Here is a 51,673-nt window from a genome sequence, read left to right as displayed (position 1 = left end):
GTCCCCGCCGTGACGACGACCGGCCCTCCGGCGGCGGCTACCGCCGCGACGACCGCGACCGCGACACAAGGGACCGGGGCGGTTCCGGTGGTGGCTTCCGTCGCGATGACAGCCGTGGTGGTGGCTTCCGGCGTGACGACAACCGCGGTGGTGGCTTCCGCCGCGACGACCGGGGTGGATACCGAGGCGGCGAGCGCGACGACCGGGACCGTGGCGGTTTCCGGGGGCGCGACGACCGTGACCGCGACCGGGAGCCGATCAAGCGGCTGCCTATCCCGGACGACGTCACGGGCGACGAGATCGACAAGGACGTACGCCAGGAGCTCATGAGCCTGCCGAAGACCCTTGCCGAGGATGTCGCGCGCAACCTCGTCATGGTGGCCCGGCTGATCGACGAGGACCCCGAGCAGGCGTACGCCTACTCCCGTATCGCTCTCCGGCTCGCGTCCCGCGTCGCCGCCGTCCGTGAGGCGGCCGGGTTCGCGGCGTACGCGACGCAGAAGTACGCCGAGGCGCTCGCCGAGTTCCGGGCGGCCCGGCGGATGACCGGGTCCGTCGAGCTGTGGCCCGTCATGGCGGACTGCGAGCGCGGGCTCGGGCGGCCCGAGCGGGCGATGGCCATGGCCGGTGAGCCCGAGGTGCAGAAGCTGGACAAGGCCGGGCAGGTCGAGATGCGGCTCGTGGCCGCCGGCGCCCGCCGGGACATGGGCCAGATCGACGCCGCCATCGTGACGCTCCAGAGCCCCGAGCTGGCGTCCAGCTCCGTGCAGCCGTGGACCCCGCGTCTGCGGTACGCGTACGCGGACGCCCTGCTGGAGGCCGGGCGCGAGGACGAGGCCCGGGAGTGGTTCGGGAAGGCGCTGGAGGCCGACAAGGACGGTTCCACGGACGCGTCGGACCGGCTCGCCGAGCTGGACGGCGTGGAGTTCGTCGACGTCCTCGACGACGACGAGGCGGACGCGGCCGACGAGACCGCGCCTCGTGCCGAGGACGGTCCGGAGGACGGCCCCGAGGACGGTTCCGCCAAGGCCTGATCGCTGATGGGAGGAAGGGGCGGCACTCCGACCGGAGTGCCGCCCCTTCCTCTCGTTCGTCAGCGGGTGGTCAGTCGAGGGCGAGGCTCCGCATGACCAGGCCCGTGGCCGGCTTCGGGCCGAACGACGTCGACTTGCGGGGCATCGTCACGCCCTGCCGGGCCAGGTCCCGGACGACCTCTTCGCGTACGGGATGCATCAGGACCGCCGTGGCGTCGAGACGTTCCGCCTGTTCGACGGCTGCCGCGGTGTCGTGGATGTAGCCGATGTGCTCGGGCGCGTCGGGGGTCCGCCACACCTCGTCGAGCAGCGCGGAGTGCAGGACCGTCGCGTCCAGGGTGCGCCAGGCCTCGGGGCGGTCCGCCCGGACCGTGCGGGCCAGCAGGGCCGCGTCGGGGTGGTCCACCAGGTGGAAGCCGCCGTCGCCGGCGAGGAGGAACGCGTTGCCGGCGGCCGCCGCTTCGGCCAGGACGCCCAGGGCCCGGGGGAGCGGCCCCTCGACCTGCTGGACGCGGAAGTGGCCGGTCAGCGCTTCCAGGGCCCGGGAGACCGGCAGATTGCGCAGGAGCCGGTGGATGGCGCGGACCTGGAGCGGATGGCGGGCCGTGTCGACGAGGAGGACCAGGCCGTGGTCCCAGGGGCCCGGAGCGGTCTGTTCCCGCTGGAGCCGGAGGTAGGTGGCCCAGCGGTGGTGGCCGTCCGCGATGAGCGCCTGGTATCGGGCGAGGTCTGTCTCGATCTCGCTCCGGTCCGCCGGGTCCGTCACCGCCCACAGCCGGTGCCGGAAGCCGTCCTCCGTCGTCGTGGCGAGCAGCGGTTCCCGCAGGACCGTGCGGTCGATGACCGCGGCCGCACCCGTCGGCGTACCCTCGTCGCCGCGGTACGTCAGCAGCAGCGGCTCCAGATGGGCCCCCGTCGTACGCATCAGCTCCGCGCGGTCCGCTACGACGTCGTCCATGACGTCCTCGTGGGGCAGCACGATGCCCGCGGAGGCGGGGGAGAGCGCCAGCGCGCCGATCAGGCCCCGCTGGAGGATCTCGTCGTTGCGCTGCTCGTAGACGTACAGCACCGGGTCAGGGTCCGGGGCGATGACCCCCTCGGCCAGCCAGCGGTCCAGCGTGTCGGCCGCCTGCCGGTGCCGGTCCCGGGCCGTGTCGGCCTGGGGGAGGATGAGGCGCACGATGTTGTGCGGATCCGCGGACTCCAGGTGGTGCAGCCCGTCCGGCCGGACGACCACGTCGTACGGCGGCGAGGTCACGGCGGCAAGGCTGCCGACCCGCTCGGGGACGTAACGCAGTCCGCGGAACGGGATCAGCCGCAGCCCCTGGTCGACGGGACCTGAAGTGTTCATCAGGGCATCGTATGTGTGCCTGGGGCATACGCGATGATCGGGGCAGACGCAGAGGGAAGAGGAGCGACGCATATGAGCCACCAGCAGGACGGTGTTCGGCCGTCGGGGAGTCCGTCGGGGAGTGCCACGGCGCTGAGCGAGGCGTACGACACGGCTCTCCTGGACCTCGACGGGGTGGTGTACGCGGGCGGCGAGGCCATCGTGCACGCCGTGGAGTCGCTGGCCGCCGCACGGGCCGGGGGCATGCACCTCGCGTACGTCACCAACAACGCCCTGCGGACGCCGGACGCGGTGGCGGAGCACCTGACGGAACTGGGTGTGCCCGCCGAACCCTCCGATGTGATCACCTCCGCCCAGGCCGTCGCCCGGCTGGTCGCCGACCAACTGCCGCCCGGGGCCCGGGTGCTGGCGATCGGTGGCGAGGGGCTGCGGGTCGCGTTGCGGGAGCGCGGTCTCAAGCCGGTGGAGTCGGCGGACGACGACCCGGCCGCCGTGGTCCAGGGGTACGGAGGGCCGGACATGACGTGGGGGCGGTTCGCCGAGGCGAGTTACGCGATCCGGCGCGGGCTGCCGTGGTTCGCGTCCAACACCGACCTGACCATCCCGAGCGCCCGGGGCATCGCACCCGGCAACGGGGCCGCGGTCGAGGTCGTACGGATCGCCACCGGGGCCGAGCCGCAGGTCGCGGGGAAGCCGCTGCCGCCGATGCACCGCGAGACCGTGCTGCGGACCGGGGCGAAGCGGCCGATCGTCGTCGGGGACCGGCTGGACACGGACATCGAGGGGGCGTTCAACGGGGGCGTGGACTCCCTGCTGGTCCTGACCGGGGTGACCGACGCGGCCCAGCTCATCGCCGCCCCGCCGGAGCACCGGCCGACCTATGTGGACCGGGACCTGCGCGGGCTGCTGACCGGGCAGCCCGAGGTGGCACGGGACGGCGAGGCGTACCGCTGCGGGGGCTGGGAGGCCTCCGTGCGCGGGGATGCCCTGGCCCTGGACGGGGAAGGCGACGCGCTCGACGGGCTGCGGGCGCTCTGCGCGGCGGCCTGGGCCTTCGCCGGTGCGGGTGCGTGCGGACTGGATGCGGGGAAAGCCGTCGCCGGGCTCCAGCTCTGAACCGGACGCCCCTTGTCCGTCAGGGCGTTGAGCGTGTGGGACGGCCGCCGGGACCCGGGGCGGGAAGTGGAGGATAGGTTAACCTAACCTGGTGCTGCTCGGTGGTCCGCCCGCGCCCCGCGCCGTACCGCTTCACCTCACCGACTCCGGGAGTACGACCATGCAGCGCCTCACCGCGGAATCGGTGACCCTCGGCTACGACCAGCGGGTCATCACCGAGGACCTCTCGGTCGAGATCCCCGACAACTCCTTCACCGTGATCGTCGGGCCCAACGCCTGCGGCAAGTCGACCCTGCTGCGGGCCCTGGCCCGGATGCTGAAGCCGAGCCGGGGGCAGGTGCTGCTGGATGGCCAGGCCATCCACCAGCTGCCCGCGAAGAAGGTCGCCCGGACGCTGGGGCTGCTGCCGCAGTCCTCCACGGCCCCCGACGGAATCACCGTCGCCGACCTCGTCGCCCGCGGCCGCTACCCCCACCAGGGGCTGCTGCGGCAGTGGTCGCCGGAGGACGAGCGGGTGGTCGACGAGTCCATGGAGTCCACCGGCGTCGCCGAGCTCGCCGAACGCTATGTCGACGAGCTGTCCGGCGGTCAGCGCCAGCGGGTCTGGATCGCCATGGCGCTGGCCCAGCAGACCCCGCTGCTGCTGCTCGACGAGCCGACGACGTACCTCGACATCCAGCATCAGATCGACGTGCTGGACCTCTGTGCCGAGCTGCACGAGACGCAGGGACGCACCCTGGTCGCCGTGCTCCACGATCTGAACCACGCCGCGCGGTACGCCACGCATCTCATCGCGATGCGGGACGGGGCGATCGTCGCGGAGGGGGCGCCTTCGGACGTCGTCGACGCGGAGCTGGTGGAGCGGGTCTTCGGGATGCGGTGCCAGGTGATCGACGATCCGGAGACGGGGACGCCGCTGGTCGTGCCGGCCGCGCGCAAGGCGCGGAAGGTTGCCGCCTGAGGGCTCGGTGAGCGTGGAGCCGGGCGTGCGCCGGTGGACGCGCTGTCCTCAACCGCCGGACGGGCTGGATTCGGTGCCCGGACGGGCTTGAACGGCCCGCCCGGACGGGCTCGATTCCCTACAGCAGTGACTTCAGTTTCAGCAGGTCTCTGAAGCCCGCCTCCAGGCGTACGCGGCCCGATGCCCATGCCTTCGCGAAGTTCAGGTCGCCGTCCACCAGGGCCACCAGGTCGTCGCTCGTCATCGCGAGTCTGATCTCGGCCTTCTCCCTGGGCGGTCCCTCCACCGTGTCCGCCACCCGGATCCGGCCATCGGCCAGCCGGCCGGTGAACGTGATGTCGAGGTCCTTGATGTGGCAGCTCAGGGAGCGGTCGAGAGCAGCCGCGCTGCGCACGTCGCCCTCGGCGGCTGCGAGGTTGTCGGAGAGTGTGTCGAGTGCGCTGCGGCACTCCGCCATGGTCGCCATCGTGCTCGACGCTACACCGGCCGGTCGCGGTAGCGTTTCGGCATGAGCGACTGGACGCCGGAGGCGGGGACACCGCCCGTGAGCACGCCCGACGAGCCGGTGGACGGGGAGCCGGCCGCCGCGGCGCCCTCCTTCGAGCCCGCCGGGCCCGCGCCCCTCGGGGTCGTGCGCACCCCCACCGGCCACGCGGCCGTGGACGCCCGGCTGGAGCGTCTCGCCGACGCCGACCACCTCCCGGCGGACGGGCACATCGAGGTGTACGAGGATGTACACCGTGGGCTGCGGGCCGAGCTGACCTCGCTGGACGCCCGTCCGGCCGCTGTACCCGGGCCGCCCGGGAGCGCGGCCGCACCCGGAACCCCATCCGCGTACGACAACACGCACGACCACAGGAGCTGAACCGAACGTGGCAGGAGTGGCACGTCGCCGCCTCGACGCCGAGCTGGTACGCCGCAAGCTCGCCCGCTCGCGCGAGCACGCGAGCCAGCTGATCGCCGCGGGGCGCGTCACCGTCGGCCGGACCACCGCGACCAAACCCGCCACCCAGGTCGAGACGGCCGCCGCGATCGTCGTCACGAAGGACGACGACGATCCGGACTACGTCTCGCGCGGCGGGCACAAGCTGGCCGGGGCGCTCGCCGCCTTCGTCCCGCTCGGGCTGGCGGTGGAAGGACGGCGGGCGCTGGACGCCGGGGCGTCGACCGGCGGATTCACCGATGTGCTGCTGCGGGCCGGGGCCCGGCAAGTCGTCGCCGTGGACGTCGGCTACGGGCAGCTCGCCTGGTCGCTGCGGTCCGATGAACGGGTCGTCGTCAAGGACCGTACCAACGTACGGGAGTTGACTCTGGAGGACATCGACGGGGAGATGGTCGACCTGGTGGTGGGGGATCTGTCCTTCATTCCGCTGGGCCTCGTGCTGCCCGCGCTCGCCCGCTGCGCCGCCCCCGACGCGGACCTGGTCCTCATGGTCAAGCCGCAGTTCGAGGTGGGCAAGGAGCGGCTCGGCAGCGGCGGCGTGGTGCGGAGCCCGGAGCTGCGCGCCGAAGCCGTACGGGAGGTGGCGCGGCGGGCCGGGGAGCTCGGGCTCGGCGTGCGCGGGGTGACGGCCAGTCCGCTGCCCGGGCCCTCGGGCAACGTCGAGTACTTTCTGTGGCTGCGGGCCGGCGCACCCGAGCTGGATCCCGCGGATGTCGACCGTGCAGTGGCGGAGGGGCCCCGTTGACGACGAATGTGACGACCGATACGGCACGAACTGTCTTCCTTCTGGCGCACACCGGCCGCCCGGCCGCGATCCGCAGCGCGGAGCTCGTCGTCCAGGGGTTGCTGCGCAACGGGCTCGGCGTGCGGGTCTCGGCGGCCGAGGCGGCCGATCTGCCGCTGCCGGACACCGTGGAGACCGTCACCGACACCAGCCCCTCCGCGGTCGACGGCTGCGAACTGCTGATCGTCCTCGGCGGCGACGGCACGCTGCTGCGCGGCGCGGAGTTCTCCCGCGCCTCCGGGGTGCCGATGCTCGGCGTCAACCTCGGACGCGTCGGCTTCCTCGCCGAGGCCGAGCGTGACGACCTCGACAAGGTGGTCTCCCGGGTCGTCACCCGCGACTACGAGGTCGAGGAGCGCATGACGATCGACGTCCTCGTGCACAGCAACGGCGACGTCGTGCACAGCGACTGGGCGCTCAACGAGGCGGCCGTGCAGAAGGTGTCGCCCGAGCGGATGCTCGAAGTGGTCCTGGAGATCGACGGCCGTCCCGTCACCGGCTTCGGCTGCGACGGGATCGTCTGCGCGACCCCGACCGGTTCGACGGCGTACGCCTTCTCGGCGGGCGGGCCCGTCGTCTGGCCCGAGGTCGAGGCGCTGCTGATGGTCCCCATCAGCGCCCACGCGCTGTTCGCCAAGCCGCTGGTGACCTCACCCACGTCGGTGCTCGCGGTCGAGGTCCAGCCGCACACCCCGCACGGGGTGCTGTGGTGCGACGGCCGGCGGACCGTGGAGCTGCCCGCCGGCGCCCGGGTCGAGGTGCGGCGCGGCGCGGTGCCCGTACGGCTGGCGCGGCTGCACCAGGCGTCGTTCACCGACCGTCTGGTGGCGAAGTTCGCGCTGCCCGTCTCGGGGTGGCGGGGCGCGCCCCACTGACAGTCACCGGGAGCGCGCGTGGCCCCCGTCCTACCCGGGAGAGTGAATCCGGGAGCGGGGGCCGTCGCGCGTCCGGCCCGGGACCTCGTAAGGTCATGTCCGTGTTGGAGGAGATGCGGATACGGTCGCTCGGAGTCATCGACGACGCGGTGGTGGAGCTGTCACCCGGTTTCACCGCGGTCACGGGCGAGACCGGCGCGGGCAAGACCATGGTCGTCACGAGCCTCGGGCTGCTGCTCGGCGGGCGCGCGGACCCCGCTCTCGTACGGGTCGGGGCCAAGGCCGCGGTCGTCGAGGGCCGGATCACCGTGTCCGAGGGCGACGCGGCGGCGCTGCGGGCCGAGGAGGCCGGGGCGGAACTCGACGACGGCGCGCTGCTCATCAGCCGTACGGTTTCGGCCGAAGGGCGCTCACGGGCCCACCTCGGCGGCAGATCCGTGCCGGTGGGGGTCCTCACCGAGCTGGCGGACGAACTCGTCGCCGTGCACGGCCAGACCGACCAGCAGGGCCTGCTCAAGCCCGCCCGGCAGCGAGGGGCTCTGGACCGGTACGCCGGGGACGGGGTGGAGGTCCCGCACGCCAAGTACGCGGCTGCCTACCGGCGGCTGCGCGCTGTCGCCACGGAGCTGGAAGAGCTGACCACCCGGGCCCGGGAGCGGGCCCAGGAGGCGGATCTGCTGCGGTTCGGGCTGAACGAGGTCGCCGCCGTCGAGCCGTTGCCGGGGGAGGACGTCGAGCTGGCCGCCGAGGCGGAGCGGCTCGGGCACGCGGAGGCCCTCGCCTCCGCCGCCGCCCTCGCGCACACCGCGCTGGCGGGGAACCCGGAGGACCCGGAGAGCGTGGACGCCACCACGGTGGTCGCCGCCGCCGGGCAGGCCCTGGACGGGGTCCGGGCGCACGATCCGGCGCTGGCCGCGCTGGCGGACCGGGTGGGGGAGATCTCCATCCTGCTCGCCGACGTCTCCGGTGAGCTGGCCGGGTACGCCGACCAGCTCGACGCCGATCCGCTGCGGCTGGCCGCCGTGGAGGAGCGCCGGGCCGCGCTGACCGCCCTGACCCGTAAGTACGGCGAGGACATCGCGACCGTGCTGGCCTGGGCCCAGGAGGGCGCCGGCCGGCTCACCGAGCTGGAGGGCGACGACGAGCGGATCGGCGAGCTGACCGCCGAACGCGACGCTCTGCGGGCCGAACTCTCCGTGCTCGGGCAGGCCTTGACCGACGCGCGTACGGAGGCCGCCGCCCGGTTCGCCGAGGCGGTCACCGAGGAGCTGGCCTCGCTCGCCATGCCGCACGCCCGGGTCTCCTTCGCGATCCGGCAGACCGAGGCGGCCGACGAGGCGTCCGGCATCGACATCGGCGGGCGGAGTGTCCTCTACGGCCCTTCGGGCGCCGACGAGGTGGAACTGCTCCTCGCCCCGCACCCGGGCGCGCAGCCCCGGCCGATCGCCAAGGGCGCGTCGGGCGGTGAGCTGTCCCGGGTGATGCTCGCGGTCGAGGTCGTCTTCGCGGGCTCCGACCCCGTACCGACGTATCTCTTCGACGAGGTCGACGCGGGCGTCGGCGGCAAGGCGGCGGTCGAGGTCGGCCGCCGGCTCGCCAAGCTCGCCAGGTCCGCCCAGGTGGTCGTCGTCACGCACCTGCCGCAGGTGGCGGCCTTCGCGGACCGGCAGTTGCTGGTCGAGAAGACCGTGGACGGTTCGGTGACCCGAAGCGGCGTCACGGTCCTGGAGGGCGAGGACCGGGTCCGGGAGCTGTCCCGGATGCTGGCGGGCCAGGAGGACTCCGAGACGGCCCGCGCCCACGCCGAGGAGCTGCTCGCCACGGCGCGCGCCGACGGGTGAGGGGCGGGCGCGCCGTGCCGTCCCGCGCGGCGCGCTCCGCTCCCGGGCGGGTCCGGGTGGGGTGCCCGCGCCCGGACCCGTTCCCCTCCCACCACCGATGACGGTGACTCCGCGTCTCCCTGTTCAGCCGCAATTCACCCGTGAGGGTGATGCGGTGTGGTCGGTTGTCGCCGTGGGCGCGGCAGCAACGTTACGGCGGTGCCGGAACGCGCGTACGGGCTGGCATCCTTGGCGCTGTCCTTGTTCCGCCGACTCCGGAGCCCCGGGGAGCCAATCAACGTGTCACAGCTGCGTACGGTCCAAGTCCTGGGCGGCGGCAGTGCGGGCAGCAGCGCGCACGTCGGTTCGCTGGCCGCCGGGCTGGTGGCGCGCGGGGTGCAGGTGACCGTCTGCGCGCCGGCCGCCGTGGACCGCGCCTACGACTTCACGGCGACCGGAGCCCGTTTCCTTCCGGTGCCCCGGCGCAGCGACCCGGCCGCCGTCGCCGCGTTGCGGGCCGCCTGCACGGGCGCGGACGTCGTCCACGCCCACGGACTCCACGCCGCCGCCCGCACCGCCCTCGCGCTGAGCGGACGCACCGTGCCCCTGGTGACGACCTGGCACACCCGGCGGTACGCGGAGGGCGCCCGCCGCCAGATCCTGCACCTGCTGGAACGGCGCGCCGCACGCGCGGCGGCCGTGGTCCTCGCCCCCTCCTCCGACCTGGTGGACCGGGCCCGGGAACGGGGTGCCCGCGATGCTCGGCTCGCCCCCACGGCCGCCCCGGCCGCGGACCCGGACGGAGCCGTCGACGTCGGCAAGGTGCGAGCCGAACTGGGGGCGGTGGAGCGGCCGTTGCTGATGGCCGTCGGCAGTCTCGTACCGCATCACGGCTTCGGCACCCTGCTGGACGCGGCCCGCGCCTGGCGGCGGCTGGACCCCGTTCCGCTGCTCGTCATCGCGGGGGAGGGGCGCGACCGGGACACCCTGCAACGACGGATCAGGGACGAGGAGCTGCCCGTCTCCCTCATCGGGGCCCGGGACGGCGTGGGCGAGTTGGTCGCCGCCGCCGATCTGGCCCTGCTGCCGAGCCGCTGGGAGGGCCGCTCCCTGCTGGCGCAGGAGGCGCTGCGGTCCGGGGTGCCGCTGGTGGCCACCGCGGTCGGTGGTGTGCCCGAACTGGTCGGCGAAGCGGCTGAGTTGGTGCCGTACGGCAACGCCGAGGCCCTCGCCCGTACGGTCGTGAGGCTGCTCGGGGACCCGGCGGCGCGGGCCCGGCTCGCCGAGGCCGGACGGGTGCAGGCGGCGGGCTGGCCCACCGAGGACGACACGATCGCGCATGTGCTCAGCGTGTACGACGAGCTGGCCCAGCCGCTGGCGACGGGGCGCGGCCGCTGAGCCCGGTGCCCCCCCAGGGCGGGCACCGAGCCGTCGCGTACCCCGGCCGGTCAGGTCGTGTGGCGGCGGGCCCGCAGCGCCAGGCTCAGCGCCAGCACCGTCTGCGGATCGTCCAGGTCCGTGCCCAGCAGCTCGCCGATCCGGGCGAGCCGGTTGTAGAGGGTCTGGCGGTTGAGGTGCAGCTCGCGGGCGGTCTCCGCCTTGCGGCCCGCGTGCGCCAGATAGGCCTGGAGCGTCGGCAGCAGCGGCGGGCGCGAGGTGCGGTCGTGCTCGCGCAGCGGACCGATCGCCCGGTTCACGAACGCCGCCAGGTCCGGATGGTCCCGCAGCCGCCACAGCAGCAGATCGATGTCGAGCCGCCGGGCGTCGTACCAGGGCCGGTCGTCCAGGCCCTGCGCGGCCGTCGATGTCTCCGACGCGTGGCGCAGCCCGGCCCCCGCCGCCGCCCAGCCGCCCGCGACGCCGACCACGACCACCGGCGGCTGCGATCCGGCCCGGTCGAGTCCGGCCCGCTCCACACCCGCCCGCAGCGCCGCCGCCACCCGGTCCGCGACCGCCGTGCGCTCGCCCTCCGAACGCAGCCCCAGCAGCAGCGGAACCCGCCCCTCCACAGGCCGTACACCGAGCAGCACCGGCACCCCGACCGAGGCCAGCTCCTCCAGGACCGCACGGGCCAGCAGCGCCCAGTTGCCCGACGGGGAGAGCTCGGGGGCCAGCCGCATCACCACCGGCAGCAGCGGGGTGTCACCGGGGCGGAAACCGAGCACCCGGGCCTGGCCGGGGGCGTCCTCCGGGGCGATCCGGCCCTCCGCCAGGTCGGTCAGGAAGTCGCCCCGGCCCCGGGCGGCCAGCTCCTCCTCCTGCCGGGCCTGCATCAGCACGACCGCCAGGAGGCCCGCCGCGCGCTCCGCCGCCATCCGGTGCACGGTCGCCAACGGCCCGGCCACCGCGAGCAGCACCAGCCGCGCCCGCACCGAACCGGTCTCGGGCCCGCCGCCGGGCACGTCCACCAGCAGCGCACCGGTCGGCGGGGACTCCCGGGCCGCCCGGTCGCCGCGCATGCCCTCCCAGACCTGGAGCGGATCCGCCCCCACCGGGCCGGTCCCCGTGGACGCCGCGTACAGGAGCTGGCCGTCGGGCGTCTCCAGGAAGACCGGGTTGGCGGTGAAGTCGGCGAGGATCCCGAGAACCTGCGGCACCCCGCCCCCGTCGAGCAGCGCCCGGGTGGCGCGCCGGTGCACCTCCTCCGCCTGCTGGAGCAGCGCGTAGTGCCCGTTGACGATCTCGGTGTGCACCTCCTCGGTCACCGCCACGAACGGCACCTCGCGGTGCAGCTGGACCAGCGGAAGACCGGCCGCGCGGGCGGCGTCCACGATGGAGGCGGGCAGCCGGCCGAAGCGCGGGCCCAGCTCCACCACCAGGGCGGCGATGCCCCGGTCGGCGAGGCGGCGGACGAAGGCGCGCTGTTCGGCGGGGCGGGCGCCCAGGCCGAGCCCGGTCGTCAGGAGCAGCTCGCCGCCCTTGAGGAGCGAGGCGATGTTCGGGACCTCGCCCGCGTGCACCCAGCGCACCGTGCGGTTCAGCCGGTCGGCGCCGGCCACCACCTCCGGGAGCCCGGCGCGCAGCCCCGGCAGCTCCAGCGCCCGCTGCACGGTGATTCCGCTGTGGCTCTCCACGTACCCGGCCCGCTTTCCCCTGGTGCCCTGCCCGCGTCCCGGGCGGTCGTCCTGATCCGGACTGTCCTGTTCAGGACGCTACCGCCCGCCGCCCGGGGTGCGCATGGCAGGGGAGGCCCGGACACCGTGGTCAGGGACGGCCCGGACGCCGTGGTCAGGGACGGCCCGGACGGCCCACCGCCCGTCACCGCTCGGCCAGCAACCCCACCAACGCCCCCCGGCTCCGCCGCAGCGCCTCGATCTGCTCGTCCAGGTCCGCCAGCTCCCCGTCCAGGATCGCCCGCAGCTCCGCACACCAGTCGAAGCCCGCCTGCTCGCCCCGGGCACACGGCAGCACCTGACGGATCACCTCGGTGGAGAGCCCGGCCCGCAGCAGCGCCCGGATCTTCCGTACGGAGGCGACCGCTTCCTCGTCGTACGCGCGATAGCCGTTCGTCCCGCGCCGCGCCTCCAGCAGCCCCTGCGCCTCGTAGTACCGCAACGACCGCGCGCTGACGCCCGTCCGCCGGGACAACTCCCCGATCAGCATGGATTCCCCGCCCTCGACGCTTGACCTTCACACCGGTGTCAAGCTCTAACGTCCCGGCCATGAACGAAGATTCCCCGCACATCGCGCACCTCGACGGCCGGCCGGCGACCACCGGTGACCTGGCCCCGCTCGCCTTCGCGGGCCACGCCCACTTCACCGCCGCCCAGATCCGCGACGGGCGGATCCGGGGGCTGGACCTCCATCTGGAGCGGCTGCGGTCCGCGTCGGTGGAGCTGTTCGGCCGGGCCCTGCCCGAGGACGTGGTCCGCGCCCACCTCCGTACCGCCCTCGCCGCCGCCCCGGCCGCCGACCTCTCGCTGACCGCCACGGTCTCCTCCACGGCCGGCGAGTTCGCCGCGCCCGACGGCGACCCGGCACTCCTGGTGCGGACCGGACCGCCGTCGTCCGGGCCCGCCGGTCCGCTCGCCCTGGCCGCGGTGGAACACGAACGGTTCCTGCCGCACATCAAGCACGTAGGCGAGGTGGCCAAGACGCACCTGCTCCGGCAGGCCGTCGCCGACGGCTTCGACGACGCCGCCTTCCTGGACCGGGAGGGCCGCTTCAGCGAGGCGACCATCTGGAACCTGGTGTTCTGGGACGGGGACGCGGTGGTGTGGCCCGAGGCCCGGATCCTGACCGGTACGACCCTGGGCATCGTCCGCCGACAGCTGGACCGGCTGGGCATCGGCCAGCGGGTCGCCCCGGTCACCCCCGACGACCTGCCCGCCCTCGCGGGCGCGGCCGTCATGAACTCCTGGACCCCGGGGATCCCCGTCCACCGCGTCGGCTCCGCCGAACTGCCCGCCGCGCCCCGGTTCCTGGAGATCCTGCACCGGGCGTACACGGCCGAACCGCCCGCCGCGCCGTGAGGAGCGCGACGGGCGGTCCGGTGACCTGCCTCAGCCCACGTACGCGCCGCTGGCCGTCAGCCGCAGGGCCGTGTCGATCAGCGGGACGTGGCTGAACGCCTGCGGGAAGTTCCCCACCTGGCGCTGGAGGTTCGAGTCCCACTCCTCGGCCAGCAGGCCCAGATCGTTGCGGAGCGACAGCAGCTTCTCGAAGAGCTGGCGCGCCTCGTCGACCCGGCCGATCATCGCCAGGTCGTCCGCCATCCAGAACGAGCAGGCGAGGAACGCGCCCTCGTCGCCCTCCAGACCGTCGACGCCCGCGTCCTCGCCCTCGGTCGGGTAGCGCAGGATGAAGCCGTCCTCCGTGGACAGCTCCCGCTGGATCGCCTCGATCGTGCCGATGACCCGTTTGTCGTCCGGCGGCAGGAAGCCCATCTGCGGGATGAGCAGCAGGGAGGCGTCCAGCTCCTTCGACCCGTAGGACTGGGTGAAGGTGTTGCGCTCCTTGTCGTAGCCGCGCTCGCAGACGTCCCGGTGGATGTCGTCGCGGAGCTCGTACCACCGCTCCAGCGGGCCCTCCACGTCACCGGACTCGACCAGTTTGATCGTCCGGTCGACCGCGACCCACGCCATCACCTTCGAGTGCACGAAGTGGCGGCGCGGCCCGCGCACCTCCCAGATGCCCTCGTCGGGCTCCTCCCAGTGCTTCTCCAGATACTCGATCAGCTTGAGCTGGAGCCCCATGGCGTAGTCGTTGCGGGTCAGGCCCGTCATGTGCGCCAGGTGCAGCGCCTCGGTGACCTCGCCGTACACATCCAGCTGGAGCTGGTTGGCGGCGCCGTTGCCGACGCGGACCGGGGTGGAGTTCTCGTAACCGGGCAGCCAGTCCAGCTCCGCCTCGCCGAGCTCGCGCTCGCCGGCGATGCCGTACATGATCTGGAGGTTCTCCGGGTCGCCCGCCACCGCCCGCAGCAGCCACTCGCGCCAGGCCCGGGCCTCTTCCCGGTAGCCGGTGCGCAGCAGCGAGGAGAGGGTGATCGCGGCGTCCCGCAGCCAGGTGTAGCGGTAGTCCCAGTTCCGTACGCCCCCGATCTCCTCGGGCAGCGACGTGGTCGGCGCGGCGACGATGCCACCGGTCGGCGCGTACGTGAGGGCCTTGAGCGTGATCAGGGAGCGGACGACCGCCTCCCGGTAGGGCCCGTGGTACGTACACTGCTCGACCCATTCGCGCCAGAAGTTCTCCGTCGCCTCCAGCGAGTTCTCCGGTTCGGGGAGGGCGGGCGGCTCGTGGTGCGAGGGCTGCCAGCTGATCGTGAACGCCACCCGGTCCCCGGGGCCCACCGTGAAGTCGGAGTACGTGGTCAGATTCTGGCCATACGTTTCCGCTTCGGTGTCCAGCCAGACCGAATCCGGGCCGGCGACCGCGACCGTCCGGTTGTCGACCTTGTGCACCCACGGCGTCACCCGGCCGTAGCTGAACCGCATCCGCAGCTCCGAGCGCATCGGCACCCGGCCGCTGACACCCTCCACGATCCGGATGAGCTGGGGCGCGCCGTCACGCGGCGGCATGAAATCGGTCACCCGTACGGTGCCGCGCGGTGTGTCCCACTCCGATTCCAGGATGAGGGAGTCGCCGCGGTAGCGCCGCCGGTCGGCAAAGGCCGGTTCCGTCCCCTCCGCTCTCGCGGGGCCCAGGCGCCAGAAGCCGTGCTCCTCGGTGCCCAGCAGCCCCGCGAAGACGGCGTGTGAGTCGAAGCGGGGGAGGCACAGCCAGTCCGCTGTGCCGTCCCGGCAGACCAGGGCGGCGGTCTGCATGTCTCCGATGAGTGCGTAATCCTCGATGCGCCCGGCCACGTGCGTCTCCAGTCGAACGGCCATGTCGCCCCGTCAAAGGGCGCTTACTGCGGGTCAAGGGGGTCGTAGGGTCTTTCACCCGGGAAGATCCGACGAGTTCCTGTACCGGTGGGCGGCCTGGGTGGTGCCGCCGCCCCGGCCGTCTCGGCAGCGAGTGTTTGAGCAGGATACGACGCACGATGAAGATCCGCGCGACGGTGTCCGCAAGATCTCTGAGCTGATCGGGTGGGACGTGAAATGACTGCGGTGAAGCTGTGACGCCTCTGTGCAGGGTGTGGCCGGAAGCAGCCTCCCCCCGTCGCTGTTACCCTGGTAGCCCGTGGACGGTGGTCGTCTCTGACAGCGGACGAGGCCCCCGAACCGCAGCGTCGGCACCCCCGGAATCCCCGGTTCGGCTGCCGTACGCACCTCAGAATCGCGACCACGGGAGCCCCCTTTGGCTATGCAGCCCACATCCACGACGACCAAGCACATCTTCGTCACCGGGGGTGTCGCCTCCTCCCTCGGCAAGGGTCTGACTGCCTCCAGCCTGGGTGCCCTGCTCAAGGCACGGGGCCTGCGGGTCACCATGCAGAAGCTCGACCCCTACCTCAACGTCGACCCCGGCACGATGAACCCGTTCCAGCACGGTGAGGTGTTCGTCACCAACGACGGCGCCGAGACCGACCTGGACATCGGCCACTACGAGCGCTTCCTCGACGTCGACCTCGACGGCTCCGCCAACGTGACGACCGGCCAGGTCTACTCCCAGGTCATCGCCAAGGAGCGGCGCGGCGAGTACCTGGGCGACACCGTCCAGGTCATCCCGCACATCACCAACGAGATCAAGCACCGCATCCGCCGCATGGCGACCGACGACGTGGACGTCGTCATCACCGAGGTCGGCGGCACGGTCGGCGACATCGAGTCGCTGCCGTTCCTGGAGACCGTCCGCCAGGTCCGCCACGAGGTCGGCCGGGACAACGTCTTCGTCGTGCACATCTCGCTGCTGCCCTACATCGGCCCCTCCGGCGAGCTGAAGACCAAGCCCACCCAGCACTCGGTCGCCGCCCTGCGCAACATCGGCATCCAGCCGGACGCCATCGTGCTGCGCGCCGACCGCGAGGTCCCCACCGCCATCAAGCGCAAGATCTCGCTGATGTGCGACGTCGACGAGGCCGCCGTGGTAGCCGCCATCGACGCCAAGTCGATCTACGACATCCCCAAGGTGCTGCACACCGAGGGCCTGGACGCCTACGTCGTGCGCAAGCTCGACCTGCCCTTCCGCGACGTCGACTGGACCACCTGGGACGACCTGCTGGACCGGGTCCACAACCCCGACCACGAGGTCACCGTCGCGCTGGTCGGCAAGTACATCGACCTGCCCGACGCCTACCTCTCGGTCACCGAGGCGATCCGTGCCGGCGGTTTCGCCAACAAGGCCCGGGTCAAGGTCAAGTGGGTCACCTCCGACGACTGCCGCACCGCCGCCGGAGCGGCCGAGCACCTCGGCGACGTGGACGCGGTCCTCATCCCGGGCGGCTTCGGCGAGCGCGGCGTCGACGGCAAGGTCGGCGCCATCCGCTACGCCCGCGAGAACAAGGTCCCCCTCCTCGGCCTCTGCCTCGGCCTCCAGTGCATCGTGATCGAGGCGGCGCGCAACCTCGCCGAGATCCCCGACGCCAACTCCACCGAGTTCGACGCCGCCACCTCCCACCCCGTCATCTCGACGATGGAGGAGCAGCTCGCGTACGTCGAGGGCGCGGGCGACCTCGGCGGCACCATGCGGCTCGGCCTCTACCCGGCCAAGCTCGCCGAGGGCTCCGTGGTGCGCGAGGCGTACGCGAACGAGCCGTACGTCGAGGAGCGCCACCGCCACCGCTACGAGGTCAACAACGGCTACCGCGCCGAGCTGGAGAAGAAGGCCGGACTGGTCTTCTCCGGCACCTCCCCGGACAACAAGCTCGTCGAGTACGTCGAGTACCCGCGCGAGGTCCACCCCTACCTGGTCGCCACCCAGGCGCACCCGGAGCTGCGCTCGCGCCCGACCCGCCCGCACCCGCTCTTCGCGGGGCTGGTGAAGGCCGCCGTCGCGCGCCAGGTCGCCGCCGCGAAGGGCGCGGACGCGTAGGGGGTGTCCGGCGGATCCCGGCCGGGTCCGCGCCCTGATCCGCAGGGCACCCCCTGACACCGAGGCATTACGGTTGACCGGGGTACGGATCCGCAGCGGATCCGTACCCCGGTTTCCTTTTGGTTCGTGGGAGGACGTAGGTACATGGGTATCCAGGACACGCCCGAGGAGTGGCAGGTCACCGCGACGGTGACCCCCTTCACCGGCAACAAGACCAGCGTCCGCACCGACCAGGTGGTGATGCCCGACGGTTCCGTCCACGGCCGTGACTACCAGGTCCACCCGGGCTCCGTCGCCGTCCTCGCGATCGACGACGAGGACCGGGTCATCGTGCTGCGCCAGTACCGCCACCCGGTACGCCACCGGCTCTGGGAGATCCCGGCCGGACTGCTCGACATCCCCGGCGAGAACCCCCTGCACGCCGCTCAGCGCGAGCTGTACGAGGAAGCGCACGTCAAGGCCGAGGACTGGCGGGTGCTGACCGACGTCTACACCACGCCCGGCGGCTGCGACGAGGCCGTGCGGATCTTCCTGGCCCGCGATCTCTCCGAGGCGGAGGGCGAGCGGTACGCGGTCGCCGAGGAGGAAGCCGACATGGAGCAGGCCCGGGTGCCGCTGGACGAGCTGGTCCGCTCGGTCGTCGCGGGGGACCTGCACAACAACTGCCTCGTCGTCGGGGTCCTCGCCCTCACCGCCGTCCGTGCGGGCGACGGCGTCGACTCGCTGCGCCCCGCCGAAGCACCGTGGCCGGCCCGGCCTTTCGAAGCCTGACGGTCCGTCCGCCCCCCCCGGGCACTCCCGGTCGTACGAGATGAAGAAAAGCTGATCCGATCGGGGGATATCGGGGGCGGCCCCGCCTCGCTCCGCGGTGATCGTCCCCGCCGCTGAACTACGCTCGAACCGCGTCCGACCGGAGTTCCGGCGGGCATCGCGCGCAGCGAAGTGGAGCGTGGCTCGTGACCGATCAGGCGGTGGACACCAGCGGCCCGGCGAAGGCCCCGGGGGCCGAGGAGCAGTCCGGCGCCGCCCCACCCCGATTCTTCGGCCGCGAACGGGAGTTGAAGGATCTCCGGGCGGACATCGTGCGCGCCGGCCTGGACACCCTGGCCGGCCGCAAGACCCCCCGCGCCCGGGTCCTGCTCATCGCGGGCCGCCCCGGCTCGGGCCGCAGCGCTCTCGCCGAGGAACTGGCCGGGGTGCTCACCGGAACCGACGTCGCCGGGGCCGCCCGGTCCGCCACGGGCGCCCTGCCCTGGGCCGTCGCCGGTACGGGCTCCGGCGACTACCCCGACGGGGTGCTCCGGGTCGGCCTCACCGACCCCGACGGCGAGCGGGTCCCCACCGAACGCACCGCCGGCGAGATCCTCGGCCTCCTCGGGATCGCGGTCCCGCCCGGCGCCGACCAGGACGAACTGTCCGAGATGGTCCGCGAGGCCCTGGCCGGGCGCCGCCTCGTCCTGGTCCTCGACGACGCGGCCGACGCCGAACAGGTCGACCCGCTGCTCCCGGACAACCCCGACTGCCTGGTCCTCGCCACCGCGACCGGGCCGCTGACGGGCATCCCCGACGTCCGGCCGTGCACCCTCGGCGGGCTGGAGAAGGGCGCGGCGGTGCGGCTGCTGGCCCGCGCCATCGGCCAGGTCCGCATCACCGTCGACCCCCGCACCGCGGAGCGGCTGGCCGAGGAGTGCGGGGGACAGCCCGCGGCGCTGGCCCTGATGGGCGGCCTGCTCGCCGCCCACCCCATGGCCTCCGTCGCCGATGTCGCGGGGCAGTTGCGCGAGTTGCCCGACCCCGACGAACAGCAGCCCGTCGGCGCCCGCCCGCTGGCCCGCGCCTTCCGGCTCGTCCACGACTCCCTGCCGCAGACCGCCGCCCGGATACTGCGCCTGCTGGCCCTCGCCCCCGCCGGGCTCGCCGACGCCCACACCGCCTCCGCGCTGGCCGGCTGCTCGGTCTCCGCCGCCCGCGCCACCCTCGACGACTTTGTGAAGCTCGGGCTGCTGCGGACGGACGGCGCGGCCCACCCCCAGTACGCGGTCCCCGGCTGCCTCGCCCCGATGCTGCGGGCGCTCCTGGAGGACCGGGACCGCCCGGCCGAGATCCAGCTGGCCCGCGCCCGGATGCTGGAGCGGACCGTGCGCCGGCTCCAGGCCTGCCGTGCGATCACCGAGCCCGAGGGGTCGGCCGCCCACGGCAAGCTCGCCGGACTGCCCCGTTCGCTGCGCTTCCCGAACGCCGAGGAGGCGGGCGCCTGGCTGCGGGTCCGCCAGCCCGCCCTGCTCGCCTCCGCCCGGCTCGCCGTGGCCGACGGTGAGCTGGACACCCTGGCGCGCCGCCTGGTCGCGGCGCTGGTGCGGGCACTGGCGGCGCACCGGGGGACCGAGGAGGCCGCCCCCGAGCTGTACGGGCTGCACGGTCTGGTCCTGGACGTGGCACGCCGCCGCCAGCTGCCCCGCGAACAGGCAGCCGCCCTGCTGAACCTCGCCGATCTGGACGTCCGCACCGGCCGCACCCGGGAGGCACTGACCCGCTACCGGGCCGCGCTGGACGCCGGAAAGGCCGCGAAGGACCTCTACGCCACCGGCCGCGCGATGGAATCCGTAGGCGGCGCGTACGAGGAGCTGGGGGACTACCACCGGGCCGCCGACTGGTACGGCCGGGCGCTCTCCCAGCGCCTCACCCAGGGGGAGCGGGCGGACGAGGCCCGGCTCTACGGGCGGCTCGGGGCGGTCCACACGTACGCCGGGCGCTACGGCGAGGCCCTGCGGAACTGGCGCGCCGCGGCCTCCGGCCACCGCAGGCTCGGCGACCCGGCGGCCCAGGCGCGCTCGCTCAGCGAGGCGGCGCGGGTCCAGGAGTACGCGGGCCGGCCGCACGAATCGCTCCAGACCTGCCGGGAGGCCGTCGAGCTGGCCCGGCGCGCCGGTGACGTGCGGCTTCAGGCCGCGCTCCAGCTGCGGTTGGCGGACACGCTCGACCGGCTCGGGGACCCCGCGGCGGCCCGGTTGCATCGGGGCACCGCCGAGAGATTGCTGGGCGAGGAGGCCTCAGCCTACGAAATCCGCAGTGCTTCGACAGAAAATTAATGCTTTGTAAGGCTAGACAGCGCGAAGTCCTTCATTAGACTGGCTCTGCCGCGTTCCTCCGTGGCGTCTCCATTTATGATGTATATGTCCGGGTGTGCACCACTGTGCCCGGATGACCCTCCGAGCCAAGGACCGTGATCGACGTGAAGGTCGGCATCCCCCGCGAAGTCAAGAACAACGAGTTCCGGGTGGCGATCACCCCCGCCGGAGTGCATGAGCTCGTCCGCCACGGCCACCAGGTCGTCATCGAGCACGACGCCGGTGTCGGCTCGTCCATCCCCGACGCGGAGTACGTCGCCGCCGGCGCCCGGATCCTGGCCACCGCCGACGAGGTCTGGGCCGCCGCCGACCTGCTGCTGAAGGTCAAGGAGCCGGTCGCCGAGGAGTACCACCGCCTCCGCAAGGACCAGACGCTCTTCACCTACCTGCACCTCGCCGCCTCCCGTGAGTGCACCGACGCGCTGCTGGCCTCCGGCACCACCGCCATCGCCTACGAGACGGTCGAGACCGCGGGCCGCGCGCTCCCGCTGCTGGCCCCGATGTCCGAGGTCGCGGGCCGCCTCGCCCCGCAGGTCGGCGCGTACCACCTGATGCGCTCGGCCGGCGGCCGCGGTGTGCTGCCCGGGGGCGTCCCCGGCACCCACGCAGGCAAGGCCGTCGTCATCGGCGGCGGTGTCTCCGGCTGGAACGCCACCCAGATCGCCGTGGGCCTCGGCTTCCACGTCACGCTGCTCGACCGTGACATCAACAAGCTCCGCGAGGCCGACAAGATCTTCGGCACCAAGGTGCAGACCGTCGTCTCCAACGCCTTCGAGCTGGAGAAGGCCGTCGTCGAGGCCGACCTCGTCATCGGCGCCGTGCTGATCCCCGGAGCCAAGGCCCCGAAGCTGGTCACCAACGAGCTCGTCGCCAAGATGAAGCCCGGAAGTGTACTTGTCGACATTGCAATCGACCAGGGCGGCTGCTTCGAGGACTCGCGTCCGACGACCCACGCCGAGCCGACCTTCCCGGTCCACAACTCGGTCTTCTACTGCGTCGCCAACATGCCCGGCGCGGTCCCGAACACCTCCACCTACGCGCTCACCAACGCGACTCTTCCCTACATCGTGGAGCTCGCCAACCGCGGCTGGGCCGACGCCCTGCGTCGCGACGCCGCGCTGGCCAAGGGCCTCAACACCCATGAGGGACAGGTGGTTTACCGCGAGGTGGCCGAGGCGCACGGCCTCCCGCACGTCGAGCTGAGCACGCTCCTCGGCTGACGGGTCAACCCCCTCCGTCAACATCGCACGTCCGGCCGGACCTTGCCGCGCAAGGTCCGGCCGGACGCGTATCGGGCCCGGTGAGGCCCTTGTGCGACTCGCGCCGAACGTAGCCCTTTACCCGTTTCGTGCAGCGGTGAAATGTGCGGCTTGGTCGCTGTGCACCCTTGACAGCGAGGCGTTCGATTGCCGACACATCGGGCCGGGTCCGGCGGATTGTGTTGCTGCGGACCGGTGACACGCCATAGAGTCGCCAATCGTCGGCATGGTGCCACGCTGACCTATCGATAAGTTTCCTGGTCACATCCAAGGAGGTAAGACGACTTGTGAATGAGTCGACAATTACTCCTGGGGGTGGTCAACCAGGGATGCCTGTACGGGGTCTGAGCCCGACCGGGCTCGAAGCTGTCGGCTCCGTCGCGGTCCGCACCTTCGCCACCCAACAGCACATGACGACAGCCCCCCAGATGATGGACGGCCCACACGTGAACGCCACGGCCGGCAACGAGAGCAGCCGGGACACCGACCGCTTCGCCGACTTCGCCGAGGTGCCCGAGGGGCACTTCTACGACCCCGACGCCGAGTACGAACCCGATCCGGAGTACGCGGCCACCCTCGCGCCGGACGCCGCGCGTCAGCGCCGCGAGCGCATCGGCCCCACCGGACGGCCCCTGCCGTACTTCCCGATCCCGGGTCCCCTGACCGACCACGGCCCCGCGAAGATCATCGCGATGTGCAACCAGAAGGGCGGCGTCGGCAAGACCACGTCGACCATCAACCTGGGCGCCGCGCTCGCGGAGTACGGACGCCGGGTCCTGCTCGTCGACTTCGATCCGCAGGGCGCGCTCTCCGTCGGCCTCGGGGTCAACCCGATGGAGCTGGACCTCACCGTCTACAACCTGCTCATGGAGCGGGGCATGGCGGCCGACGACGTCCTGCTCAAGACGGCGGTCCCCAACATGGACCTGCTGCCCAGCAACATCGACCTCTCCGCCGCCGAGGTGCAGCTCGTCAGCGAGGTGGCCCGCGAGTCCACGCTCCAGCGCGCCCTGAAGCCGCTGATGGCCGACTACGACTACATCGTGATCGACTGTCAGCCCTCCCTCGGCCTGCTCACCGTGAACGCCCTGACGGCCGCTCACAAGGTCATAGTGCCGCTGGAGTGCGAGTTCTTCGCGCTGCGCGGGGTGGCGCTGCTCACCGAGACCATCGAGAAGGTCCAGGAGCGGCTCAACCCGGAGCTGGAGCTCGACGGCATCCTCGCCACGATGTACGACTCCCGCACGGTGCACAGCCGTGAGGTCCTGGCGCGCGTCGTCGAGGCCTTCGACGAGCACGTCTACCACACGGTCATCGGGCGCACGGTCCGCTTCCCGGAGACCACGGTCGCCGGTGAGCCCATCACCACCTACGCCTCCAACTCGGTCGGCGCCGCCGCCTATCGCCAGCTCGCCAGGGAGGTGCTCGCCCGGTGTCACGCCGAGTGAGTCTGCCGGGGGCCGACGAACTGTTCCGTACCACCGGAGGCGGGATGGGCCTTCAGCCGTCCTCCCCCGCGGAGCGGCGGCGCAAGGCGAACGGCGAGCCGCGGGTGCCCGCGCCCGCCGGGGAGAGCGACCCCTCCGGCCAGACCCCGTCGTCCGCCGGCCGTGAGGAGCACGCCGCGGCCGACGCCGACGGCGGCGACTCGCGCGGCCGTGGCGCCGAGGGCGAGCGGGCCCCGTCCGCCAAGGCCGCCGGAGAGCGCCCCGCCGCCCCGGCCGAACAGCCCCCCGCGGTCCAGCCCCAGCGCCGACGCGGCGGCGCCCGCGGCGCGAACCGCCGCCCCAGCGGCCGGGAACGCCACGACGAGAAGATCACGGTCTACGTCTCCGCCGAGGAGCTGATGGACCTCGAACACGCCCGGCTCGTCCTGCGCGGCGAACACGGCCTCGCCGTCGACCGGGGCCGGATCGTCCGCGAGGCGGTGGCGGTGGTCCTCGCCGACCTGGAGTCCCGGGGCGACGCGAGCATCCTCGTACGGCGGCTGCGCGGCCGCTGAGCGGCACGGCACGGGTAGCCTGCCCCGCAGGACCCGCCCACCCGCCACCGGGGCCCACCCCCGCCGCCCCACCCCTGGATTCCCATGCCCACGCCCGACGACCCCGCCGCCCCACGCCGCCGCGCCCTGGGCCGGGGGCCGGGCGTGGCGGCGTTCCCGGAGCCGGAAGCCGTACCGGAACCCGTGACCGAACCGGAGCGCGTACCGGAGCGCGTACCGGAGCCGGAGGCCCCTCCCGTACCGCCGGCCGGGCCGGAGCCCGTGGAAGAGAGCGAGGAGGGCGAGGAGCGGCCTGAGAGCGACGACCGGCGGTTCACCGTCCGCCTCGTGAACTTCGAGGGCCCCTTCGACCTCCTCCTCCAGCTGATCTCCAAGCACAAGCTGGACGTGACGGAGGTCGCGCTCTCCAAGGTCACCGACGAGTTCATGGCGCACATCCGCGCCATGGGACCCGACTGGGACCTCGACCAGACCACCGAGTTCCTCGTCGTCGCCGCCACCCTCCTCGACCTGAAGGCGGCCCGGCTGCTGCCCGCCGCCGAGGTGGAGGACGAGGCGGACCTGGCGCTCCTGGAGGCGCGGGACCTGCTCTTCGCGCGGCTGCTCCAGTACCGCGCGTACAAGCAGATCGCCGAGATCTTCCAGGGCCGCCTGGAGGCGGAGGCCCGCCGCCACCCGCGTACGGTCGGACTGGAGGACCAGCACGCCGAGCTGCTGCCCGAGGTGGTCATCAGCATCGGGCCCGAGGGCTTCGCCAGGCTCGCGGTGAAGGCGATGCAGCCGAAGCCGAAGCCCCAGGTGTACGTGGACCACATCCACGCCCCTCTGGTCAGCGTCCGGGACCAGGCGGGCCTGGTGGTGGAGCGGCTGCGCGCGGCCGGGGAGGCGGTCAGCTTCAGGACGCTGACCGAGGACGCCCCGGACACCCTGACCGTGGTGGCCCGGTTCCTGGCCCTGCTGGAGCTGTACCGCGAGAAGGCCGTCACCCTCGACCAGGACGAGGCGCTGGGCGACCTGCTGGTGGCCTGGTGCGGCGGGGAGGGCGCGGACCCGGTGGTGACGGACGAGTTCGACCAGGAGCTGAACGGCGGCACGGAAGAGGAGGGCGCAGGGAATGAGTGAGCAGCCGGAACGGGACGAGGGCGCGGTCGCCTCGCTCGACCTCAAGCCCGCCCTGGAGGCGATCCTCATGGTCGTCGACGAGCCCGCCACCGTCGACCACCTCGCCAAGGTGCTCCAGCGGCCCCGCCGGGCCGTGGCGGACGCGCTGCGGGAGCTGGCCGACGAGTACACCGTGCAGCGCCGGGGCTTCGACCTGCGGCTCGTCGCGGGCGGCTGGCGGTTCTCCACCCGGCCCGAGTACGCGGCGGCCGTGGAGGGCTTCGTCCTGGACGGCCAGCACGCCCGGCTCACCCAGGCCGCGCTGGAGACCCTGGCGGTCGTCGCGTACCGGCAGCCGGTGAGCCGCTCGCGGGTCTCGGCGGTCCGCGGAGTCAACTGCGACGGGGTCATGCGGACCCTCCTCCAGAGGGGCCTGGTGGCCGAGGCGGGCGCGGAACCCGAAACAGGTGCGATCCTGTACAGGACGACGAACTACTTTCTGGAGCGAATGGGCCTGCGCGGCCTGGACGAGCTCCCGGAGCTCGCGCCCTTCCTCCCGGAGGCGGACGCGATCGAGGCTGAGACGCTAGAGGGTGTGCCGTCGTTCGATCCGGACGCACCGGACACCCCGGATACTCACGCAGACGACAAGACGGAATTTTGATGCGAAGCAGTGGCAGGAACAGCGGAAGCGGCAGCGGCGGTCAGGGCGGCCGGAGTGGCGGCCAGGGCGGTCGCCCCGGCGGTCAGGGCGGCGGCGGCCGCGGCCAGGGTGGCCGCAGCGGCGGCGGATCCTTCCGCCAGGGCCCGGGCGGCGGCCAGGGCGGCGGCGGACGGGGCGGCAGCGGTCAGGGCGGTCGTTCCGGCGGCCAGGGTGGCCGTCAGGGCTTCCAGGGCGGACGCGACGAGCAGGACCAGCGCCCCCGCCGTCCCCGCCCGGAGGAGCGCCGCTACGACGTCGGCAACGACGCCCCCGGCGCCCGGGGCGGCCAGGACGGCCCCCGCAAGGGCCGTGGGTCGGCGGCCCGCGGCGGCGCCAAGGGCGGCCCGAAGTCCGCGCAGGGCGGCAGCGGCGGCGGCTTCCGGCGTGGCGGCAGTCCCTCGCGCCCCCGTGAGCTGGACGCCAAGATCGAGCAGCGCAACCGCGACCGGTACGCCAACAAGCCCGACATCAAGCTGCCCAAGACCCACCCGGGCGCCGAGCAGGAGGGCGAGCGGCTGCAGAAGGTCCTCGCCCGGGCCGGCATGGGCTCGCGCCGCGCGTGCGAGGAGCTGATCGAGCAGGCCCGCGTCGAGGTCAACGGCGAGATCGTCGTCGAGCAGGGCATGCGCGTCGATGTGCACAAGGACGAGATCAAGGTCGACGGCCTGACCGTCGCCGCCCAGTCGTATCTCTTCTTCGCGCTGAACAAGCCCGCCGGGGTCGTCTCCTCGATGGAGGACCCGGACGGCCGCCAGTGCCTCGGCGACTACGTGAACAACCGCGAGACGCGGCTGTTCCACGTCGGCCGGCTCGACACCGAGACCGAGGGCATCATCATGCTCACCAACCACGGTGAGCTGGCCCACCGCCTCACGCACCCGAAGTACGGCGTGAAGAAGACCTACCTGGCCGCCATCCAGGGCCCGCTGCCGCGCGACCTCGGCAAGCGGCTCAAGGACGGCATCCAGCTGGAGGACGGGTACGCCCGCGCCGACCACTTCCGGGTCGTCGAGAACACCGGCAAGAACTACCTGGTCGAGGTCACCCTCCACGAGGGCCGCAAGCACATCGTGCGCCGGATGCTGGCCGAGGCCGGCTTCCCGGTCGAGCGGCTCGTGCGGACGTCCTTCGGGCCGATCCCGCTGGGCGACCAGAAGTCCGGCTGGCTGCGCCGCCTCACCAACACCGAGGTCGGCATGCTGATGCGCGAGGTCGGCCTCTAGGCCGGTCGGCCTGGCAGCGCTCTTCCCCGAGGCCCGCGGCCGGTTCCGTCCGAACTTTCCGGACGGAACCGGCCGCGGGCCTTTCGCTGCCCCCGCCCACCCTTTATAGTCAGAGTGACTATAAAAAAGGAGGCGGGCCCGTGAGCCTCGCGGACATACTCGATCCCCTGCAGCAGCCCCTGGTGACGGTCCTGGACACCCCGGTCAGCTGGACCGAGGTGCTGGGTTTCGGCAGTGGGGCGCTGTGCGTCTGGCTGGTGGCCCGCCAGCACATCGCCAACTGGCCGATCGGCATCGCCAACAACCTCTTCTTCGTCCTGCTGTTCACCCAGGCCGGCCTGTACGCCGACGCCGGCCTCCAGATCGTCTTCATCACCCTCGCCGCGTTCGGCTGGTGGACCTGGACCCACGGGGGTGGACCAGGGACCTCGGGCCTGCCGGTGCGCAGGACGACCCGCACCGAATGGGCCTGGCTGCTCGGGGCGGGGGTGGCGGGGACCGCCGTGATCACGCTGCTGCTGTCCCGGGCCACCGACTCCACCGTCCCGTTCTGGGACGCGGCTACGACATCCCTGTCGCTGATGGCGACGTACGGGCAGTGCCGCAAGCGGCTGGAGTCCTGGTGGCTGTGGATCGCCGCCGACGTGGTCTACATCCCGCTCTACGCCCACAAGGGGCTGTATCTGACCTCGCTGCTGTACGCCGGGTTCCTCGCCCTCTGCCTGGCCGGCCTGCGCAACTGGCACCGCGACCTGACCGCCCGCACGGCCCGGACCCCGGAGGTGGCCGCCGTATGAAGCGTTACGGACACGGCCTGGTCCTCGGCAAGTTCTACCCGCCGCACGCCGGCCACCACCACCTCGTCCGGACCGCCCGGGACCGCTGCCGGCGGCTGACCGTGCTGGTCTGCGCCGCCTCCGTGGAGTCGGTGCCGCTCGCCGACCGGGTGGCCTGGATGCGCGAGGTGCACCCGGACGTCACGGTGGTCGGCGCGGTCGACGACACGCACATGGACGTGCGTGACCCGGCGGTCTGGGACGCTCACATGGCCGTCTTCAGGGCGGCCGTGCCCGAGCGCGTGGACGCGGTCTTCACCTCGGAGGCGTACGGGGAGGAACTGGGCCGCCGCTTCGGCGCGGACTCCGTGCTCGTCGACCCCGACCGCACCCTCTTCCCGGTCTCCGGCACCGCCGTCCGCAAGGACCCCGTCGGCTGCTGGGACTTCCTCCAGCCGCCCGTACGGGCCGCCCTCGCCCGCCGCGTCGTCGTCCTCGGCGCGGAGTCCACCGGCACCACCACCCTCGCCCGCGCGCTCGCCGCCCACTACCGCGCCCGCGGCGGCGTGTGGGCACGCACGGGGTACGTCGCCGAGTACGGGCGCGAGTACAGCGAGGACAAGCTCGCCGCCCTGCGCGGGCGGTGGCCCGGGGCCGCCTGGGAGGACGTCACCTTCACCACCGACGACTTCCCGCTCATCGCGCGGACCCAGAACGACCGCGAGGAGGCCGCCGCCCGCGCCGGGTCCCCGGTGCTCTTCTGCGACACCGACTCCTTCGCCACCACCGTCTGGCACGAGCGGTACGTCGGCGGCCGCAACCCCCGCGTCGAGGAGATCGCCGACCGGGCCGACCACCACCTGTGGCTGCTCACCGACCACGAGGGCGTCGCCTTCGAGGACGACGGACTGCGTGACGGCGAGGAGTTGCGCCCCTGGATGACCGGCCGCTTCCGCGCCGAACTCACCCGCACCGGACGCCGGTTCATCGAGATGACCGGCCCGCCCGAGACGCGGCTCGCCGCCGCGGTCGCCGCCGTCGACGAACTCCTCGCCACCGGCTGGGAGTTCGCCGCACCCCTCCCGGAGAAACGATGACCACCCCCGCCCCCGAGGGCTACGACCCGCACGCCTACGCCCCGTTCGCCGTCACCGTCGACCTCGCGGTCTTCACCGTCCGCGAGGCCCGGCTGCACGTCCTGCTCGTCGAACGCGGCCAGGAGCCCTTCCGGGGCCGGTGGGCGCTGCCCGGCGGCTTCCTGCTGCCCCGCGAGTCCGCGGACGACGCGGCCCGCCGCGAACTCGCCGAGGAGACCGGCCTCGGCCCGGACACGGTCGGCGCCCTCCACCTGGAGCAGCTGCGCACCTACACCGGCCCGGACCGCGACCCGAGGATGCGGGTCGTCTCCGTCGCCTACGCCGCCCTCCTGCCGGACCTGCCCGAACCGCGCGGCGGCGGCGACGCGGCCAGCGCCCGGTGGTGGGAGGCGGACGCCGCGGGCCCCCTCGCCTTCGACCACGACACGATCCTCGCCGACGCCCGCGACCGGATCGGCGCCAAGCTCGAATACAGCTGCCTGGCCACCGCGTTCTGCCCCGCCGAGTTCACCCTCGGCGAGCTCCAACAGGTCTACGAGACCGTCTGGGGCGTCGAGCTGGACCGGCCCAACTTCCGGCGCAAGGTGCTGAGCGCTCCGGACTTCGTCCAGCCGGTCGGCGGCCCGCCGCGCCGCACCGGCGCCCGGGGCAAACCCGCCGCGCTCTACCGGGCGGGCGACGCCACCGCCCTGCACCCGCCGCTCCTGCGCCCGCCGCGCACCGACGCCACCCCCTCCGCAACGGAAGGACACGACCGATGACCCTCGCCACCCCGCCCCTCACCAAGCAGGCCGCGACCGGCGTCCTGACCGGGCTCGCCCTCGGCGACGCGCTCGGCTTTCCCACCGAGTTCAACGACGTGCCGTCGATACTCGCCACGTTCGGCCCCTGGCGGCAGATGCCCCTCCTGGACCCCGCCGTCGTCTCCGACGACACCCAGATGACGATCGCGCTGGGCCGGGGCATCCGTACCGCCATGGACAGCGGACTGCTCACCCCCGAACGCATGGTGGGCCCGGTCAGCGCCGAGTTCATCGCCTGGTACCACGCGCCGGACAACAACCGCGCCCCCGGCAACACCTGCCTCACCGCCTGCCGGCTGCTGGAGCACACCCGGATCTGGCAGGAGGCCAGCCAGACGCACTCCAAGGGCTGCGGCGCCAACATGCGGGTGGCCCCCGTCGGCCTGGTCCCCGGTCTCAGCGAGGAGCAGCGGGCCGGCGCCGCCCAGCTCCAGGCCGCCCTCACCCACGGCCACCCCACCGCCCTGGCCGCCTCCGACCTGCTGGCCCGCGCGGTGTTCCTGCTCGCCCAGGGCGCCGAACCCCTCGGCCTGATCGGACAGTTGCGCAGCTACGCCCTGGAGAACCGGGGCCGCTACCACACCCGCTGGCTCGGCGACCTCTGGCGCCACGCGGGCGACGCCACCCCGCAGACGTACATCCAGCGCGGCTGGGACGAGTGCCTGGCGGCCCTGGAGACCGTACGGGACGCGCTGCGCGACCCGTCGCCGGAGACCGACCCGTGCGAGCGGACCGGCGACGGCTGGATCGCCGAGGAGGCCCTCGCCACCGCCCTGCACTGCTTCCTGCTCTTCCCCGAGGAGCCCGTCACCGCCCTGCGCCGGGCCGCCTGCACCCGGGGCGACTCCGACTCCATCGCCTGCCTGGCCGGAGCGCTGGCCGGGGCCCACCTGGGCGCGGCGGCCTGGCCCAAGGAGTGGTCCGAGCGCATCGAGTACCGCAGCGACCTGTTGTCCCTGGCGGCACTCTGGGACGCCTGAGCGGCGGGGGAGGGGGTACGCGAGGGCGGAACCCGTTCCCGTACGAAGGTCTGGTGGTATCCATGTCCTCCTCACTCGTCGAGACCGTCGACATCAAGGCCCCGGTGGCCGTCACCTGGTCCCTGTGGAGCGACGTCAGCCAGTGGCCGCGGTTCCTGAGCCACGTCCAGCGCGTCGACCCGATCGACGAGCGGCGCTTCGCCTGGCAGCTCTCGCTCCCCGGCGCGGACAAGAACTTCGTCGCCGAACTCACCGAAGTGGTCCCCGAGGACCGCATCGCCTGGAAGACGGTCGAAGGGGTCCACCACGCGGGGGTGGTCACCTTCCACCGCCTCGACGACACGTCGAGCCGTGTCGCCCTGCAGATCGAGTACGACCCCCAGGGCTTCGTCGAGCACCTCGGGGCGCTGACCAACCTCGACTCCACGCTGGCCAACTACGACCTGGGCGAGTTCCAGAAGCTGGCCGAGCTCACGGCCGAGGCGGGCGGACCCCGGACGCCCTGAGCCCGCCGCAGGCCCGGGGTGTCCTGCCGACCGGGCCGGCTAGGGCCCGTCGTCAAATTCCCGCCTGCCGGGCGGCGCATGGCACGCACGCTCGCGGCGTTGCCGAAATGCCCTAGTAGCTCCGCTACGAGACCATTCCGGCGCCTTGCGATCGCACGCATCATGCGCCGCCCGGCCGCCCTTCGGGCGACGACGGGAATTTGACGACCGGCCCTAGCCCCGCACCGCCGAGGCCCGCCGGGTCCGGACGAGGAAGTCCTCCACGGCCGCCCGGTCCGGCTCCGGCGGCAGCGGGGAGCGGGCCGCCGCCTCGTCGTTCTCCCGGCCGAGGCGGTCCATCCGGCGCTCCACCTCCGGCCAGGGGATCTCGCCCCGCTTCACCGCCAGCAGGTCCTCCCGGGCATCGCCCACGTCGATGCGCAGCTCGCCCGTGCGCAGCAGGTCCCGGCTGCTCGCCAGCAACCGCAGCAGATGCATCGCGTGCTTCCAGCGCGGCGCGCCGTGCACCCGCAGGTCCGCCGCCAGCTTTCTCCGCTGCCCCAGCGCATACCGGACGAATGTGCCGTGCGCCTGACGGGACAGGAACGCCCCGCGCAGCGCCAGCAGCTCCCGGCCCGTGTCGTCCACGGACTCCACCAGCGGGGAGTGCAGGCACTCCAGCACGTTCGGGTTGGCCCGGAGCGCCAGCTCGCAGAAGCGCTCCAGCTCCCAGGAGAACTGCTCCGGCGCGGGCCCTTCGACATGCGTCGGCGGCTTCTCGAACCGCCAGAACAGCTCCGTGGGCGCCAGGAACACACCCCGCCGGTCCGTATCGCTGTCCTGCGTGGCCAGTCCGAACGCGCGCGAGCCCATCACACAGGCGTAGACCGTGTGGTCGCGTACGAGTGCCTCGTCGGCGGCGCTGATCATGGCCGCGAGCGTACGGGGAAGCGGGCCGCGGCGCCCCTGGGATTCCGGGTCCGCGCTCAGCCCAGCCGGATCGCCCCGTCCGAGACGCTGATCTGCTCGGAGGGCAGCGGCCGGGTCGCCGGGCCGGCCTCGACCGCCGCGTCCGAGATGCTGAACCTGCTGCCGTGGCACGGGCAGTTGATGGTGCCGTCGCGCACCGTCGAGACGAGACAGCTCGCATGGGTGCAGACGGCGGAGAACGCCTTGAACTCGCCCTCCGTCGGCTGGGTCACCACCACCTTCCGCTCCTTGAAGACGGTGCCGCCGCCGACCGGGATGTCCGCGGTCCGGGCCAGCTCCGCGCCGCCCGTGGCGTCCCCCGGCGCGCTCGGCGTCGGGCTCGCGTCCTCGCCGCCGCCCCCGTCGGAGGATCCGCAGCCGGTGGCCAGGGCGGCGGCGCTCGCCGCACCCGCGGCCAGCACCGTCCTTCGGCGTGCGTTCATGGGGCGCTCCTTCGGTGACGGCGGGTGGGGGCCATCGTGGCGGCGACGGGCCCCCGGGCGAAGCAACCGGGCGGGCCGTGCCCCCGACCGGGTGGCGGACGGGACTCCGACGGACGCGGGCCCGCCCGTCCCAGGGACGGAACGCCGTGACCGGCTCCGCCGCTGTCGATCTAGGCTGAGGAGAGCAGCGGGCCGCGCCGGAAGACGCCGGACCCCTGAGATCGAAGAGCAGCGGAGAACGAGGAGTACGACGTGGCGGTACGAGCGGTCCGGGGCGCGGTCCAGCTGGACCGGGACGAGGCCGGGCACATGGACGAGCGGGTCGGTGAGCTGCTGGCCGCCGTCCTGGAACGCAACGAACTCGTCGCCGACGACCTGATCAGCATCTGGTTCACCGCCACCCCTGACCTGCACAGCGACTTCCCGGCCGCCGCCGCGCGCGGCCTCGGGATCGTCGACGTACCCCTGATCTGCGCCCAGGAGCTGGACGTCGAGGGGGCGATGCCCCGGGTCGTCCGTATCCTCGTGCATGTCGAGACCTACCTCTCGCGCGCCGAGATCAGCCACGTCTACCTCGGCGCCACCGCCGCCCTGCGCAAGGACATCGCCCAGTGAGAACCGCCCTCGTCATCGGAACCGGGCTCGTCGGCACCTCCGCCGCCCTCGCACTGGCCGGCCGGGGCATCCACGTGCACCTCGTCGACCACGACCCCGAGTCGGCCCGCACCGCCGCCGCGCTCGGCGCCGGGACCGAGGAACCGCCCGCCGGCCCGGTCGACCTCGCCGTCGTCGCCGTGCCGCCCGCACACACCGCCGCCGTCCTCGCCACCGCCATGCGCGACGGGGCGGCCCGCGGCTACCTGGACGTCGCCAGCGTCAAGGGCGGCCCGCGCCGCGAGCTGGAGGCGCTCGGCCTCGACCTCACCGCGTACATCGGTACGCATCCGATGGCCGGCAAGGAGCGGTCGGGCCCGCTGGCCGCCACCGCCGACCTCTTCGAGGGGCGCCCCTGGGTGCTCACCCCGACCCGGGACACCGACACCGAGGTGCTCAACCTCGCGCTGGAGCTGGTCGCCCTGTGCCGGGCCGTCCCCGTCGTCATGGACGCCGACGCCCACGACCGGGCCGTCGCCCTCGTCTCGCACACCCCGCAGCTGATCTCCTCGATGGTCGCCGCCCGGCTGGAGGAGGCCGACGAGACCGCCGTACGGCTGTGCGGCCAGGGCATCCGCGACGTCACCCGGATCGCCGCCTCCGACCCCCGGATGTGGGTGGAGATCCTCTCCGCCAACCCCGGCCCGGTCGCCGACGTCCTCGCCGGGGTCGCCGCCGACCTGGAGGAGACCGTGACCGCGCTGCGCGGGCTCGGCTCGGCCGACGCGGAGAAGCGGAGCGCGGGAACCCACGCCATCGAGGACGTCCTGCGGCGCGGCAACGCCGGCCGCGTCCGGGTCCCCGGCAAGCACGGCGCCGCCCCCACCGCGTACGAGACCGTCGCCGTCCTCATCGGCGACAAGCCGGGCGAGCTGGCCGCGATCTTCGCCGACGCCGGGCGGGCCGGGGTCAACATCGAGGACGTCCGCATCGAGCACGCCACCGGCCAGCAGGCGGGCCTCGTCCAGATCATGGTCGAGCCCAGCGCCGCCCCGGTCCTCGGCGCGGCCCTCCAGGAACGGGGCTGGTCGATCCGCGGCTGAGCCCGACGCCGCACGACGGGGCGCCCGGCCGGGGTGGCGGGCGCCTCCCCCGTACGGGGTACAAGGGCACCTCCCGCACTCGGTAACCTGGTACGAGGCCGTTCCCTGGCCCGTCCGTCCCCACCCCGTGTACCAGGAAGGTGTCCACCACCGTGGAAACCGCACGCTCCTCCGTGATCGTCGCCATCGACGGGCCCTCGGGCACCGGCAAGTCGAGCACCTCCAAGGCCGTCGCCGCCAAGCTCGGCCTGAGCTACCTGGACACGGGCGCGCAGTACCGGGCCATCACCTGGTGGATGCTGACGAACGGCATCGACGTGAGCAACCCGGAGGAGATCGCCACCGCCGCCGCCAAGCCCGTGATCGTCTCCGGCACCGACCCCGCCGCCCCGACGATCACCGTCGACGGCGAGGACGCCTCGGGCCCGATCCGCACCCAGGAGGTCACCTCCAAGGTCAGCGCCGTCAGCGCGGTCCCCGAGGTGCGCACGCTGATCACCGCGCTCCAGCGCTCCATCGCCGCGGCCGCCACCGGCGGCATCGTCGTCGAGGGCCGGGACATCGGCACCACCGTGCTGCCCGACGCCGACCTCAAGATCTTCCTCACCGCCTCCCCGGAGGCCCGCGCCGCCCGCCGCAGCGGCGAGGTCAAGGGTTCCGACCTGACCGCCACCCGTGAGGCCCTGATCAAGCGGGACGCCGCCGACTCCGGCCGCAAGACCTCCCCGCTCGCCAAGGCCGACGACGCCGTCGAGGTGGACACCACCGAACTGACCCTCCAGCAGGTCATCGAGTGCGTCGTCACCCTCGTCGAGGGGAAGCGGGTCGCCGCGTGAGCGATGCCACCGGCGCGCCCACGCTGCGCGGGGCGGCCGTCGGGCGCACCATCGGCATCGGCCTGATGTACGGGCTGTGGAAGCCCCGGGTGCTCGGCGCCTGGCGGGTGCCCGCCGCCGGACCCGTCATCCTCGCGGTGAACCACTCCCACAACATCGACGGACCGATGCTGATGGGCACCGCACCCCGGCCGGTGCACTTCCTGATCAAGAAGGAGGCGTTCGTCGGCCCCCTCGACCCGTTCCTGCACGGAATCGGCCAGATCGAGGTGGACCGTACGACCGTCGACCGCACCGCGATCAGCCACGCCCTCGGCGTGCTGGCGGACGGCGGCGCCCTCGGGATCTTCCCGGAGGGCACCCGGGGTGAGGGAGACTTCGCCTCGCTGCGCGCCGGACTCGCCTATTTCGCGGTACGGGGCGGGGCGCCGATCGTCCCCGTGGCCGTACTGGGAAGCACCGAGCGCCGCGGGCGGTTGATACGGGGGCTGCCCCCGCTGCGCAGCCGGGTCGACGTCGTCTTCGGCGACGCGTTCGACGCGAGCGCGGGCGACGGGCGGCGTACGCGCAAGGCGCTGGACGAGGCGACCCTGCGGATCCAGGCGAAGCTGACCGCCCACCTGGAAAGCGCCAAGCGCCTCACCGGGCGATAGGCGAGACTTGACCTGACTTGAGTAGTGGACCGCGCTGATCGTGGTCCATCGATGATGATGCAAAGAGGAACGGACTTCATGAACGACCAGATTCACTCCGAGGGCTCGGGCCACGAGCACGGAGAACTTGGCGATGCCGAGTACGCGGAGTTCATGGAGCTCGCCGCGCAGGAGGGCTTCGACCCCGAGGAGGTCGAGGGCGCCCTCGGCGAGGCCGGTCACGGCCCGCTCCCCGTGCTCGCCGTCGTCGGCCGCCCCAATGTCGGCAAGTCGACCCTGGTGAACCGGATCATCGGCCGCCGCGAGGCCGTCGTGCAGGACAAGCCCGGCGTCACCCGCGACCGCGTCAGCTACGAGGCCGAATGGGCCGGCCGCCGCTTCAAGGTCGTCGACACCGGCGGCTGGGAGCAGGACGTGCTGGGCCTCGACGCCTCCGTCGCCGCCCAGGCGGAGTACGCCATCGAGACGGCCGACGCGGTCGTCTTCGTCGTCGACTCCACCGTCGGCGCCACCGACACCGACGAGGCCGTCGTCAAGCTGCTGCGCCGGGCCGGCAAGCCCGTCGTCCTCTGCGCCAACAAGGTCGACGGCCAGAGCGGCGAGGCCGACGCCGCCGCCCTGTGGTCCCTCGGCCTCGGCGAGCCCCACCCCGTCTCCTCGCTGCACGGCCGCGGCACCGGCGACATGCTGGACGCGGTCCTGGAGGCCCTGCCGGACGCCCCGGCCCAGAAGTTCGGCACCGCGCTCGGCGGCCCCCGCCGGATCGCCCTGATCGGCCGCCCGAACGTCGGCAAGTCCTCCCTGCTGAACAAGGTCGCGGGCGAGGACCGGGTCGTCGTCAACGAACTGGCGGGCACCACCCGCGACCCGGTCGACGAGCTGATCAACCTCGGCGGCATCACCTGGAAGTTCATCGACACGGCCGGTATCCGCCGCCGCGTCCACCTCCAGGAGGGCGCGGACTACTACGCCTCGCTCCGTACGGCCGCCGCCGTCGAGAAGGCCGAGGTCGCCGTCGTCCTGATCGACTCCAGCGAGTCCATCAGCGTCCAGGACCAGCGCATCATCACCATGGCCGTGGAGGCCGGACGCGCCATCGTCGTCGCCTTCAACAAGTGGGACACCCTCGACGAGGAGCGCCGCTACTACCTGGAGCGCGAGATCGAGACGGAGCTCGCGCAGATCTCCTGGGCCCCGCGCGTCAACGTCTCCGCCGTCACCGGCCGCCACATGGAGAAGCTGGTCCCGGCCATCGAGACCGCACTGGAGGGCTGGGAGACCCGCGTCCCCACCGGCCGGCTCAACGCCTTCCTCGGTGAGATCGTCGCCGCCAACCCGCACCCGATCCGCGGTGGCAAGCAGCCGCGCATCCTCTTCGGTACCCAGGCGGGCACCAAGCCCCCGCGCTTCGTGCTCTTCGCCTCCGGCTTCCTGGAGCACGGCTACCGCCGCTTCGTCGAGCGCCGGCTGCGCGAGGAGTTCGGTTTCGAGGGCACCCCGATCCACATCTCCGTCCGGGTCCGCGAGAAGCGCGGCCGCAACAAGTAGCACCGGCGTACGACGAAGCCCTGGGCCGCTCCCGCGAGAGCGGCCCAGGGCTTCGTCGTGCAGTCTGCGTCCGTACGGTCCCAGCCGTACGGCCTCGTCCGTGCGGCCCCGGTCCGTCCGGGCCTCAGGAGTCCCGTGACCCCGGTGGCAGCGCCGCGGGGCGGGGCCGCCCCGCATGCCGTCCGACCCGTTGCCAGGAACCGAGGCTGCCGGTCGTGCGCTGGCTCTGCCCGCCGCCTCCGCTCTGCCCGCCGCCTCCGCTCTGGCCGCCGTGTCCGCCGTGCGAAGAGGCGGCGGAGTGGCCGCTCAGCGGGGCCCGGGAGGCGAAGAGACCGGCGCCGAAGGCCGAGAAACCGAGATTCTCCTCGCCGCTCCGGTCGCCCGGCAACGCCCGGAACGAGCGCCGGTACTCGGAGTACAGCGCGTCGTAGATCGGCGTGGGGGAGACGTCCCCCGACGGATCCTGCGCAGGACGCATGGCAGGGATCTGACTCTGATGCTGGCGGGGGGAGTCGTATGAGTGCACGTAGGTGCCAACGACCTCACGGCCCGTCGGATGCGGCCCCGCCGGAGAAAACGCTGTTCGGCGGGGGTGGCCGAGTCGGCCGGGCATGATCAGGTTCCGGCCAGCGGCATCGAGGCGGCGACCAGGACGCCGTTGACCGCGGCCTTCTCCAGGGCGTCCCGCAGCAGGTCCTCGCGCGGCTGCTGGCCGATGGTGCCGGCCGGGGCCGCGAAGACGAGGACCGTCTGCGACTTGTTGACCGCCGCCCGCCAGCCCTCGGTGACCTGGAGGGGCTGGTGGGCCTGCCACCAGGCGACCGGGTTGCCGCCGCCGGCGCTCGGCTGCAGCACGGCGTGCAGCTGACCCACGGCCAGCAGCACGGACCAGCCCGGGAGGACCTCCGGCAACCGGTTCATGTCGGGGGCGGGGCGGAAGCCCTGCTCCAGCAGCAGCTGGAGGAACTCGTCGCCCCCGCTGCCGTCGGTGCCGGGCCGGGCGACCGGGCCGGTCGGTTCGACGACCAGGGCCGGGCGCAGATCGTCCTCGATGAGGACGAGTCCGCTGGTGATACCGAGGACGGCCTGTTCGGGCATGAGCCCCTCCGTGTTCTTCTGCTCGCTGCCGGTGATACTGCGCACCGCGCCCTGGAGCTGGTCCTCCGCGACCCTGACGACCTGCGAGGGGATGCACGTCGCGTGGGCGAACGCGAGGACGGCGGTCTCGTCGCCGATGAACAGCACCGTGCTGGTGCGTTCCTGGTCGGAGTCGCCGGGAGTGCGGCAGGAGGTGCAGTCGTAACTGCCCGGGGTGTTGTCGCCGACGAGCAGCCGTTCGGCTTCGTCGTCGCCGATCTCGGCGCGTACGTCCTGGCTGACGTCGAGCATGCGCGGCACGGGGGCTCCTCGAACTCGGTGCGTGGGCCGGGTGGTTCCCGGCTCATGAAGAGACAACGCGGGATCCGTGGCCGGGGTCACGCACCTGAGCGGACGGAAGTGCGGCCAGGTCGACACATCGGTACATCGACTGTCCGGCGTACGGCCCTGCCGGGCCCGGCGTACGGCTCACGCGTCCCGGGCGTACGTCCTCCGCGCGTCCGGCGTACGGCTCCCGTGCCCCGGCCGAAAGTTTTGCCGGGGCGCAGGCAACCTCCCGGCATTTTCCTTCGTCAAGCTCGAAGGAAAACATTGGCGAACGGGTGGCGGGCAGGCGCCGGTTTACCGCACCGGTGGGCCTGCGGGAGCGGACCCGGCACTTCCGGACCCGCAGGAAAACGGATGGACAGCCTCCGGAACCCGCAGGTCAGCGCGTGTCCGGCGGCGGAAGCCGGGGTCCCGTGGGCCATCTCGCGGATGCTCCGGGATTTCCCGGCTTATTCCGGGCACAAATCCGCGGGGAAGTGACAGTCTTGACCAGACCGGTCGACAGGGGAAACAGCGACACCATGCATATTTCTTTTCTTCTGCACAATGCCTACGGAATCGGAGGAACGATCCGGACGACGTTCACGCTCGCCCGTACGCTCGCGGAGCAGCACGACGTCGAGATCGTGTCCGTCTTCCGGCACCGTGACGCACCCGTCCTCGGCGCCCCCGAGGGCGTGACGCTGCGCCACCTCGTCGACCTGCGGAAGAAGAGCGCGGCCTACGACGGGGAGCACCCCGAACACGCCCGGCCCGCCACCGTGTTCCCGCGCGGCGACAGCAGGCACAAGCAGTACAGCCGGCTCACCGACGCCCGGATCGCCGCCCACCTCCGGTCCACCGAGGCAGACGTCGTCGTCGGCACCCGCCCCGGACTCAACGTGCACCTCAGCCGGCAGACCCGCCGCGGAGCGGTGCGCGTCGGGCAGGAGCACCTGACGCTCGACAGCCACGGCTACCGGCTGCGCCGCGAGATCGCCCACCGCTACACGCTGCTCGACGCGCTCACCACCGTCACCCGCGCCGACGCGGACGACTACCGCAGCCGGCTGAAGCTCCCGGGCGTACGGATCGAGGCCATCCCCAACGCCGTCCCCGAGCCAGCCTGCCCGCCGGCGGACGGCGACCTGAAGTGGGTCGTCGCGGCGGGCCGGCTGCACCGCGTCAAGTGCTACGACCTCCTTGTGCGGGCCTTCGCCCAGGTGTCCGCGGCCCGTCCCGACTGGCGGCTGCGCATCTATGGCGGCGGGGACGCGACCGGCGACGAACAGGCCGCGCTGCGCTCCCTCGTCGACGAACTCGGCCTGCACAACCATGTGTTCCTGATGGGCTCGGCCAACCCCATGGAAGCCGAGTGGCCCAAGGGGTCGATCGCCGCCGTCACCTCGGAGCGCGAGTCCTTCGGGATGACGATCGTCGAGGCGATGCGCGGCGGACTGCCGGTCGTCGCCACCGACTGCCCGCACGGACCGGCCGAGATCATCGAGGACGGCGCCGACGGCCGCCTGGTGCCGGTCGGCGACCCGGACGCGATCGCCGCGGCCCTGCTCCAGCTGATCGAGGACGACGGACTGCGCCACCGGATGGGCGCGGCCGCGCTGAAGGCCTCGGCCCGCTTCGACCCCGCGCGGATCGCCGAGCGGCACGAGAGCCTGTTCACCGAACTCGTCGCGCGCGGCTCCCAGGGGCACGGGCACGGCGCCCTGCGCACGGCGCTGCACCGAACCCGGGGCAGCGTTCTCGACGGGGCCTACGCCCTGCGTTACAAGGCCGCCGACGTGCTCCGCAAGGGAAGGGCCTCCTCATGAGCTCCACCTCCACCGCCGTACGGGCCGACTGTGCCGCCGATCGCGCCGGAACGCTCACCTTCGACCTGACCGCCCCGGCCCCCGCCCCCGATTCCGTGCTGCTCCTGCGGCGCCGGGGCGCGGCGGGCCAAAAGCCCGGCGGCACGATACGCATACCGCTCAGCCGGCCGGCCCCCGGACGGCTGCGGGCGGTGCTCCCGGCCTCCGCCGAACTGGCCGAGGGACGCTGGGACGCGTACGTCGAGAAGCCCGGTGACGAGCCCGCCGAGACGGTCGTCGAGCCGGGGCTGCGCGACCTGCGGGCCCTCGTCGACCGCTGCCCGGACACCTCGGCCGTGACCGTCAGCGCCCGGGTCCCGTACCCGACCCTCGACGGCCGGCTCGCCGTGCGCTCCTGGGTCCGCGCTCCGCACGCCGAGGCGGGCACCGTCCTCGCCGGCCCGGCCGGGATGACGGTCCGGGGCGTGCTGTACGGAGTCGAGGCGGGGGAGGGGGCCGCGGTGGAGGCCCGGCTGCCGGGGGAGCCGGACCGGGTGCACCGCGTCCCGCTCACCGCCCCGGACCCGGACGGCCCGGCCGGGTCCTTCTCCTTCACCCTGCCCTACGCCGCGCCGGCCACCGGTCCGGTGCCCGAGGCGCAGCAGTGGCAGCTGTGGCTGATCCCGGCGACGGGCGCGCCCGGGGTCAGGATCTCCCGGATCCTCGACGACGTCTGGTCCCGCGACAAGTCCTTCGTCTACCCGGGCCACCCGGCGGCGCCCGGAGTGCGCGCCACCCCCTGCTACACCACCGGCAACGACCTCTGCCTGCGCCTGGAGCCGGTCCCCGCGGACCACTGAGGAAGGGGGCTTGCGGACGAAGGCTGTCCGCAAGCCCTGGCAGACTCGCCCCATGTTGGAGACCTCGGCACGACTGCTGCGCCTGCTCTCGCTGCTCCAGACCCACCGCGACTGGTCCGGCGCCGATCTGGCCGACCGGCTCGGCGTCACCCCGCGCGCCGTGCGCCGGGATGTCGACAAGCTGCGTGAACTGGGCTACCCGGTGAACGCCGCCCGGGGCACCGGCGGCGGCTACCAGCTCGGGGCGGGCGCCGAGCTGCCGCCGCTGCTGCTGGACGACGAGGAGGCCGTCGCGGTCGCCGTCGGCCTGCGCACGGCCGCCGGGCACGGTATCGAGGGCATCGGCGAGTCCTCCGTGCGCGCGCTGGCCAAGCTGGAGCAGGTGCTGCCGAACCGGCTGCGCCGCAGGGTGGGCGCGCTCGGCGCGTTCACCGTGCCGATGCTGCACGACCAGGACGCCTCCGTGGTCGATCCCGGTCTGCTCACCGAGCTGGCCGCGGCCTGCCGGGACGCCGAGCGCCTCCGGTTCGCCTACCGGACCCATGGCGGGGCGGTCTCGCGCCGTACGGTCGAGCCGCACCGGCTGGTCTGCACCGAGCGCCGCTGGTATCTGGTGGCCTGGGATCGGGACCGGGAGGACTGGCGGACCTTCCGGGCGGACCGGATCACCCCGACTCCGCCCCACGGCCCCCGCTTCGTCCCGCGCCCCCCGCCCGCCGAGGACCTGGCGGCGTACGTCGCGCGGGGCGTCGCGGTCTCCGCCTACGCGGCCCGCGCCGTGATCCTGCTGAAGGCCCCGCTGGCGGAGGCCGCCCAGCGGATCTCGCCGTCCGCCGGGGTTCTGGAGACCGTGGACGCGGACACCTGCCGGCTCACCACCGGTGCCCCGGATCTCACCGTGCTGGTGATCCACGTTCTGATGATGGGGATCGATTTCGAGGTGATCGAACCTCCCGAGCTCTCCGATCTGATGCGGGACGCGCGGGACCGGCTCACGCGGGCGCTCGACGGACCGTGAGCCCCGGGGCCGGGGGAGGGAAACGTACGGAAAGGAAATGACGGTTTACGGGGGAGGGAAATTCCGGTGCCCCCCGTCATTCGGACGAGCTGCCGCTCCGATCGTAAAAGAAGCAGGTCACCACATGATTCCGGAACGCCGCCGATGCCCCGCTCCCGCCGGTGGTCCGGGGCCTCGGATTTTGTGCGCCGAGGCTTCCCTCCGGTCCGTTCGGGTGAATAGAACCGCGTATAAACGTGTGGGGATCCTGTGACACAAGCGTGACCGCCACGGCACGTGGAGATGCAGCGGAACGCCCCGACGGCCCCGCCTTCCGTCACGGTCCCGGGCCGCCTACGGTGAGGGCATGGCATCTCTACCGACCCCTCCAGCACAGCCGGACGACGACGCCGGGGCGTACGTCGGCCTCGCCGTCGCCGCCGCCGAGCGGCAGGCCAGAAGCCGTGGCTGGGACACCGTCCGGGCCGTCCCCCCGGGCGCCTTCCTGACCATGGAGTTCCGCCACGGCCGCATCAACTTCCAGGTCGAGGACGACACCGTGACGCGCTGCTGGGTGGGCTGACCCGGTCGCCCCCGCCCGACGCCGTTGACGTCGAAGGCCCCGACCGAGGTCGGGGCCTTCGACGTCTCCACGGGCCGGTGTCAGCCGCCGGTCATGGGGCGGGCCGGGCTGCCCGCGCGCGGACCCCGCTCGGTGTGCGGCGGCGGGCGGCGGACGCCGGCCGGGGCCACCGGCATGGAACCCGGGCGCGCCGGATGCCCGGTGTGGGCCCGCGCCCGGACGCCCGCCGCCGCGTGCCCCGCGGGGGGTACCGGCTCGGCCGGCGCCGTCACGGCCTCGGCGGTGGGGGCGTCGGTGGCCATCGACTGCGGCAGCAGCACCGGCTGCGGTCCGGTGTCGGACACGGGTGCGGGACGGGCTCCGCCGCGACGCTCCCGCCACCGCTCGCGCATCGCCAAGATCCAGGCCTCGGTCCGGGCGATCAGCGGCTCGAACCACGGCAGCGCCAGCAGGATGAGCAGACCGGCCGCCCACCCCAGCAGGACATCGCTGAGCCAGTGCGTACCGATGTAGACGGTGGTGAGGCCGACGCCCAGCGAGACCGTCGCGGAGACCGCCGACAGATAGCGCCTGGCCCGGGGCGTGGTAGCCAGATAGGCGAGGATTCCCCAGGTCACCACGGCGTTCGCGGTGTGCCCGGAGGGAAATATATCGCCGCCGGCGAACATCTCGGCCGAGCCGATCTGCGTCGCGTAGTGCGGGCCGAGCCGCCCGAGCCCCAGCTTGACCGCGCCCACCGTCACATTGAGCAGCAGCAGGGACGTGCCGAGGACCAGCAGCGGGCGGAGCGTGTGCTGACGCCAGGAGCGCCAGCCCAGCCAGCAGGCGACCATCACCGCCGTGGGGCCGCGCTGGCCGAGCACGACGTAGTAGTCCAGAAAGGGGTGCAGTTCGGGCCACTGCTCGTAGGGCCGGAACAGCATGACCTTCCAGTCCAGGGCCACCAGCCAGGACGTGATCAGCACCGCCCAGACGATGGCGAGATAGAACGCCAACGTCCCGCCGAAGAGGGCGATGCGGTGACGGCTCATCCGCGGTGCCTCTATCTTCGGCGGTTCCGGCTCCCGGTCCAGCCGGGCAAAGATGTCGGTACGCACCCAATCGACGTTACAGCGAGTGAGCGTGCGAGCAGGCCAATCCGGCCGCTTTGTGATGACGATGTGATGTGGACTTTGTCTCGGGACGGCGTCTTTTCCGGGCGCCGAGAAGAATCCTCGTGATCTTGGCCCCAATAGCCCACGGGTTCCGTTCGTAAGCGTGTTTGATCTCTCGGGAAATGGGGTGCACCAAAATCCGCGGCAATTGATCCGGCCATTCGGGGGAGCCGCGCACCGCCCCGCCGCCCCCCGCCGGCCGCCCGCGGCCCCGCCGGCCCGTCGGTCCTCCGACGGGGCCTCCGACCGGGCGCGGGATGGCGTACGCCACACTGTGCGGCGGACCGGGGTATGACGTGGACCACGTGTGACCACCCCGAACTCGCGTACGCTGGCGAATCACTCGCCCGTCGATGCCGGGCCCGAGGGGCGCGCACCTCACACGTCACCGTCGGTCCGCCGAGTGCGAGGGACTCATCGGGAGGTACGTAGATGTCCGGGACGACCACGGCCGGAGTCCGGCTGCGCAAAGCCGCCGACGACGCCAATCGCTGGGTCGTCCTCGTCGTCCTCTGTCTCAGTCTTCTGGTCGTCGCCCTCGACGCGACCGTGCTCCATGTCGCGGTTCCCTCCCTCACCGAGGACCTGCGCCCGAGCGGCACGGCCCTCCTGTGGATCGTCGACGCCTACCCCCTCGTCTGCGCCTCACTGCTCATCCTCTTCGGCACGCTGGGTGACCGGATCGGCCGACGGCGCGTGCTCCTGACCGGTTACGCGCTGTTCGGCGCCGCCTCCGTGCTCGCCGCGACGGCTGATACCTCCGGTGTCCTGATAGCGGCCCGCGCCCTCCTCGGCGTCGGGGGCGCGATGATCATGCCCGCCACGCTGTCGATCCTGCGCCAGGTCTTCCCCGACCGCCGGGAGCGGGCGCTCGCCATCGGGGTGTGGACCGCGGTCGCCGCAGTGGGCGCCGCCACCGGTCCGGTCGTCGGCGGCTTCCTGGTCGAACACTTCTGGTGGGGCTCGGTCTTCCTGATCAACATTCCGCTGATGGCCGTGATCCTGCCGCTCGGCCGCTGGCTGCTGCCCGAATCGCGTGGCGGCGAAGACGGTCCGTGGGATGTGCTGGGCGCGCTGATGGCCGCGGCCGGGGTGCTCGGCCTCGTCCTGGGCGTCAAGCGCCTGGGCGGCGGGGCGGGGCTCCTGGACCCGGTCGCGCTCGGCCCGCTGGCCCTGGGCCTCGCCCTCCTGATCCTCTTCGTCCGGCGGCAGAAGCGCCGCAGGCATCCGCTGATCGACGTCTCGATGTTCGCCCGCCCGGCCTTCTCCACCGCCGTCGGCTGCATCGTCCTCGCCATGCTGGCGCTCGTCGGCCTCCAGCTGATCGCCGTCCAGTACCTCCAGCTGGTGCTGGGGCTCACCCCGCTGGAGACCGGACTGCGCCTGTTGCCGCTGACCTTCGCGGCGATGGCCGCGGGCGCCACCGGCTCGTACACCCTGCGCCGGTTCGGCCCCCGGCGCATGGTCGGCTGGGGCTTCGTCCTCACCGCCTCCTCGGTGCTGGTGCTCACCGCGATGGGCCAGCACGACCGGCCGGCCTTGCTGACCTGCGCCTTCGTCCTGCTCGGCTTCGGACTGCAGACCACGCTCTTCGGCGCGTACGAGTCGATGCTCAGCGACGCCCCGCCGGAGCGGGCGGGCGGCGCGGCGGCGATCGGCGAGACCTCCTACCAGCTGGGCGCCGGTCTCGGCATCGCGCTGCTCGGCAGTGTCATGAACGCCGCCTACGCCCCCGGCCTCGCCTCTCTCCGGGAGCAGGGCGTCCCCGCCCGCGCCGGGGCCGAGGCCTCCCACTCGCTGGGCGAGGCCTACCAGGTCGCCGCGCAGCTCGGCGGTCCGATGGGCGATCTGCTGCGCACCACGGCCCGGCACGCCTTCATCGGCGGCCTCCACATCACGCTCTTCGTCAGTGCCGGGCTGCTGCTGCTCGGGGCGCTGGCCGCGCTGCGGCTGCCGAAGGCCATGGAGTGCCCGCCGAAGGAGCCCTGCCGCCGGAGCGAAGCCGAGCCGGCCGGACTGCCCGAGCCGGTCGACGCGGCCGAGGTGGCCGAGGCCGTCCGCCCGGCTGCGCGGAACCGGCCGGTCCCGCGCCCGGTGCTGCCCGCGCGCCGCGAACCGGCCGAGGCGGCCGGCTCTGGACGAGCGGCACGCTGACCCGTAACGTCAGCACGACGCCCTGACTACCACTGCTAGTTTTCGGAGGGCGGGCGTCTCCCGGTCCCTCCGAGCACCGTGCGAGCCGCCGGAGGCACCCTCATGTCCAGCACCGCGTCCGCGAAGCCGTCGAAGCTCCCGCCGTTCGACGCCGCCGACCCCCTCGGCATCGACGACCTGCTCGGCCCGGACGACCTCGCGATCCGCGACACCGTCCGCACCTGGGCCACCGACCGCGTCCTGCCGCACATCGCCGAGTGGTACGAGAAGGGCGAACTGCCCGGCATCCGTGAGCTGGCCCGCGAACTCGGCGCCCTGGGCGCGCTCGGCATGTCCCTGGACGGCTACGGCTGCGCCGGGGCGAGCGCGGTGCAGTACGGGCTGGCCTGCCTGGAGCTGGAGGCCGCCGACTCCGGGATCCGCTCGCTCGTCTCCGTACAGGGGTCGCTCGCCATGTACGCGATCCACCGCTTCGGCTCCGAGGAGCAGAAGCAGCGGTGGCTGCCGGGCATGGCGGCGGGCGAGATCATCGGCTGCTTCGGCCTGACCGAGCCCGACCACGGCTCCGACCCGGCCGGGATGCGGACGTACGCCAAGCGCGACGGCGAGGACTGGGTCCTCACCGGCCGCAAGATGTGGATCACCAACGGCTCGGTCGCCGGGGTCGCGGTCGTCTGGGCGCAGACCGACGAGGGCGAGGACGGCCGGGGCATCCGGGGCTTCGTCGTGCCGACCGACGCCCCCGGCTTCGCCGCCCCGGAGATCCACCACAAGTGGTCGCTGCGCGCCTCGGTCACCAGTGAGCTGGTCATGGACGAGGTGCGGCTGCCGGCCGACGCGGTGCTGCCGGACGCGAAGGGGCTGCGCGGCCCGCTCAGCTGTCTGAGCCATGCGCGCTACGGCATCGTCTGGGGGTCCATGGGGGCGGCGCGGGCCAGCTTCGAGTCGGCCCTCGACTACGCGCAAAGCCGGGAGCAGTTCGGCCGCCCGATCGGCGGCTTCCAGCTCACCCAGGCCAAGCTGGCGGACATGGCCCTGGAGCTGCACAAGGGCGTCCTGCTCGCCCACCACCTGGGGAGGCGCATGGACGCGGGACAGCTCCGCCCCGAGCAGGTCAGTTTCGGCAAGCTCAACAACGTGCGGGAGGCGATCGAGATCTGCCGCACCTCGCGCACGATCCTCGGGGCCAACGGAATCTCGCTGGAGTACCCGGTCATGCGGCACGCGACGAACCTGGAGTCGGTGCTCACCTACGAGGGCACCGTGGAGATGCACCAACTGGTACTGGGCAAGGCGCTCACCGGTCTCGACGCCTTCCGGTGACGGAGGTGCGCCGTGACGCACACGCCGGCCGGCGGCGTTGACCGGATCTTTCCGGCGAGCGCCCTGCTCAGCTCTGGTTGAAGAAGCCGTCGGTCTTCCGGCCGGCGGCTTCGCCCGCCACCACCTGGGTGTCGGCGGGGGAGAGCAGGAAGACCCGGGTGGCCACCCGGTCGATCGAGCCGCGCAGACCGAAGATCAGCCCGGCGGCGAAGTCCACCACGCGCTTGGCGTCGGCGGGGTCCATGGCCGTGAGGTTGACGATCACCGGGACGCCGTCCCGGAACAGCTCGCCGATGGCCCGGGCGTCCCGGAAGCTGTCCGGGGTCACCGTCGCGATCCGGCGGTCCCGCTCCTCGGCCGCCTCGGCGGCCACCTGCACCCGCGGGTCGGTGACCCAGGCCTGGTTGCCCGTACCGGTCTCCGAGCCCTCGTTGTACTCGTCGTCGTAGTACCGCTCGTCGTTGTCCTCCACGAGGCCCAGCCAGGCACTCGCCTTGCGCACCGATCCCATGGACGCCTCCTCTCACCGCGGTTCTGTGGCGTTCCGCATCTCTTTCGTATCCCTATGGTCGTCCATGATGCGGATAGCGCGCCAAGTAGATAGTCGGCTCGCAGGCGATTCGTGACGCTACTGGTGCAGAGGATGTGGCGATTCGTCAGGGTTCGTCCTGCATAAGGGGGGTTGCAAAAAGAAAATATGATGCTTCGAGCCGTACGGGTGATCCTGCCGACGGACGGGTGAACGGTGGCTGGATTACGATGCACGACGCCCCGGTGCGCGAGCGTCGCGCACCGGTTGAACGGCTCCCGGGGGATCGTCGTGTTCGGAATCGTCAGGCCCTGCACCCACCGTCTCTCCGAAGGTCTCAGAGTCGAGTGGACGGCCCATCTCTGCGGCCTCTGCCTGGCCCTGAGGGCGGATCACGGACAGTTCGCCCGTATCGTGACGAACTATGACGGCCTCATCGTCTCCGTCCTGACGGAGGCTCAGACGGGCCTCGTACCCGGCGGCCGTCGCACCGCGGGCCCCTGCCCGCTGCGCGCCATGCGCGCCGCACCGGTCGCCCAGGGCGAGGGGGCCCGGCTCGCTGCCGCCGTCTCGCTCGTCCTCGCCTCGGCCAAGGTCCGCGACCACGTCGCCGACCGGGACGGGCTGTTGGCCCGCCGTCCGGTCGCCGCCGCCGCGCGCCGGGTCGCCGCCGGATGGGACCGGGCGGGCGCCCGGACCGGGGCGGCCCTCGGCTTCGACACCGCCCTCCTGGTCGACGCGGTCGACCGGCAGACCGGCATCGAGACGCTCGCCGGGATCGGCACCCCGCTGCTGACGGTCACCGAGCCCACCGAGACCGCCACCGCCGCCGCCTTCGCCCACACCGCCCACCTCGCCGGGAAGCCGCAGAACGCCGCGCCCCTCGCGGAGGCCGGCCGGCTCTTCGGGCGGCTCGCCCATCTGCTGGACGCGGTCGAGGACCGGGAGGCCGATGCCGCGTCGGGCGCCTGGAACCCGCTGACCGCCACCGGCACCCCGCTCGCCGAGGCACGCCGGCTCTGCGACGACGCGCTGCACGGCGTACGGCTCGCGCTGCGCGAGGTGGAGTTCACCGACGGCAAGCTCGTCCACGTCCTGCTCGCCCACGAACTGCGGCGCTCGGTCGACCGCGCGTTCGGCACCTCCTCCTGCTCGCATCGAGAGGGCCAGGAAGGCCAGGAGGGCCAGGGGCCGCTGACCCCGGACGGCTCCTTCGGCCCCCCGCCGGGCAATCCGTACGGGGCGCCGCCCGGCAACCCCTACGCCCCCGGCGGCCCCGGCTCCCCGCCGCCTCCGCCGCAGCCGCCCCGCGACCGGCGCGGGCTGATCGCGGGCTGCCTGGTCTGGGTCGGGCTCGCCTGCACCTGCCAGATGTGCTGCGGGAGCTTCGAGGACCCCTGGAGCCGGGAGCGGCGGCAGGCGCCGTGCCAGAGCTGCGGCGACTGCTGCGAGGCGTGCAACTGCTGCGGTCAGTGCGGCGAGGGCTGCTGCTGTTGCGGCGATTCCTGCGGCTGCGACTGCTGAGGCGGGCAGGGCTGACACCCGGTCACCTCGCCCCGGGCGGTGCGGGCTCGGTGGGCTCGATCGCGGACCCGGTGGCGCCCCGCTTCCCCGGTGTGCGGCCGTCGGCGCCGTGCTCCTGGATCCGGCCGGCCCGAGGCCCGGACGACGTCGTCGAGGGCCGTTTTGCTCCTGCGGGAGAGCGGCGCGTTCCGCTCCGGCTGCACCGGCGCCACTGCGGTCGCACCTCGGCCTCCCGGAGCCGGTGTGGAAAGGTTGGCCGCATGAGCACCGACGCACAGCAGCAGGATCAGGGCGGCGGCGGGCCGGACGCCGCGCGGGACTGGCAGCGGTGGCACGAAGGGCGCGTCGTCGCCGTCGCCGCCCCGTACGGCCCGCTCTCCCTGACCGGGACCCACTGGCTCGCCGACTACCCGGAAGGTCGAATTCCGGCCGTGCCCGGTCGCTGGCGCGAGGACGGCGACGCGGTGGTCCTCACGGCGGCCGCCGAGGACGGCATCGTCGTCGACGGCAAGCCCCTGACCGGCGAGGTCCGGCTCGGCGCGGACCGCGGACCCATCGACGACTCCCGGGTCGCCCGGGGGGAGCGGCGGCTGGTGGTCCTCCGCCGCGAAGGGCTGTGGGCGGTACGGGACTTCGACCCGGGATCACCGGCCCGGCACGCCTTCTCGACCATCGAGGCCACCCCGTACGACCCCCGCTGGACGCTGCCCGGGACCTTCCGCCCGTACGCCGACCGGACCGTACGGGTGGCCAACGCGGACGGGGTCGAGCGCGGGCTCGGGCTCGGCGGGGAGGTCGCCTTCACGGTCGACGGCCAGGAGCACACGCTCCAGGTCGCGGTCGAGCCCGATGGATCGCTGTGGGCCGTCTTCGCCGATGTGACCAGCGGGGACAGCAGTTACCGCTTCCGCTTCCTGCGGCCCGGCGCGCCCGCCGGCGACGGCAGCGTCAGCCTCGACTTCAACCGCGCGCTGCTGCCGCCGTGCGCCTTCGCCGATCACTTCATCTGCCCCTTCCCGCCCCCGGGCAACACGCTCACGGTGGCGGTCCCGGCGGGGGAGCGGAACCGGATCGACGCCTGACCCCGCGAGTGGCCTCTCCGGCCCCGGCAGCCCCACGGCTCCCGGGGCCGGAGGCCTGGGGGGACCGTGTGGCCGAAAGGCATTCTTGCGTCTCCCGTCCGGGCCCCTCGATACTCCGGTCAGCGATTGTCAGGGGCACGGCAATTCCGGAACCCGGACAAGCCCCCGACTGCGCCTCACGGGCCCGCCACCCCACAGGAGGGCCCCCGATTCCCCTCGGAGGAACCCGACGTGAGGATCAAGCGCACCAACAACCGCTCCAAAGCGGCGAGACGCGTCCGTACCACGGCCGTCCTCGCGGGGCTCGCCGCCGTCGCGGCGATGGCCATCCCCACCGCGAACGCCGAAACCCCCCGAACGTTCAGCGCCAACCAGCTGACCGCGGCGAGCGACGCCGTGCTCGGCGCCGACATCGCGGGCACCGCCTGGAACATCGACCCGCAGACCAAGCGCCTCGTCGTGACCGTCGACAGCACGGTCTCGCAGGCGGAGATCAAGCAGATCAAGAAGTCGGCGGGCACCAACGCCGGCGCGCTGCGGATCGAACGCACCCCCGGCAAGTTCACCAAGCTGATCTCCGGCGGCGACGCGATCTACTCGAACACCGGACGCTGCTCGCTGGGCTTCAACGTCCGCAGCGGCAGCACCTATTACTTCCTCACCGCCGGTCACTGCACCGACGGCGCGTCCACCTGGTGGGCCAACTCGGCCCGTACCACGGTGCTCGGCACGACCGCCGGATCGAGCTTCCCGAACAACGACTACGGCATCGTGCGCTACACCAACAGCAGCATCACCAAGAGCGGCACCGTCGGCAACCAGGACATCACCAGCGCCGCCAACGCCACCGTCGGCATGGCCGTCACCCGCCGCGGCTCCACCACCGGCACCCACAGCGGATCGGTCACCGGACTCAACGCCACCGTCAACTACGGGGGCGGCGACGTCGTCTACGGCATGATCCGCACCAACGTGTGCGCCGAGCCCGGCGACTCCGGCGGCCCGCTCTACTCCGGCACCCGGGCGATCGGTCTCACCTCCGGTGGCAGCGGCAACTGCTCCTTTGGCGGCACGACCTTCTTCCAGCCGGTCGTGGAAGCCCTGAACGCGTACGGCGTCAGCGTGTACTGACCGGCCCCGCCGGATCAGGTACGGAGCAGTCCGTACATACGTGCCCCCGTCCGGAATTCCGGACGGGGGCTCCCGCTCGCCGGGGGGCTCTTGAGAGGATGTCGGCACGACGGATCGTCGTG

General features: G+C 73.0%; 48 protein-coding genes. 37 read left to right on the top strand and 11 right to left on the bottom strand.

The genetic code is table 11. From position 1 onward, the window contains the following. Nucleotides 1-326 precede the first annotated feature (326 nt). Nucleotides 327-1,034, top strand: coding sequence for a tetratricopeptide repeat protein (locus IE145_RS25640; RefSeq protein WP_189527824.1), 708 nt, complete (start codon nt 327-329; stop codon nt 1,032-1,034). A 70-nt stretch (nt 1,035-1,104) separates the two neighbouring features. Here the strand turns inward: IE145_RS25640 and IE145_RS25635 are convergent, their stop codons facing one another. Further along, nucleotides 1,105-2,385: a DUF1015 family protein gene (locus tag IE145_RS25635; protein WP_189527817.1), complete on the bottom strand. Its 1,281-nt coding sequence runs from the start codon at nt 2,383-2,385 to the stop codon at nt 1,105-1,107. A gap of 72 nt (nt 2,386-2,457) precedes the next feature. On the opposite strand from IE145_RS25635, the gene IE145_RS25630 reads away from it, so the two are divergent. Continuing rightward, nucleotides 2,458-3,501, top strand: a complete 1,044-nt coding sequence (locus IE145_RS25630) for an HAD-IIA family hydrolase (RefSeq protein WP_189527816.1) — start codon at nt 2,458-2,460, stop codon at nt 3,499-3,501. A 160-nt stretch (nt 3,502-3,661) separates the two neighbouring features. After that, nucleotides 3,662-4,462, top strand: coding sequence for an ABC transporter ATP-binding protein (locus tag IE145_RS25625; RefSeq protein ID WP_189527815.1), 801 nt, complete (start codon nt 3,662-3,664; stop codon nt 4,460-4,462). 118 nt (nt 4,463-4,580) lie between these two features. Here IE145_RS25625 and IE145_RS25620 read toward each other — a convergent pair whose 3' ends face one another. Beyond that, complete coding sequence (locus IE145_RS25620; RefSeq protein WP_189527814.1) at nt 4,581-4,928, bottom strand: SCP2 sterol-binding domain-containing protein; 348 nt, start codon at nt 4,926-4,928, stop codon at nt 4,581-4,583. A gap of 42 nt (nt 4,929-4,970) precedes the next feature. Between IE145_RS25620 and IE145_RS25615 the strand changes: the two genes are divergently transcribed. From IE145_RS25615 to IE145_RS25595, 5 genes are all read left to right on the top strand, one after another. Further along, a complete protein-coding gene (locus IE145_RS25615; RefSeq protein WP_189527813.1) occupies nt 4,971-5,327 on the top strand; it encodes a hypothetical protein in 357 nt (118 codons plus the stop codon). Between the two features lie 7 nt (nt 5,328-5,334). Further along, a complete protein-coding gene (locus IE145_RS25610; protein WP_189527812.1) occupies nt 5,335-6,150 on the top strand; it encodes a TlyA family RNA methyltransferase in 816 nt (271 codons plus the stop codon). An 8-nt stretch (nt 6,151-6,158) separates the two neighbouring features. After that, on the top strand, nt 6,159-7,064 hold the full coding sequence (locus IE145_RS25605) for an NAD kinase (RefSeq protein WP_189527823.1): 906 nt from the start codon (nt 6,159-6,161) through the stop codon (nt 7,062-7,064). A gap of 95 nt (nt 7,065-7,159) precedes the next feature. Continuing rightward, complete coding sequence (recN, locus tag IE145_RS25600) at nt 7,160-8,905, top strand: DNA repair protein RecN (RefSeq protein WP_189527811.1); 1,746 nt, start codon at nt 7,160-7,162, stop codon at nt 8,903-8,905. Between the two features lie 279 nt (nt 8,906-9,184). Then, nucleotides 9,185-10,282 carry a glycosyltransferase family 4 protein gene (locus IE145_RS25595; RefSeq protein WP_189527810.1) on the top strand — a complete coding sequence of 366 codons (1,098 nt, stop codon included), beginning with the start codon at nt 9,185-9,187 and terminating at the stop codon, nt 10,280-10,282. Between the two features lie 50 nt (nt 10,283-10,332). Here the strand turns inward: IE145_RS25595 and IE145_RS25590 are convergent, their stop codons facing one another. Together IE145_RS25590 and IE145_RS25585 are read right to left on the bottom strand one after the other, a co-directional pair. Next, a complete protein-coding gene (locus tag IE145_RS25590) occupies nt 10,333-11,958 on the bottom strand; it encodes a PucR family transcriptional regulator (protein ID WP_189527809.1) in 1,626 nt (541 codons plus the stop codon). A 184-nt stretch (nt 11,959-12,142) separates the two neighbouring features. Continuing rightward, entirely contained in the window at nt 12,143-12,487 is a 345-nt protein-coding gene (locus IE145_RS25585) for a MerR family transcriptional regulator (RefSeq protein ID WP_189527808.1), read from the bottom strand. A gap of 59 nt (nt 12,488-12,546) precedes the next feature. Between IE145_RS25585 and IE145_RS25580 the strand changes: the two genes are divergently transcribed. Continuing rightward, entirely contained in the window at nt 12,547-13,356 is an 810-nt protein-coding gene (locus tag IE145_RS25580) for an aminotransferase class IV family protein (protein WP_189527807.1), read from the top strand. 30 nt (nt 13,357-13,386) lie between these two features. On the opposite strand, the gene IE145_RS25575 is transcribed toward IE145_RS25580, so the two are convergent. Continuing rightward, nucleotides 13,387-15,189, bottom strand: a complete 1,803-nt coding sequence (locus IE145_RS25575) for a glycoside hydrolase family 15 protein (RefSeq protein WP_189527822.1) — start codon at nt 15,187-15,189, stop codon at nt 13,387-13,389. 442 nt (nt 15,190-15,631) lie between these two features. Between IE145_RS25575 and pyrG the strand changes: the two genes are divergently transcribed. The 14 genes from pyrG to IE145_RS25505 all read left to right on the top strand — a co-directional run bounded on the left by pyrG (nt 15,632) and on the right by IE145_RS25505 (nt 30,877). Continuing rightward, nucleotides 15,632-17,299 (top strand): CTP synthase, encoded by a 1,668-nt coding sequence (gene pyrG, locus IE145_RS25570; protein ID WP_189527806.1) that lies wholly within the window; start codon nt 15,632-15,634, stop codon nt 17,297-17,299. Nucleotides 17,300-17,443: 144 nt separating this feature from the next. Then, nucleotides 17,444-18,070, top strand: a complete 627-nt coding sequence (locus tag IE145_RS25565) for an NUDIX domain-containing protein (RefSeq protein WP_069740510.1) — start codon at nt 17,444-17,446, stop codon at nt 18,068-18,070. Between the two features lie 185 nt (nt 18,071-18,255). Further along, nucleotides 18,256-20,388: an ATP-binding protein gene (locus tag IE145_RS25560; protein ID WP_189527805.1), complete on the top strand. Its 2,133-nt coding sequence runs from the start codon at nt 18,256-18,258 to the stop codon at nt 20,386-20,388. A gap of 143 nt (nt 20,389-20,531) precedes the next feature. After that, a complete protein-coding gene (ald, locus tag IE145_RS25555) occupies nt 20,532-21,647 on the top strand; it encodes an alanine dehydrogenase (protein ID WP_189527821.1) in 1,116 nt (371 codons plus the stop codon). A 368-nt stretch (nt 21,648-22,015) separates the two neighbouring features. Continuing rightward, complete coding sequence (locus tag IE145_RS25550; protein ID WP_010056937.1) at nt 22,016-23,134, top strand: ParA family protein; 1,119 nt, start codon at nt 22,016-22,018, stop codon at nt 23,132-23,134. Then, complete coding sequence (locus IE145_RS25545; protein ID WP_189527820.1) at nt 23,131-23,688, top strand: hypothetical protein; 558 nt, start codon at nt 23,131-23,133, stop codon at nt 23,686-23,688. The genes IE145_RS25550 and IE145_RS25545 overlap by 4 nt, the downstream gene beginning before the upstream one ends. Nucleotides 23,689-23,772: 84 nt before the next feature. Then, nucleotides 23,773-24,810 (top strand): segregation and condensation protein A, encoded by a 1,038-nt coding sequence (locus IE145_RS25540; RefSeq protein ID WP_189527804.1) that lies wholly within the window; start codon nt 23,773-23,775, stop codon nt 24,808-24,810. Next, nucleotides 24,803-25,453: an SMC-Scp complex subunit ScpB gene (scpB, locus tag IE145_RS25535; RefSeq protein WP_189527803.1), complete on the top strand. Its 651-nt coding sequence runs from the start codon at nt 24,803-24,805 to the stop codon at nt 25,451-25,453. The genes IE145_RS25540 and scpB overlap by 8 nt, the downstream gene beginning before the upstream one ends. Further along, nucleotides 25,453-26,715: a pseudouridine synthase gene (locus IE145_RS25530; protein WP_189527802.1), complete on the top strand. Its 1,263-nt coding sequence runs from the start codon at nt 25,453-25,455 to the stop codon at nt 26,713-26,715. Before scpB ends, IE145_RS25530 begins: the two co-directional genes overlap by 1 nt. 140 nt (nt 26,716-26,855) lie before the next feature. Further along, nucleotides 26,856-27,512, top strand: coding sequence for a nicotinamide riboside transporter PnuC (gene pnuC, locus IE145_RS25525; protein WP_189527801.1), 657 nt, complete (start codon nt 26,856-26,858; stop codon nt 27,510-27,512). Further along, complete coding sequence (locus IE145_RS25520; RefSeq protein ID WP_189527800.1) at nt 27,509-28,588, top strand: AAA family ATPase; 1,080 nt, start codon at nt 27,509-27,511, stop codon at nt 28,586-28,588. Before pnuC ends, IE145_RS25520 begins: the two co-directional genes overlap by 4 nt. After that, nucleotides 28,585-29,349, top strand: a complete 765-nt coding sequence (locus IE145_RS25515) for an NUDIX hydrolase (RefSeq protein ID WP_189527799.1) — start codon at nt 28,585-28,587, stop codon at nt 29,347-29,349. Before IE145_RS25520 ends, IE145_RS25515 begins: the two co-directional genes overlap by 4 nt. Further along, complete coding sequence (locus tag IE145_RS25510; RefSeq protein ID WP_189527798.1) at nt 29,346-30,371, top strand: ADP-ribosylglycohydrolase family protein; 1,026 nt, start codon at nt 29,346-29,348, stop codon at nt 30,369-30,371. Before IE145_RS25515 ends, IE145_RS25510 begins: the two co-directional genes overlap by 4 nt. 62 nt (nt 30,372-30,433) lie before the next feature. Beyond that, nucleotides 30,434-30,877: an SRPBCC family protein gene (locus tag IE145_RS25505; protein WP_189527797.1), complete on the top strand. Its 444-nt coding sequence runs from the start codon at nt 30,434-30,436 to the stop codon at nt 30,875-30,877. A gap of 213 nt (nt 30,878-31,090) precedes the next feature. On the opposite strand, the gene IE145_RS25500 is transcribed toward IE145_RS25505, so the two are convergent. Then, a complete protein-coding gene (locus IE145_RS25500) occupies nt 31,091-31,786 on the bottom strand; it encodes a nucleotidyltransferase domain-containing protein (protein ID WP_189527796.1) in 696 nt (231 codons plus the stop codon). Nucleotides 31,787-31,842: 56 nt separating this feature from the next. Beyond that, the gene (locus tag IE145_RS25495; RefSeq protein ID WP_189527795.1) at nt 31,843-32,268 is read right to left on the bottom strand and encodes a Rieske (2Fe-2S) protein; all 426 of its coding nucleotides are present in this window, start codon (nt 32,266-32,268) and stop codon (nt 31,843-31,845) included. 252 nt (nt 32,269-32,520) lie between these two features. Between IE145_RS25495 and aroH the strand changes: the two genes are divergently transcribed. The 5 genes from aroH (at nt 32,521) to der (ending at nt 37,002) form a co-directional block, all read left to right on the top strand. After that, on the top strand, nt 32,521-32,883 hold the full coding sequence (gene aroH, locus IE145_RS25490) for a chorismate mutase (protein ID WP_189527794.1): 363 nt from the start codon (nt 32,521-32,523) through the stop codon (nt 32,881-32,883). Then, nucleotides 32,880-33,965, top strand: coding sequence for a prephenate dehydrogenase (locus tag IE145_RS25485; protein WP_189527793.1), 1,086 nt, complete (start codon nt 32,880-32,882; stop codon nt 33,963-33,965). Before aroH ends, IE145_RS25485 begins: the two co-directional genes overlap by 4 nt. Nucleotides 33,966-34,105: 140 nt before the next feature. After that, complete coding sequence (gene cmk, locus IE145_RS25480) at nt 34,106-34,801, top strand: (d)CMP kinase (RefSeq protein ID WP_069740450.1); 696 nt, start codon at nt 34,106-34,108, stop codon at nt 34,799-34,801. Further along, on the top strand, nt 34,798-35,454 hold the full coding sequence (locus IE145_RS25475) for a lysophospholipid acyltransferase family protein (RefSeq protein ID WP_032775755.1): 657 nt from the start codon (nt 34,798-34,800) through the stop codon (nt 35,452-35,454). Before cmk ends, IE145_RS25475 begins: the two co-directional genes overlap by 4 nt. Nucleotides 35,455-35,532: 78 nt before the next feature. Then, complete coding sequence (gene der, locus IE145_RS25470; protein WP_189527792.1) at nt 35,533-37,002, top strand: ribosome biogenesis GTPase Der; 1,470 nt, start codon at nt 35,533-35,535, stop codon at nt 37,000-37,002. A gap of 124 nt (nt 37,003-37,126) precedes the next feature. Here der and IE145_RS25465 read toward each other — a convergent pair whose 3' ends face one another. Both IE145_RS25465 and IE145_RS25460 read right to left on the bottom strand, forming a co-directional pair. Next, nucleotides 37,127-37,480, bottom strand: coding sequence for a hypothetical protein (locus IE145_RS25465; RefSeq protein ID WP_189527791.1), 354 nt, complete (start codon nt 37,478-37,480; stop codon nt 37,127-37,129). A gap of 137 nt (nt 37,481-37,617) precedes the next feature. After that, nucleotides 37,618-38,400, bottom strand: coding sequence for a DUF8842 C-terminal domain-containing protein (locus tag IE145_RS25460; RefSeq protein ID WP_189527790.1), 783 nt, complete (start codon nt 38,398-38,400; stop codon nt 37,618-37,620). Between the two features lie 548 nt (nt 38,401-38,948). On the opposite strand from IE145_RS25460, the gene IE145_RS25455 reads away from it, so the two are divergent. The 4 genes from IE145_RS25455 to IE145_RS25440 all read left to right on the top strand — a co-directional run bounded on the left by IE145_RS25455 (nt 38,949) and on the right by IE145_RS25440 (nt 42,654). Beyond that, on the top strand, nt 38,949-40,235 hold the full coding sequence (locus IE145_RS25455) for a glycosyltransferase family 4 protein (RefSeq protein WP_189527789.1): 1,287 nt from the start codon (nt 38,949-38,951) through the stop codon (nt 40,233-40,235). Beyond that, nucleotides 40,232-41,074, top strand: coding sequence for a transferase (locus tag IE145_RS25450; RefSeq protein ID WP_189527788.1), 843 nt, complete (start codon nt 40,232-40,234; stop codon nt 41,072-41,074). The genes IE145_RS25455 and IE145_RS25450 overlap by 4 nt, the downstream gene beginning before the upstream one ends. A 52-nt stretch (nt 41,075-41,126) precedes the next feature. Then, nucleotides 41,127-42,092, top strand: coding sequence for a helix-turn-helix transcriptional regulator (locus IE145_RS25445; protein ID WP_189527787.1), 966 nt, complete (start codon nt 41,127-41,129; stop codon nt 42,090-42,092). 346 nt (nt 42,093-42,438) lie between these two features. Next, entirely contained in the window at nt 42,439-42,654 is a 216-nt protein-coding gene (locus tag IE145_RS25440; RefSeq protein ID WP_189527786.1) for an I78 family peptidase inhibitor, read from the top strand. A gap of 80 nt (nt 42,655-42,734) precedes the next feature. Here the strand turns inward: IE145_RS25440 and IE145_RS25435 are convergent, their stop codons facing one another. Continuing rightward, complete coding sequence (locus tag IE145_RS25435; RefSeq protein ID WP_189527785.1) at nt 42,735-43,751, bottom strand: phosphatase PAP2 family protein; 1,017 nt, start codon at nt 43,749-43,751, stop codon at nt 42,735-42,737. A gap of 489 nt (nt 43,752-44,240) precedes the next feature. Here IE145_RS25435 and IE145_RS25430 point away from each other — a divergent pair, with 489 nt between their 5' ends. Both IE145_RS25430 and IE145_RS25425 read left to right on the top strand, forming a co-directional pair. Continuing rightward, a complete protein-coding gene (locus tag IE145_RS25430) occupies nt 44,241-45,962 on the top strand; it encodes an MFS transporter (RefSeq protein WP_189527784.1) in 1,722 nt (573 codons plus the stop codon). Between the two features lie 102 nt (nt 45,963-46,064). After that, on the top strand, nt 46,065-47,285 hold the full coding sequence (locus IE145_RS25425; protein WP_189527783.1) for an acyl-CoA dehydrogenase family protein: 1,221 nt from the start codon (nt 46,065-46,067) through the stop codon (nt 47,283-47,285). Between the two features lie 67 nt (nt 47,286-47,352). Here IE145_RS25425 and IE145_RS25420 read toward each other — a convergent pair whose 3' ends face one another. Next, nucleotides 47,353-47,796, bottom strand: coding sequence for a cell division protein SepF (locus tag IE145_RS25420; protein WP_189527782.1), 444 nt, complete (start codon nt 47,794-47,796; stop codon nt 47,353-47,355). Nucleotides 47,797-48,105: 309 nt separating this feature from the next. Between IE145_RS25420 and IE145_RS25415 the strand changes: the two genes are divergently transcribed. From IE145_RS25415 to IE145_RS25405, 3 genes are all read left to right on the top strand, one after another. Continuing rightward, nucleotides 48,106-49,338 (top strand): DUF5685 family protein, encoded by a 1,233-nt coding sequence (locus IE145_RS25415; protein ID WP_189527781.1) that lies wholly within the window; start codon nt 48,106-48,108, stop codon nt 49,336-49,338. A 260-nt stretch (nt 49,339-49,598) separates the two neighbouring features. Then, on the top strand, nt 49,599-50,420 hold the full coding sequence (locus IE145_RS25410; protein ID WP_189527780.1) for a DUF1684 domain-containing protein: 822 nt from the start codon (nt 49,599-49,601) through the stop codon (nt 50,418-50,420). Between the two features lie 231 nt (nt 50,421-50,651). Continuing rightward, complete coding sequence (locus tag IE145_RS25405; RefSeq protein WP_189527779.1) at nt 50,652-51,551, top strand: S1 family peptidase; 900 nt, start codon at nt 50,652-50,654, stop codon at nt 51,549-51,551. The last annotated feature ends 122 nt before the right edge of the window (nt 51,552-51,673 follow it).

The sequence above is a fragment of the Streptomyces sindenensis genome, assembly GCF_014649035.1.
In the GTDB taxonomy this organism is placed as follows: Bacteria; Actinomycetota; Actinomycetes; order Streptomycetales; family Streptomycetaceae; genus Streptomyces; species Streptomyces sindenensis.
Note: the sequence above shows the minus strand (reverse complement) of the source record. Positions and strands in the feature narration are given on the sequence as shown.

Coding starts and splice junctions, on each gene's coding strand:
- IE145_RS25410 (WP_189527780.1), top strand. CDS start 49,599: ATGAGCACCGACGCACAGCAGCAGGATCAGGGCGGCGGCGGGCCGGAC.
- IE145_RS25540 (WP_189527804.1), top strand. CDS start 23,773: ATGCCCACGCCCGACGACCCCGCCGCCCCACGCCGCCGCGCCCTGGGC.
- der (WP_189527792.1), top strand. CDS start 35,533: ATGAACGACCAGATTCACTCCGAGGGCTCGGGCCACGAGCACGGAGAA.
- IE145_RS25420 (WP_189527782.1), bottom strand. CDS start 47,796: ATGGGATCGGTGCGCAAGGCGAGTGCCTGGCTGGGCCTCGTGGAGGAC.
- IE145_RS25625 (WP_189527815.1), top strand. CDS start 3,662: ATGCAGCGCCTCACCGCGGAATCGGTGACCCTCGGCTACGACCAGCGG.
- IE145_RS25440 (WP_189527786.1), top strand. CDS start 42,439: ATGGCATCTCTACCGACCCCTCCAGCACAGCCGGACGACGACGCCGGG.
- IE145_RS25505 (WP_189527797.1), top strand. CDS start 30,434: ATGTCCTCCTCACTCGTCGAGACCGTCGACATCAAGGCCCCGGTGGCC.
- IE145_RS25500 (WP_189527796.1), bottom strand. CDS start 31,786: ATGATCAGCGCCGCCGACGAGGCACTCGTACGCGACCACACGGTCTAC.
- IE145_RS25550 (WP_010056937.1), top strand. CDS start 22,016: ATGCCTGTACGGGGTCTGAGCCCGACCGGGCTCGAAGCTGTCGGCTCC.
- IE145_RS25510 (WP_189527798.1), top strand. CDS start 29,346: ATGACCCTCGCCACCCCGCCCCTCACCAAGCAGGCCGCGACCGGCGTC.
- IE145_RS25450 (WP_189527788.1), top strand. CDS start 40,232: ATGAGCTCCACCTCCACCGCCGTACGGGCCGACTGTGCCGCCGATCGC.
- IE145_RS25580 (WP_189527807.1), top strand. CDS start 12,547: ATGAACGAAGATTCCCCGCACATCGCGCACCTCGACGGCCGGCCGGCG.
- IE145_RS25630 (WP_189527816.1), top strand. CDS start 2,458: ATGAGCCACCAGCAGGACGGTGTTCGGCCGTCGGGGAGTCCGTCGGGG.
- IE145_RS25635 (WP_189527817.1), bottom strand. CDS start 2,385: ATGAACACTTCAGGTCCCGTCGACCAGGGGCTGCGGCTGATCCCGTTC.
- pyrG (WP_189527806.1), top strand. CDS start 15,632: ATGCAGCCCACATCCACGACGACCAAGCACATCTTCGTCACCGGGGGT.
- IE145_RS25615 (WP_189527813.1), top strand. CDS start 4,971: ATGAGCGACTGGACGCCGGAGGCGGGGACACCGCCCGTGAGCACGCCC.
- IE145_RS25620 (WP_189527814.1), bottom strand. CDS start 4,928: ATGGCGACCATGGCGGAGTGCCGCAGCGCACTCGACACACTCTCCGAC.
- IE145_RS25430 (WP_189527784.1), top strand. CDS start 44,241: ATGTCCGGGACGACCACGGCCGGAGTCCGGCTGCGCAAAGCCGCCGAC.
- IE145_RS25455 (WP_189527789.1), top strand. CDS start 38,949: ATGCATATTTCTTTTCTTCTGCACAATGCCTACGGAATCGGAGGAACG.
- IE145_RS25425 (WP_189527783.1), top strand. CDS start 46,065: ATGTCCAGCACCGCGTCCGCGAAGCCGTCGAAGCTCCCGCCGTTCGAC.
- IE145_RS25520 (WP_189527800.1), top strand. CDS start 27,509: ATGAAGCGTTACGGACACGGCCTGGTCCTCGGCAAGTTCTACCCGCCG.
- IE145_RS25495 (WP_189527795.1), bottom strand. CDS start 32,268: ATGAACGCACGCCGAAGGACGGTGCTGGCCGCGGGTGCGGCGAGCGCC.
- IE145_RS25585 (WP_189527808.1), bottom strand. CDS start 12,487: ATGCTGATCGGGGAGTTGTCCCGGCGGACGGGCGTCAGCGCGCGGTCG.
- IE145_RS25565 (WP_069740510.1), top strand. CDS start 17,444: ATGGGTATCCAGGACACGCCCGAGGAGTGGCAGGTCACCGCGACGGTG.
- IE145_RS25465 (WP_189527791.1), bottom strand. CDS start 37,480: ATGCGTCCTGCGCAGGATCCGTCGGGGGACGTCTCCCCCACGCCGATC.
- IE145_RS25445 (WP_189527787.1), top strand. CDS start 41,127: ATGTTGGAGACCTCGGCACGACTGCTGCGCCTGCTCTCGCTGCTCCAG.
- IE145_RS25530 (WP_189527802.1), top strand. CDS start 25,453: ATGCGAAGCAGTGGCAGGAACAGCGGAAGCGGCAGCGGCGGTCAGGGC.
- IE145_RS25640 (WP_189527824.1), top strand. CDS start 327: ATGAGCCTGCCGAAGACCCTTGCCGAGGATGTCGCGCGCAACCTCGTC.
- recN (WP_189527811.1), top strand. CDS start 7,160: ATGTCCGTGTTGGAGGAGATGCGGATACGGTCGCTCGGAGTCATCGAC.
- scpB (WP_189527803.1), top strand. CDS start 24,803: ATGAGTGAGCAGCCGGAACGGGACGAGGGCGCGGTCGCCTCGCTCGAC.
- IE145_RS25515 (WP_189527799.1), top strand. CDS start 28,585: ATGACCACCCCCGCCCCCGAGGGCTACGACCCGCACGCCTACGCCCCG.